The sequence below is a fragment of the Streptomyces sp. AN091965 genome (genome assembly GCF_022698285.1).
GTDB lineage: Bacteria > Actinomycetota > Actinomycetes > Streptomycetales > Streptomycetaceae > Streptomyces.
This window is the reverse complement of sequence record NZ_JALDMY010000001.1, coordinates 2,608,737-2,664,111: the sequence shown is the minus strand read 5'-3', so window position 1 is coordinate 2,664,111 and position 55,375 is coordinate 2,608,737. Positions and strand designations below refer to the sequence as shown.

The 55,375-nt window shown below is 73.9% G+C and carries 56 protein-coding genes, 1 pseudogene and 1 riboswitch (2 of these 58 only partly in view); of the genes and pseudogenes, 28 read left to right on the top strand and 29 right to left on the bottom strand.

Features of this window, described 5'->3' with window-relative positions:
- A protein-coding gene (locus MQV74_RS10925) for an SCO1860 family LAETG-anchored protein (RefSeq protein ID WP_242716336.1) crosses the window boundary here: on the top strand, positions 1-83 show its final stretch. 844 nt of this gene lie to the left of the window's left edge; only the last 83 of its 927 coding nucleotides appear in the window; the start codon falls outside the window, past its left edge; it ends in the stop codon at positions 81-83.
- 153 nt (positions 84-236) lie between these two features.
- On the opposite strand, the gene cobC is transcribed toward MQV74_RS10925, so the two are convergent.
- Complete coding sequence (cobC, locus tag MQV74_RS10920; RefSeq protein ID WP_242716334.1) at positions 237-1,832, bottom strand: Rv2231c family pyridoxal phosphate-dependent protein CobC; 1,596 nt, start codon at positions 1,830-1,832, stop codon at positions 237-239.
- Positions 1,833-1,938: 106 nt separating this feature from the next.
- On the opposite strand from cobC, the gene MQV74_RS10915 reads away from it, so the two are divergent.
- Positions 1,939-2,667: a ZIP family metal transporter gene (locus MQV74_RS10915; RefSeq protein WP_242716332.1), complete on the top strand. Its 729-nt coding sequence runs from the start codon at positions 1,939-1,941 to the stop codon at positions 2,665-2,667.
- A 56-nt stretch (positions 2,668-2,723) separates the two neighbouring features.
- Here the strand turns inward: MQV74_RS10915 and MQV74_RS10910 are convergent, their stop codons facing one another.
- From MQV74_RS10910 to MQV74_RS10875, 8 genes are all read right to left on the bottom strand, one after another.
- A complete protein-coding gene (locus MQV74_RS10910; protein ID WP_242716330.1) occupies positions 2,724-4,076 on the bottom strand; it encodes a cobyrinate a,c-diamide synthase in 1,353 nt (450 codons plus the stop codon).
- Positions 4,070-4,678 (bottom strand): cob(I)yrinic acid a,c-diamide adenosyltransferase, encoded by a 609-nt coding sequence (cobO, locus tag MQV74_RS10905; protein WP_242716328.1) that lies wholly within the window; start codon positions 4,676-4,678, stop codon positions 4,070-4,072. Before cobO ends, MQV74_RS10910 begins: the two co-directional genes overlap by 7 nt.
- The gene (locus MQV74_RS10900) at positions 4,678-6,741 is read right to left on the bottom strand and encodes a putative cobaltochelatase (RefSeq protein WP_242716326.1); all 2,064 of its coding nucleotides are present in this window, start codon (positions 6,739-6,741) and stop codon (positions 4,678-4,680) included. The genes cobO and MQV74_RS10900 overlap by 1 nt, the downstream gene beginning before the upstream one ends.
- A gap of 154 nt (positions 6,742-6,895) precedes the next feature.
- Complete coding sequence (locus tag MQV74_RS10895) at positions 6,896-8,404, bottom strand: cobyric acid synthase (protein WP_242728589.1); 1,509 nt, start codon at positions 8,402-8,404, stop codon at positions 6,896-6,898.
- Complete coding sequence (locus tag MQV74_RS10890) at positions 8,401-9,360, bottom strand: cobalamin biosynthesis protein (RefSeq protein WP_242716324.1); 960 nt, start codon at positions 9,358-9,360, stop codon at positions 8,401-8,403. Before MQV74_RS10890 ends, MQV74_RS10895 begins: the two co-directional genes overlap by 4 nt.
- 156 nt (positions 9,361-9,516) lie before the next feature.
- Positions 9,517-9,599: riboswitch (cobalamin riboswitch) on the bottom strand.
- A 141-nt stretch (positions 9,600-9,740) separates the two neighbouring features.
- Positions 9,741-9,968 carry a hypothetical protein gene (locus MQV74_RS10885; protein ID WP_242716322.1) on the bottom strand — a complete coding sequence of 76 codons (228 nt, stop codon included), beginning with the start codon at positions 9,966-9,968 and terminating at the stop codon, positions 9,741-9,743.
- Positions 9,969-9,980: 12 nt separating this feature from the next.
- Positions 9,981-11,246: an inorganic phosphate transporter gene (locus tag MQV74_RS10880; protein WP_242716320.1), complete on the bottom strand. Its 1,266-nt coding sequence runs from the start codon at positions 11,244-11,246 to the stop codon at positions 9,981-9,983.
- 214 nt (positions 11,247-11,460) lie between these two features.
- Positions 11,461-12,198 (bottom strand): lysozyme, encoded by a 738-nt coding sequence (locus MQV74_RS10875; protein WP_242716318.1) that lies wholly within the window; start codon positions 12,196-12,198, stop codon positions 11,461-11,463.
- A 196-nt stretch (positions 12,199-12,394) separates the two neighbouring features.
- On the opposite strand from MQV74_RS10875, the gene MQV74_RS10870 reads away from it, so the two are divergent.
- The 3 genes from MQV74_RS10870 (at position 12,395) to MQV74_RS10860 (ending at position 15,909) form a co-directional block, all read left to right on the top strand.
- Positions 12,395-13,090, top strand: a complete 696-nt coding sequence (locus MQV74_RS10870; protein WP_242716316.1) for a class II aldolase/adducin family protein — start codon at positions 12,395-12,397, stop codon at positions 13,088-13,090.
- Positions 13,091-13,187: 97 nt separating this feature from the next.
- Positions 13,188-14,315 (top strand): alpha/beta hydrolase, encoded by a 1,128-nt coding sequence (locus MQV74_RS10865; RefSeq protein ID WP_242716314.1) that lies wholly within the window; start codon positions 13,188-13,190, stop codon positions 14,313-14,315.
- Between the two features lie 88 nt (positions 14,316-14,403).
- Complete coding sequence (locus tag MQV74_RS10860; RefSeq protein ID WP_242716312.1) at positions 14,404-15,909, top strand: hypothetical protein; 1,506 nt, start codon at positions 14,404-14,406, stop codon at positions 15,907-15,909.
- 37 nt (positions 15,910-15,946) lie between these two features.
- On the opposite strand, the pseudogene MQV74_RS10855 reads toward MQV74_RS10860, so the two are convergent.
- Both MQV74_RS10855 and ypfJ read right to left on the bottom strand, forming a co-directional pair.
- Positions 15,947-16,122 (bottom strand): annotated as a pseudogene (locus MQV74_RS10855) (VOC family protein); the annotation flags it as partial.
- A 9-nt stretch (positions 16,123-16,131) separates the two neighbouring features.
- The gene (gene ypfJ, locus MQV74_RS10850; protein WP_242716310.1) at positions 16,132-17,022 is read right to left on the bottom strand and encodes a KPN_02809 family neutral zinc metallopeptidase; all 891 of its coding nucleotides are present in this window, start codon (positions 17,020-17,022) and stop codon (positions 16,132-16,134) included.
- Between the two features lie 372 nt (positions 17,023-17,394).
- Here ypfJ and MQV74_RS10845 point away from each other — a divergent pair, with 372 nt between their 5' ends.
- The 3 genes from MQV74_RS10845 to MQV74_RS10835 all read left to right on the top strand — a co-directional run bounded on the left by MQV74_RS10845 (position 17,395) and on the right by MQV74_RS10835 (position 20,580).
- Positions 17,395-18,993 (top strand): ABC-F family ATP-binding cassette domain-containing protein, encoded by a 1,599-nt coding sequence (locus MQV74_RS10845; protein ID WP_138959006.1) that lies wholly within the window; start codon positions 17,395-17,397, stop codon positions 18,991-18,993.
- A 413-nt stretch (positions 18,994-19,406) separates the two neighbouring features.
- On the top strand, positions 19,407-19,628 hold the full coding sequence (locus MQV74_RS10840) for a helix-turn-helix domain-containing protein (protein ID WP_030684175.1): 222 nt from the start codon (positions 19,407-19,409) through the stop codon (positions 19,626-19,628).
- A gap of 139 nt (positions 19,629-19,767) precedes the next feature.
- Positions 19,768-20,580, top strand: coding sequence for an enoyl-CoA hydratase/isomerase family protein (locus MQV74_RS10835; protein ID WP_242716308.1), 813 nt, complete (start codon positions 19,768-19,770; stop codon positions 20,578-20,580).
- 33 nt (positions 20,581-20,613) lie between these two features.
- Here MQV74_RS10835 and MQV74_RS10830 read toward each other — a convergent pair whose 3' ends face one another.
- Positions 20,614-21,420: a nucleopolyhedrovirus P10 family protein gene (locus MQV74_RS10830; RefSeq protein ID WP_242716306.1), complete on the bottom strand. Its 807-nt coding sequence runs from the start codon at positions 21,418-21,420 to the stop codon at positions 20,614-20,616.
- A 92-nt stretch (positions 21,421-21,512) separates the two neighbouring features.
- Between MQV74_RS10830 and MQV74_RS10825 the strand changes: the two genes are divergently transcribed.
- From MQV74_RS10825 to amaP, 5 genes are all read left to right on the top strand, one after another.
- Positions 21,513-22,007, top strand: a complete 495-nt coding sequence (locus tag MQV74_RS10825) for an Asp23/Gls24 family envelope stress response protein (RefSeq protein WP_138959003.1) — start codon at positions 21,513-21,515, stop codon at positions 22,005-22,007.
- Positions 22,008-22,132: 125 nt separating this feature from the next.
- Positions 22,133-22,318, top strand: a complete 186-nt coding sequence (locus MQV74_RS10820) for a hypothetical protein (protein ID WP_138959002.1) — start codon at positions 22,133-22,135, stop codon at positions 22,316-22,318.
- Positions 22,319-22,321: 3 nt separating this feature from the next.
- Positions 22,322-22,720: an Asp23/Gls24 family envelope stress response protein gene (locus tag MQV74_RS10815; RefSeq protein ID WP_242716304.1), complete on the top strand. Its 399-nt coding sequence runs from the start codon at positions 22,322-22,324 to the stop codon at positions 22,718-22,720.
- Entirely contained in the window at positions 22,717-23,463 is a 747-nt protein-coding gene (locus MQV74_RS10810) for a DUF6286 domain-containing protein (protein ID WP_242716296.1), read from the top strand. The genes MQV74_RS10815 and MQV74_RS10810 overlap by 4 nt, the downstream gene beginning before the upstream one ends.
- Positions 23,464-23,470: 7 nt before the next feature.
- A complete protein-coding gene (gene amaP, locus MQV74_RS10805; protein WP_242716294.1) occupies positions 23,471-24,049 on the top strand; it encodes an alkaline shock response membrane anchor protein AmaP in 579 nt (192 codons plus the stop codon).
- Positions 24,050-24,261: 212 nt separating this feature from the next.
- Here the strand turns inward: amaP and MQV74_RS10800 are convergent, their stop codons facing one another.
- Together MQV74_RS10800 and MQV74_RS10795 are read right to left on the bottom strand one after the other, a co-directional pair.
- A complete protein-coding gene (locus MQV74_RS10800) occupies positions 24,262-25,017 on the bottom strand; it encodes an SDR family oxidoreductase (protein WP_242716292.1) in 756 nt (251 codons plus the stop codon).
- Between the two features lie 5 nt (positions 25,018-25,022).
- Positions 25,023-26,816, bottom strand: a complete 1,794-nt coding sequence (locus MQV74_RS10795; protein ID WP_242716290.1) for a glycoside hydrolase family 15 protein — start codon at positions 26,814-26,816, stop codon at positions 25,023-25,025.
- A gap of 142 nt (positions 26,817-26,958) precedes the next feature.
- Between MQV74_RS10795 and MQV74_RS10790 the strand changes: the two genes are divergently transcribed.
- Complete coding sequence (locus tag MQV74_RS10790; RefSeq protein ID WP_242716288.1) at positions 26,959-27,237, top strand: hypothetical protein; 279 nt, start codon at positions 26,959-26,961, stop codon at positions 27,235-27,237.
- A 49-nt stretch (positions 27,238-27,286) separates the two neighbouring features.
- On the opposite strand, the gene MQV74_RS10785 is transcribed toward MQV74_RS10790, so the two are convergent.
- From MQV74_RS10785 to MQV74_RS10770, 4 genes are all read right to left on the bottom strand, one after another.
- A complete protein-coding gene (locus MQV74_RS10785) occupies positions 27,287-28,078 on the bottom strand; it encodes an SURF1 family cytochrome oxidase biogenesis protein (RefSeq protein WP_242716286.1) in 792 nt (263 codons plus the stop codon).
- 305 nt (positions 28,079-28,383) lie between these two features.
- Complete coding sequence (locus tag MQV74_RS10780; RefSeq protein ID WP_078869160.1) at positions 28,384-28,617, bottom strand: hypothetical protein; 234 nt, start codon at positions 28,615-28,617, stop codon at positions 28,384-28,386.
- Positions 28,618-28,681: 64 nt separating this feature from the next.
- Entirely contained in the window at positions 28,682-29,725 is a 1,044-nt protein-coding gene (locus tag MQV74_RS10775) for a DEDDh family exonuclease (RefSeq protein ID WP_242716284.1), read from the bottom strand.
- A 78-nt stretch (positions 29,726-29,803) separates the two neighbouring features.
- Entirely contained in the window at positions 29,804-30,439 is a 636-nt protein-coding gene (locus MQV74_RS10770; RefSeq protein ID WP_242716282.1) for a TetR/AcrR family transcriptional regulator, read from the bottom strand.
- Positions 30,440-30,521: 82 nt separating this feature from the next.
- On the opposite strand from MQV74_RS10770, the gene MQV74_RS10765 reads away from it, so the two are divergent.
- From MQV74_RS10765 to MQV74_RS10735, 7 genes are all read left to right on the top strand, one after another.
- Entirely contained in the window at positions 30,522-31,319 is a 798-nt protein-coding gene (locus tag MQV74_RS10765; RefSeq protein ID WP_242716280.1) for an acetoacetate decarboxylase family protein, read from the top strand.
- Entirely contained in the window at positions 31,319-32,203 is an 885-nt protein-coding gene (locus MQV74_RS10760) for an SDR family NAD(P)-dependent oxidoreductase (RefSeq protein ID WP_242716278.1), read from the top strand. The genes MQV74_RS10765 and MQV74_RS10760 overlap by 1 nt, the downstream gene beginning before the upstream one ends.
- A gap of 9 nt (positions 32,204-32,212) precedes the next feature.
- Positions 32,213-33,652: an amidohydrolase family protein gene (locus tag MQV74_RS10755; protein WP_242716269.1), complete on the top strand. Its 1,440-nt coding sequence runs from the start codon at positions 32,213-32,215 to the stop codon at positions 33,650-33,652.
- Positions 33,649-34,875 (top strand): amidohydrolase family protein, encoded by a 1,227-nt coding sequence (locus MQV74_RS10750; protein ID WP_242716267.1) that lies wholly within the window; start codon positions 33,649-33,651, stop codon positions 34,873-34,875. The genes MQV74_RS10755 and MQV74_RS10750 overlap by 4 nt, the downstream gene beginning before the upstream one ends.
- Before the next feature lie 24 nt (positions 34,876-34,899).
- The gene (locus MQV74_RS10745; RefSeq protein WP_242716265.1) at positions 34,900-35,610 is read left to right on the top strand and encodes a VIT1/CCC1 transporter family protein; all 711 of its coding nucleotides are present in this window, start codon (positions 34,900-34,902) and stop codon (positions 35,608-35,610) included.
- Between the two features lie 102 nt (positions 35,611-35,712).
- On the top strand, positions 35,713-36,606 hold the full coding sequence (locus MQV74_RS10740; RefSeq protein WP_242716263.1) for a sterol desaturase family protein: 894 nt from the start codon (positions 35,713-35,715) through the stop codon (positions 36,604-36,606).
- The gene (locus tag MQV74_RS10735; protein WP_242716261.1) at positions 36,603-37,319 is read left to right on the top strand and encodes a lysoplasmalogenase; all 717 of its coding nucleotides are present in this window, start codon (positions 36,603-36,605) and stop codon (positions 37,317-37,319) included. Before MQV74_RS10740 ends, MQV74_RS10735 begins: the two co-directional genes overlap by 4 nt.
- Here the strand turns inward: MQV74_RS10735 and MQV74_RS10730 are convergent.
- The 5 genes from MQV74_RS10730 to MQV74_RS10710 all read right to left on the bottom strand — a co-directional run bounded on the left by MQV74_RS10730 (position 37,288) and on the right by MQV74_RS10710 (position 43,761).
- Complete coding sequence (locus tag MQV74_RS10730) at positions 37,288-38,343, bottom strand: CopD family protein (RefSeq protein ID WP_374120775.1); 1,056 nt, start codon at positions 38,341-38,343, stop codon at positions 37,288-37,290. The genes MQV74_RS10735 and MQV74_RS10730 overlap by 32 nt on opposite strands.
- Positions 38,344-38,463: 120 nt before the next feature.
- Positions 38,464-39,951, bottom strand: a complete 1,488-nt coding sequence (locus tag MQV74_RS10725; RefSeq protein WP_242716259.1) for a CoA transferase — start codon at positions 39,949-39,951, stop codon at positions 38,464-38,466.
- 7 nt (positions 39,952-39,958) lie between these two features.
- Positions 39,959-40,525 (bottom strand): hypothetical protein, encoded by a 567-nt coding sequence (locus MQV74_RS10720; protein WP_242716257.1) that lies wholly within the window; start codon positions 40,523-40,525, stop codon positions 39,959-39,961.
- Positions 40,526-40,612: 87 nt separating this feature from the next.
- A complete protein-coding gene (locus MQV74_RS10715; RefSeq protein ID WP_242716255.1) occupies positions 40,613-42,163 on the bottom strand; it encodes a S8 family peptidase in 1,551 nt (516 codons plus the stop codon).
- A gap of 14 nt (positions 42,164-42,177) precedes the next feature.
- Positions 42,178-43,761, bottom strand: coding sequence for a S8 family peptidase (locus MQV74_RS10710; RefSeq protein WP_242716253.1), 1,584 nt, complete (start codon positions 43,759-43,761; stop codon positions 42,178-42,180).
- Positions 43,762-44,120: 359 nt separating this feature from the next.
- Between MQV74_RS10710 and MQV74_RS10705 the strand changes: the two genes are divergently transcribed.
- The 3 genes from MQV74_RS10705 to moaA all read left to right on the top strand — a co-directional run bounded on the left by MQV74_RS10705 (position 44,121) and on the right by moaA (position 47,298).
- The gene (locus MQV74_RS10705; RefSeq protein WP_242716251.1) at positions 44,121-44,489 is read left to right on the top strand and encodes a DUF485 domain-containing protein; all 369 of its coding nucleotides are present in this window, start codon (positions 44,121-44,123) and stop codon (positions 44,487-44,489) included.
- Positions 44,486-46,147: a solute symporter family protein gene (locus MQV74_RS10700; protein WP_242716249.1), complete on the top strand. Its 1,662-nt coding sequence runs from the start codon at positions 44,486-44,488 to the stop codon at positions 46,145-46,147. The genes MQV74_RS10705 and MQV74_RS10700 overlap by 4 nt, the downstream gene beginning before the upstream one ends.
- A gap of 158 nt (positions 46,148-46,305) precedes the next feature.
- A complete protein-coding gene (gene moaA / locus MQV74_RS10695) occupies positions 46,306-47,298 on the top strand; it encodes a GTP 3',8-cyclase MoaA (protein WP_242716247.1) in 993 nt (330 codons plus the stop codon).
- Positions 47,299-47,325: 27 nt separating this feature from the next.
- Here the strand turns inward: moaA and MQV74_RS10690 are convergent, their stop codons facing one another.
- Positions 47,326-47,562, bottom strand: coding sequence for a hypothetical protein (locus tag MQV74_RS10690; RefSeq protein ID WP_242716245.1), 237 nt, complete (start codon positions 47,560-47,562; stop codon positions 47,326-47,328).
- 178 nt (positions 47,563-47,740) lie between these two features.
- Positions 47,741-48,130 (bottom strand): DUF3099 domain-containing protein, encoded by a 390-nt coding sequence (locus tag MQV74_RS10685; RefSeq protein WP_242716243.1) that lies wholly within the window; start codon positions 48,128-48,130, stop codon positions 47,741-47,743.
- A 213-nt stretch (positions 48,131-48,343) separates the two neighbouring features.
- Between MQV74_RS10685 and MQV74_RS10680 the strand changes: the two genes are divergently transcribed.
- Positions 48,344-48,619 carry a GlsB/YeaQ/YmgE family stress response membrane protein gene (locus MQV74_RS10680; protein WP_030684223.1) on the top strand — a complete coding sequence of 92 codons (276 nt, stop codon included), beginning with the start codon at positions 48,344-48,346 and terminating at the stop codon, positions 48,617-48,619.
- Positions 48,620-48,849: 230 nt separating this feature from the next.
- On the opposite strand, the gene tyrS is transcribed toward MQV74_RS10680, so the two are convergent.
- The 3 genes from tyrS to MQV74_RS10665 are packed head-to-tail and all read right to left on the bottom strand — an operon-like array spanning position 48,850 to position 53,114.
- On the bottom strand, positions 48,850-50,118 hold the full coding sequence (gene tyrS, locus MQV74_RS10675; protein WP_242716241.1) for a tyrosine--tRNA ligase: 1,269 nt from the start codon (positions 50,116-50,118) through the stop codon (positions 48,850-48,852).
- A 60-nt stretch (positions 50,119-50,178) separates the two neighbouring features.
- Positions 50,179-51,573 carry a TldD/PmbA family protein gene (locus MQV74_RS10670; protein WP_242716239.1) on the bottom strand — a complete coding sequence of 465 codons (1,395 nt, stop codon included), beginning with the start codon at positions 51,571-51,573 and terminating at the stop codon, positions 50,179-50,181.
- The gene (locus tag MQV74_RS10665; RefSeq protein ID WP_278194124.1) at positions 51,570-53,114 is read right to left on the bottom strand and encodes a TldD/PmbA family protein; all 1,545 of its coding nucleotides are present in this window, start codon (positions 53,112-53,114) and stop codon (positions 51,570-51,572) included. The genes MQV74_RS10670 and MQV74_RS10665 overlap by 4 nt, the downstream gene beginning before the upstream one ends.
- Before the next feature lie 221 nt (positions 53,115-53,335).
- On the opposite strand from MQV74_RS10665, the gene fabG reads away from it, so the two are divergent.
- From fabG to MQV74_RS10650, 3 genes are all read left to right on the top strand, one after another.
- Positions 53,336-54,055 (top strand): 3-oxoacyl-[acyl-carrier-protein] reductase, encoded by a 720-nt coding sequence (fabG, locus tag MQV74_RS10660; protein WP_242716230.1) that lies wholly within the window; start codon positions 53,336-53,338, stop codon positions 54,053-54,055.
- 5 nt (positions 54,056-54,060) lie between these two features.
- Positions 54,061-54,831, top strand: a complete 771-nt coding sequence (gene fabI / locus MQV74_RS10655; RefSeq protein ID WP_242716228.1) for an enoyl-ACP reductase FabI — start codon at positions 54,061-54,063, stop codon at positions 54,829-54,831.
- A 119-nt stretch (positions 54,832-54,950) separates the two neighbouring features.
- Positions 54,951-55,346: a hypothetical protein gene (locus MQV74_RS10650; RefSeq protein ID WP_242716226.1), complete on the top strand. Its 396-nt coding sequence runs from the start codon at positions 54,951-54,953 to the stop codon at positions 55,344-55,346.
- 13 nt (positions 55,347-55,359) lie between these two features.
- Here the strand turns inward: MQV74_RS10650 and MQV74_RS10645 are convergent, their stop codons facing one another.
- Positions 55,360-55,375, bottom strand: the final stretch of a protein-coding gene (locus tag MQV74_RS10645) for a FadR/GntR family transcriptional regulator (protein WP_242716224.1). 665 nt of this gene lie beyond the right edge of the window; the window shows 16 of its 681 coding nt (coding positions 666-681); its start codon lies beyond the right edge, outside the window; it ends in the stop codon at positions 55,360-55,362.

Below are 55,375 nucleotides of genomic sequence, written 5' to 3'. Positions count from 1 at the left end.
CCCTGACGCCCTACGTCGCCGGCGGGGCGGTGGTCCTCCTCCTGGCCGGGGGCGGGGCCCTGGCCTACACCCGCCGCCGCTGACTCTGGCGGGGGCGCCCCGAACCGGCCCCCGCCGAGCCGGCGGCCTGACCCCGCGCTGCTCGGTGCCGAGCAAACGGGTGGGTGGGTGGGAAATCCGCCGCGGAGCGGCGGGGCCGGGGCCGGGCCGGGAGGTGCCCGGGGAGAGCCCCCGCGTCAGTGGGGCCGGGTCTTCGGGAGGGCCCGGAGGAAGGCCTCCGTGGTGGGGCGGTCGCGCACCGCCACCCGCATCCAGTCAGGCCCAAGCCCAGGAAACGTGTCGCCGCGCCGCACCATGAACCCCTCCTCCCGCAGCCGTTCCCGTACGACGGTCGCCGCCCCGGCAAGCCGGACCAGGACGAAGGGCCCCTCCGCGGGGCCCACCACCTCCACCCCGGGCAGCGCCCGGAGCCCGGCCACCAGGTGCTGCCGCTCGGCGGCGACCCGGTGCGCCACGTGCCCCGCCTCGGCGAGCGCGCGCGGCGCCACACAGGCCTCGGCCGCCGCCAGGGCGGGCGACGACACCGGCCACAGCGGCTGCGCCCGCTCCAGGGCCCGGATCGTCTCCGGGGCGGCGATGACGTAGCCGATGCGCAGCCCGGCGAGGCCCCACGTCTTGGTGAGGCTGCGCAGCACCACGAGCCCGGGCACGTCGACACGACCGGCGAGGGCCTCCCGCTCACCGGGCACCGCGTCCATGAACGCCTCGTCCACCACGAGCACCCGCCCGGGCCGGGCGAGGCGGGCGAGGTCGGCGGCGGGGTGCAGGACCGACGTCGGGTTGGTCGGGTTGCCCACGACGACCAGGTCCGCGTCGTCGGGGACCGCCGCCGGGTCGAGCCGGAAGCCGTCCGCGGCCCGCAGCAGCACGCGCTCCACCGTGTGCCCGGCGTCCCGCAGCGCGGCCTCCGGCTCCGTGAACTGCGGATGCACCACCACCGGCCGCCGCACCGGCAGCGCCCGCGCGAGCAGCACGAAGGCCTCGGCGGCGCCCGCCGTGAGCAGCACCCGCTCCGGCTCCACCCCGTGCCGCGCCGCCACGGCGGCCCGCGCCGCCCGGCCGTCGGGGTAGGCGGCGAGGCCGTCGAGGGAGGCGGCGATGTGCTGCTTCAGCCAGGAAGGAGGCGTGTCGGAGCGGACGTTGACGGCCAGGTCGACGAGGTCGTCCCGCCCGCGCACCTCCGCGTCGCCGTGGTGCCGCAGATCGACGTCGCCGCCCGCGGCCCCGGCCGCCGTGGTGTCCGTGCTCAAGTCCATGGCCGTGATGACGGTGCCTTTCGTCGGAGTCGGAGTGAGAGTCGGAAGGAAAGGGGGAGCCGGTGGGGGCGGGGGCGCGGGACCCGGTGCCGCCCGCGCCCGCGCCACCGCGCACGTCACCCGCGCCGACTTCCGCTTGGGGACCAGGAGTTCCCCGCCCCGCACGAGGGCCGCCGCCTCCGCCACGGACGGCGTACCGGCGGCGGCGAGCGGCGCGCCGGACGGGTTCGGCACCGCGACGCGGGCCAGCTCGTGTGCCGGGTACGTCACCAGCGGCACCCCGAGCCGCGCCGCGGCCCCGACGACGCCGGGCTCGTCCCGTTTGGCGTCGACGGTCGCCAACTCCCGTACGGAACAAGGCGCGAGGCCCGCGTCGCGCAGACACTCCCGTACGAGACCGAGGACCTCGTCGGCCGTCACGCCCCGGCCGGCGCCGACCCCCACGACGGCGGTCGGCCGCGCCGCGGGAGCCCGGTCACCGGGCTCGGGGGCACGGCCCGCCGGGCGGTCTGCCATGGGGGCTCCTCTCATGGGCCATGCGGTCGTGGGCGGATGCGGCCGCTCGGGTGGTGCGGCGCGGGACCGGTTAGCGGTCGCCGGGCCGATCGGCTAGCAAGGGCGCATGGCGGTGTTCGTGGCGCTCGGCGCGTTCGTGATGACCCTGGTAGGCGGCTGGACGGCGGGGCGGGTCACCGACCGGCGCCATCTGGTGCTCGGCCTCGCGGGCGGCCTGATGCTCGGCGTGGTCGGGCTCGACCTGCTGCCGGAGGCACTGGAGGCGGCGGGCGGCCCGGTCTTCGGGGTGCCCGCGGCGCTGCTCCTCGCGGTCGCGGGCTTCCTGCTCGCGCACGTGGTGGAGCGCCTGCTCGCGCTGCGGCAGGCGGCGCACGGCGGCGCGGAGCACGACGGGCGGGTGCCCGAGGTGGGCCTGACGGCGGCGGCCGCGATGGTCGGGCACAGCGTCATGGACGGCGTCGCGATCGGCGCGGCCTTCCAGGTGGGCGGCGGCATGGGCGCGGCCGTGGCGCTCGCCGTCATCGCCCACGACTTCGCCGACGGCTTCAACACGTACACGATCACGAAGCTGTACGGGAACGCCCGCCGCCGGGCCGTGGCGATGCTCTTCGCGGACGCGGCCGCCCCCGTCGTGGGCGCGGCCTCCACGCTCCTGTTCACCATTCCGGAGCAACTGCTCGGCGGATATCTCGGCTTCTTCGGCGGCGCGCTCCTGTACCTCGCCGCCGCCGAGATCCTGCCGGAGGCGCACCACGACCACCCGGCGCGCTCCACGCTCCTGTGCACGGTGGCGGGCGCCGGGTTCATCTGGCTGGTGGTCGGCCTGGCGGAGTGAGCCGCCCGGCACCGGCACGGCCGCCCGCCCCGCCGCCCGCACCGGTACGCCCCGGCTCATCCCGCGGCGCACCTCTCCACGAACCGGCGGGCGATCCCCGGCTCGGCGGCCCAGTGGGTGTGCACATAGCTCGCGTGGACCCCCCGCTGCACGAAGCCCTCGACCCGCCGCTCGGGGGCGTGCAGACCCCACGCGGGCGCCGGGCCCGCGCCCGGTTCGACCACGGTGCGGTGGAACTCGTGGCCGCGCAGTCGCGTCCCCGCCGGGGCGAGCACGCTGTCGGACACCGCCACCGCCTCCCGGTAGCCCAGCGTCAGGCGTTCGGCCATCCGCGCCCGGGCGTCGAGCACTCCGCACATCGGCTTTCCGTCCAGCTCCCGGGTGAGGTACAGCAGCCCCGCGCACTCGGCGGCGACCGGCGCCCCGCTCTCCGCCAGCTCGGCCACGGCCCTCCGCAGCGGCTCGTTGGCGGACAGCTCCGGCGCGTAGACCTCGGGGAACCCGCCCCCGATGACGAGGCCCGCGGTCCCCTCGGGCAGCCGCTCGTCGTACAGCGGGTCGAAGCCGACGACGTCGGCCCCTGCGGCCGTGAGCAGCTCGGCGTGCTCGGCGTACGAGAACGTGAACGCGGCCCCGCCCGCCACGGCGACCACGGGCCGCCCGGCGGGCCGGTCCGGGACGGCACAGGACCCGGGGTCCCACGCGTCCCCGGACCACGTCCCCGCGCTCCGCGCGAGCGCCAGGATCCCCTCCAGGTCACAGCCCCGCCGCACCTGCTCGGCGAGGGCCGCCACGGACGCCACGGCCTCGGCCTGCCGCTCGGCGACCGGCACGAGACCCAGGTGCCGGGACGGCGCCCGCACCTGGGGAGCCCGCCGCAGGGCGCCGAGCACCGGCACCCCGGAAGAGTCCAGCGCCTCGCGCAGCAGCTCCTCGTGGCGCGCGGAGCCCACCTTGTTGAGGATCACCCCGCCGAGGCGCACCTCCGGGTCCCAGGACGCGAAGCCGTGCACGAGCGCGGCCACCGACCGGGACTGCGAGGAGGCGTCCACGACGAGGACCACCGGCGCGCGCAGCAGCTTGGAGACGTGCGCGGTGGAGGCGAGCTCGCCCTGCCCCGCCGCCCCGTCGAACATCCCCATCACGCCCTCGACGACCGCGAGGTCGCACCCCGCGGCGCCGTGCGCGAACAGCGGCCCCACCAGGCCGGGCCCGCACAGATAGGCGTCGAGGTTGCGCCCCGGCCGCCCGGTGGCGAGCGCGTGGTACCCGGGGTCGATGTAGTCGGGCCCGACCTTGTGCGGCGAGACGGCGAGCCCCGCCTCGGTGAAGGCGGCCATGAGCCCGGTCGCGACGGTCGTCTTCCCGCTCCCGGAGGACGGCGCCGCGATGACGAGACGTGCTACCACTCGATGCCCCGCTGGCCCTTCTGACCGGCGTCCATCGGGTGCTTGACCTTGGACATGTCGGTGACGAGGTCGGCGTACTCCACCAGCTTCTCCGGGGCGTTGCGCCCCGTGATCACCACGTGCTGGGTGCCGGGCCGGTCGCGCAGGACCGCCACCACCTCGTCCACGTCCACCCACCCCCAGTGCAGCAGGTACGCGAACTCGTCGAGGACGTAGAACTTGTACGTCTCGGCCGCCAGGTCCCGCTTGACCTGCTCCCAGCCCTCGCGGGCCTTCTCCTCGTGGCTCGGCTCGCCCGCGGCGGGCTCCCGCTGGATCCACGACCAGCCCTCGCCCATCTTGTGCCAGTCGACGCGCCCGCCCTCGCCGCTGGCCCCGAGGACCTTCAGCGCGTTCTCCTCGCCGACCTTCCACTTCGCCGACTTGACGAACTGGAACACCCCCACCGGCCAGCCCTGGTTCCAGGCGCGCAGCGCCATCCCGAACGCGGCCGTGGACTTCCCCTTGCCGACGCCCGTGTGCACCATCACCAACGGCCGGTTCCGGCGCTGACGTGTCGTCAGGCCGTCCTCCGGCACCACGTTCGGCTGCCCCTTCGGCATTACGCGACCTTCCTCTCGTTACCCGCCCGCACGTTCCGTACGAGACCGGCGATGCTGTCCGCCCGCAGTTCGTCCAACGTCACGGCCGTGCCGCCCAGTTCACCGGCGAGCTGCCCGGCGAGCCCCAGGCGCACCGGCCCCGCCTCGCAGTCCACGACCACCGACGCGACCCCCTCGGCCGCGAAGAGCCGGGCGGCCCGCCCGGCGAGCGCCACCGGCCCGCCCGTCTCCCGCCACCGCCCCTCCACGGAAGCGCTTCGCGCCCTTGTCTCCGGCCCACCGGTGGCCCGGCCGTCCGTGACCACCACGACCAGGGGCCGCCGCGCGGGATCCCGCAGCCGCTCGATCCGCAGCACCTCGTGGGCCTTGAGCAGCCCGGCCGCGAGCGGCGTACGCCCGCCCGTGGGCAGGGACTCCAGGCGCGCCGCCGCGGCGTCCACGGACGACGTGGGCGGCAGCGCCACCTCGGCGGCCGAGCCCCGGAACGTCACCAGGCCCACCTTGTCCCGCCGCTGGTAGGCGTCGAGCAGCAGCGAGAGCACGGCGCCCTTCACGGCGCCCATCCGCCGCCGCGCCGCCATCGAGCCCGAGGCGTCCACGACGAACAGCACGAGGTTGCCCTCGCGCCCCTCGCGGGTGGCCTGCCGCAGGTCGTCCCTGCGGACGACGAGGCCGCGCCCGGCCCGGCCGCGCGCCCGCTGGTGCGGCGCCGCGGCCTGCACGGTCGCCGCCAGGTGCAGCTTCGTCAGGGTCCCCCGGGGCCGCCGCGACCCGGTCGTCCTGCCGTGCTCGGTGCGGGCCCGCGAGCGCCGCCCGGCCGCGCCGTCCCCGAGGCCGGGCACGCTCAGGACCTTCGTGCGGAACGGCTCGGCCGCCCGCACCGGCTGCTGCTCGGCGGCGCCCGCGCCCTGCGGCTGCCCGCCGTCGGAGGCCTCGCCCGGAGCGGGCGCGCCGCCGTCGGCGGGCGCGTCGGGCCCCTGGTCCTGCGGCGGCACGCCTCCGCCACCGCCGCCGTCGGGACCCGGGTCGTCGTCACCCCCGCCGTCGTGGTCGTCGCCGAACTCGTCCAGGGTCTCGTCGAGCTTGTCCTCGTCGAGGCCGGGCGCGTCGAACGGGTTGCGCCGCCGCCGGTGCGGCAGCGCGAGCAGCGCGGCCTGCCGCACGTCCTCGGCGAGCACGTCCTCGCGCCCCGCCCAGGCGGCGAGCGCCGTCGCCGTGCGGGCCATCACGATGTCCGCGCGCATGCCGTCGACCTCGAACGCCGCGCAGGTCGCCGCGATCTGCCGCAGCACGCCGTCGCCGAGCCGCACCCGCGGAAGCAGCGCCCGCGCGGCCACGATGCGCGCCCGCACCGCCGCCTCGTCCTCGGCCCAGCGCCCCGCGAACCCCTCCGGGTCGTCGTCGTAGGCGAGCCGCCGCCTCACGACCTCCACGCGCTGGTCGGGCTCGCGCGAGGCCGCGACCTCCACGGTGAGCCCGAACCGGTCGAGCAACTGCGGCCGCAGCTCGCCCTCTTCGGGGTTCATGGTCCCGACGAGCAGGAACCGGGCGGCGTGCCGCACGGAGACGCCCTCGCGCTCGACGTACGAGGCGCCCATGGCGGCGGCGTCGAGCAGGAGGTCGACCAAGTGGTCGTGCAGCAGATTGACCTCGTCGACGTACAGGATCCCGCGGTGCGCGTCGGCGAGGAGCCCCGGCTCGAAGGCCTTCACGCCCTCGGCGAGCGCCCGCTCGATGTCGAGCGCCCCCACCAGACGGTCCTCGGACGCGCCGACGGGCAGTTCCACCATGCGCGCGGCCCGAGCGGCGCCGGTCCCGGGCTCGTGCGGCCCGTCCGGGCACGCGGGATCGGGCGCCTGGGGAGCGCAGGAGAACCGGCACCCGGCCACGACGTCCACGTCCGGAAGGAGCGCGGACAGCGCCCGCACGGCGGTGGACTTGGCGGTGCCCTTCTCACCCCGTACGAGGACGCCGCCGACGGCGGGGGAGACGGCGTTGAGCAACAGGGCGAGCCGCAGGTCGTCCTGACCGACGAGCGCGGTGAAGGGATAGGGGGTACTCACGCGACGACCTCCAGCAGGTACGGAACGTCCGGCGAAACATCCAGCTCCTCCGGCGGGTGAGGAGCGGGGGTCCGGGGGCGGAGCCCCCGGTTCGGGAAGGGGCGCCCGCGCGCGGAGCGCGCTGACGGGCTGCGGCGGGGTGCCCCCGACAGGGTCACGACGGCGCCCCCGGCGGCACGAAGGGAAGGCCGGCGGGCGCCCCGCCGTCGATGAGCCGCAGCAGCGCCTCCGTATCGGCGTGCTCCTCGATCAGGTCGCCCAACAGATCCAACTGCTCCTCGCGCAGGGCACCGAAGCTCGTGTCCGGCGCGGGCACGAAGCGGCGCCCGGCCGCGCGGGCCACCTCGGTGAGGAAGCGCCGCCGGAACGCGTCGCTCTCCAGGGAGCCGTGCCAGTGCGTGCCCCACACCTCGCCGACGCGACACCCGTCCAAGAAGGGCTTGCCCCCGTGGACCTCGGCCACGCCGTGGTGGATCTCGTACCCCTCGACCGGCTCGCCGAGGGCCTGTCCGACGGGCCGCGCCAGGGTCTTCTCGCGCGCGAACCGCACGCGCACGGGCAGCAGTCCGAGCCCGTCCACGGCCCCCGCGCGGGACTCCACGTCGTCCTCGATGTGCTCGCCGAGCACCTGGAAGCCGCCGCAGATGCCGAGCACGGGCCGCCCCTGCGCCGCCCGGCGCGCGAGCGCGTCCGCGAGCCCGCGCTCGCGCAGCCACGCCAGGGCGCGCACGGTGCCGCGCGTGCCCGGGACGACGACGAGGTCGGCGTCGGCGAGCTCCTCGGCCCGGTCCACGAACCGCACCACGACGCCGGGTTCGGCGGCGAGCGCGTCCACGTCGGTGAAGTTCGACATCAGCGGTACGGCGCAGACGGCGACGCGCAGCACGTCCTCGCCGAGCGGCGGCGCGACGGCGGACTCGCGGACGGCGCCGCGCAGCGACACCCGCAGCCCGTCCTCCTCGTCGATCCCGAGCCCGTGCCGGAACGGCAGCACGCCGAAGGTGTTCCGCCCGGTGAGCCCGCGCAGCATGTCCAGGCCCGGTTCGAGCAGCGACACGTCACCGCGGAACTTGTTGACGAGGAAGCCCGCCACCAGCTCCTGGTCGGCGGGGCCGAGCAGCGCGACGGTCCCGAAGAAGGAGGCGAAGACGCCCCCTCGGTCGATGTCGCCGACGACGACCACGGGGAAGCGGGCGGCCCGCGCGATCCCCATGTTCACGATGTCGGTGCGGCGCAGATTGATCTCGGCGGGACTGCCCGCCCCCTCACAGATCACGGCGTCATACGTGCCCCGCAGCTCCTCCAGGCATCCCACGACGGTGTCGAGCAGCGCCTGCTGCCGCCCGCCGTGGTAGCCGCGTGCGCTCATCTCGCCCACGGGCCTGCCCATGAGGACGACCTGGCTCGACTTCTCGCCGCCCGGCTTGAGCAGCACGGGGTTCATCAGGGCCGAGGGCTCGACCCGGGCGGCCTGCGCCTGCATGGCCTGCGCGCGCCCGATCTCGGCGCCCTCGCGGGTCACGAAGGAGTTCAGCGACATGTTCTGCGCCTTGAACGGCGCGACGGAGACCCCCTTGCGGGAGAGCCACCGGCAGATCCCCGCGGTGACGACGCTCTTGCCCGCGTCGGAGGTCGTACCGGCAACGAGCAGCCCGCCGCTCACAGGGCCCATCCCTTCTTCCTTGCCCGTGCCCGCACCAGGTGCGTGCCGACGGACACGCCGAGCGCGAGCCAGCTCACCCGCCGCGACAGCCGCACGGCCCGCTCGATGTCGCCCACGACCACGCTCCGCCCCTCTCCGTTCAGCACGGGCCGCTCCTCGACGCGCCCCGCGTACGACAGCGTTCCCCCGAGCCGCACCCCCAGGGCCCCCGCGAAGGAGGCCTCGACCACCCCGGCGTTGGGGCTCGGATGCCGTCGCGCGTCACGCCGCCAGGCGCGCAGGGCCCGCCGGGGCGCGCCTCCGGCGGCGACGGCGAGCAGCCCGGTGAGCCGTGCCCCCGGCCACCCCGCGACGTCGTCGAGCCGCGCGGAAGCCCAGCCGTACCGCAGGTACCTGGCGGAGCGGTGGCCGACCATCGCGTCCAGCGTGTTGACCGCCCGGAACCCGACGAGCCCCGGCACGCCCGCCACGGCGCCCCACACGAGCGCGCCCACGACGGCGTCGGAGGTGTTCTCGGCGACGGACTCCACGACGGCCCGCGCGATCCCGTCGGCGTCCAGGGCCTCGGGGTCACGGCCGCACAAGTGGGGAAGGCGCTCCCGGGCGACGGCCACGTCCCCGGCGGCCAGCGCGCCGCCGATGGCCCGCGCCTCCCGGCCGAGCGAGGTGCCCCCGACGACGGCCCAGGTCGCGGCGGCCGTCAGACCGACGGACGCGGCACGCGAGCGGCGCACGGCGCACGAGGCGAGGGCTCCCACGGCGACGGCGCCCCCGGCGCACACGACGGTGTGCAGCACGCCCGAGCCCCGGTGGTCGCGCCACAGGACGCGTTCGACGGCTCCGGCCGCCCGCCCGAACGCGGCGACCGGATGCCCTCGGCGGGGGTCGCCGAGCAGCAGGTCACCGAGGAGTCCGGCGGCGGCGCCGTACGCGAAGTCGCGGTCGGCAGCACGCATCGGTTCAGCCCGCCGTCTCGCGCTGAACGCCGAACGGAACGCCCAGGGGAACGCTCGACCCGAAGGGAGCCCTGGCAGGGAACGGCGGTCGGCCGCGCATGGCGATGTGTCCTCACTCAGGGTGTCCGCGCCCTGGTTCGACGTGACAGGCGGCGAGAGTTCCTGGCTTCCGGAGGGCGCGGTGGGCGCCCGGCCGGTGACAGTGGCGGGACCGCGCCGGATTCGCACCGGACTTCCTCTGCTGCCGCCGTAGTTGGCCCCGGCAGTCCACCATGCCGCTCAGCGCCCGTCAACTCGCGGTTGACCTGCGACGGAGCGAGGGGGCGGCGCCCGGTGACCTCACCGGGCGCCGCCCCCTCGTCGTCGTACGCGGACCGCCGTCAGGCGACGATCAGATAGATCCCGTACGCCACCGCCGCCGCGCACAGCGCGAAGCAGGCGTACGCGCCCACGCGCGGGGCGAACGCGGCGCCGCCGCCCCCGGCCGTGCGCGCCTGCTCCTGCTTGGAGAGGCCGACGATGCCGAGCGTGAACAGGCCCACGAGGGCGACGGTCACCACGAGACTGACCCCGAAGACGGAGCCGAGAGCTGCCCAGTCGATCTTCATGCTGCTGCTTCCTTAGACCGTGGCGGGCCGGGCGGGGTCCGCCACGGGCGCGGTGTTCTCGGACGGCTCGACGACCACGGAGGCCGCGGTGAGCGGGCCGGCCGGGGGCGGCGTGACCGCGGCGATCGCGGTGGTCACGACACCCGCGGGCTCGGTGTCCCGGGCGGAGCCGCCGATCTCGTCGGCCGTGACGTTGGTGTGGTCGACCGGCTCGCGGCGCGAGAGGGACCAGATGACGGCGGAGCCGCCGATGAGCAGCGCGGCCGTGGCCGCGACGCCCCAGTCGCCCTGCTTGGTGAGCAGCTCGGCGCCCGCGCCGACCAGGCCCGCGGCGGGCAGCGTCAGGCCCCACGCCACGAACATCCGGGTGGCGGTGGACCAGCGGACCACACCGCCCTTGCGGCCGAGGCCCGCGCCCATCACGGCGCCGGAGCACACCTGGGTGGTGGAGAGCGAGAAGCCGATGTGCGAGGAGGCGAGGATCGCGGTCGCGGCGGAGGTCTGCGCGGCGAAGCCCTGCGGCGGGGCCAGCTCGGTGAGGCCCTTGCCCATGGTGCGGATGATCCGCCAGCCGCCGAGGTAGGTGCCGAGCGCGATGGCGATGCCCGCGGAGACGATGACCCACATCGGGGGGTTCGCGCCCGGGTTCAGGACGCCGCCGGTGATCAGGGCGAGGGTGATGATGCCCATGGTCTTCTGCGCGTCGTTCGTGCCGTGGGCGAGCGAGACGAGGCCCGCCGAGGCGATCTGCCCGGCGCGGTAGCCCTTCGACGTCGCCTTCTCGTCCGTCTTGCTGCTGATCCGGTACGTGAGCCGGGTGGCGAGCGAGGCGGCGATGCCCGCGACGAGCGGGGCGGCGATCGCGGGGAGCAGCACCTTGGTGACGACCGTGCCGCCGTTCACCGACGACCAGCCCATGGACATCACGGCGGCGCCGATCAGACCGCCGAACAGGGCGTGCGAGGAGCTGGACGGCAGGCCCAGGAGCCAGGTCAGCAGGTTCCAGAGGATCGCGCCCACGAGGGCGGCGAATATGACCTCTGTCTTGAGGCCGTCCTCATTGATGATGCCGCCGGAGATGGTCTTGGCGACTTCGACGGAGAGGAACGCTCCGACGAGGTTCAGCACGGCGGACATGGCCACCGCCGTCTTGGGCTTGAGAGCGCCTGTCGAGATGGTCGTGGCCATCGCGTTGGCTGTGTCGTGGAAACCGTTCGTGAAATCGAACACGAGAGCGGTGACGATCACGATCCCGAGGAGAAGCGTGATGTTTTCCATTTACCCAGGCTTCTGTTGGACGTCAGTGGCTCGTGGACCGTAGGCAACCTGAGTGAACGGAAAGTGAACTGGACAGGGCCTGGTGGTGACCCTCCCGGGGAAGCTGCCGCGCCACGTCCTTCCGGCATACACCGGCAGGCGCGCCGGAGGGGCGGCGAGGGCCCGGCGCGGGCCCGGAATTAGGCCGTCCGAGGGGCTTGCGGAGCGGTCGTGCTCAGCCCCGCGCGAACCGTCTGAGCTGTGCCGTCGACCCGCCGAAGAGATTCTGGTCACCCGGCAGGCGGCCGCGGTCGGCGTACTGCCAGAAGGTCCAGGACGACCAGCCGCTCGGCAGCGGCCCGGGCGCGGCCGACCAGCGGGCGAGCCACAGCGGGTGCCCGCCGAAGGCGCGGCTCGCGCCGGTGCAGTCGTTCCACCACTTCGTGGTCGTGTAGATCACGGGCCTGCGGCCGGAGCGGCGCATGATCTCGTCGCTGAAGGACTTGATCCAGGCGACCATGCGGGCCTTGCTCAGGCCGTAGCACTTCCGGTCCCCGTAGGGATTGTGCTCGACGTCGAGGGCGGGCGGCAGCGTCCAGCCGTCAGGTGTCCACTGCCCGCCGTTGCGCAGGAAGTGCGCCGCCTGCGTCGCGCCGGACGACCGGTTCGGCAGGGCGAAGTGGTACGCGCCGCGGATCAGCCCGGCCGCGCGGGAGCCGTCGTACTGCTGACGGAAGTAGGGATTGCGGTAGGTGTGGGACTCGGTGGCCTTCACATAGACGAAGCGCGCGCCCTTGGCCTTCGCTCCCGGCCAGTCGACGTTCTTCTGGTGCGAGGACACGTCGTGTCCTCGCGGCTCGCCCGCCGCCGACGCGGGCACCTCGGTGAGCACCGTCCCGCCGATCGCCAGGGCCGCGACGGAGGCGGCGAGGGCGGGTGCGCGGCGACGGGACGGTGGGTGAGCACGGGCCATTCTTCCCCCAGATGGCGACGTGTGTGACAAATCACCCAGAGGCTACTGGAAGATTCACCTAAGAACGTTCAATCGTCAGCCAAGCGTGTCGAGCGGGGTGAATCGGCCCAAAGGGGCTCATGGGCCGGAGTGTTCGCGGGCGGGAGACCGCTGCCGGACCGGTCCCTTCGCGGCCCCTGCCTGGCAGGATCGCGGCATGACTGAGCAGCGACAGGAGCAGGGACGGGGCACGACGGGCGGCGCGACGCGGGAGGAGGTCACCCGGGCGTGGGACGAGCTGGTGGCGACCGCGCGCAGGACGGTGGCCGAAGGCCTCGTCGTGGGCACCTCGGGCAACGTCTCCGTACGCGTCGGGGACACCGTCCTCGTCACGCCGAGCGGTGTCGCCTACGACGACCTCGGCCCGGCCGACGCGGTCGGCGTCGACCTGGACGGCAAGCGGCTCTTCGGCGCTCTGAGCCCCACCAGCGAGCTGCCCATGCACCTGGAGATCTACCGCGCCACCGGTGCGGGCGCCGTCGTCCACACCCACGCCGTCCACGCCACCGCCGTCTCCACGCTCGTCCCCGAGCTCCCGGCCGTCCACTACATGACCGGCGCCCTCGGCGGCCCGGTCCGCGTCGCCCCCTACGCCCTCTACGGCACCGACGAACTGGCCGCGCACATGCTCCACGCCCTGCGCGACCGCACGGCCTGCCTCCTGCAGAACCACGGGACGGTCGCTTATGGGGACACCCTCACCCAGGCCTATGACCGCACGGCCCAGCTGGAGTGGATGTGCCACGTGTGGCTGACGGCCCGCTCGGTGCCGGGCCTGACCCCGTCACTGCTGTCGCCGCAGCAGGTGGCGGAGGCGGGCGCAAAGCTGAAGAACTACGGCCAGAGGACGTGAGCCCGGCCGGCGCAAGCGGACGCGGTGCGAGCCCGGTGCGCACCCGTGAGGGCCACGCCCACTGGCCGCACCGCCCACCCCCGCAGACACTGGACCCGTGCGCCCAGCCAAAGCAACGGCCGCAGCCGTAACCGCCGCCACCACGGCCGCCCTGACGGCGATCGCGGCGGGCCGCTACGCCAGCGACGCCGCCCTCAAGACCCCGGCGGACCGCCCCCTGCCCACCGAGCGGCGCCTGACCGTGCACGCCACCGCGGCGGGCCAGGTCGCCCTGACCCGCTCCCTGGCGTCCCTGCGCCCCGGCGTCTACGGCCTGACGGGCCCCGACTGCCACGCCGTCGTCGGCCCCGTCGTCGAGACGGCCCCCCATCCGGCCGACACCGTCGTACGCCGCCTGGAACGGGTCACCCACGGCACCCTGGAGCCCGGCGCCAGGGTCTGGCTCACCCCGCAGGTCCACCTCGGCGACCCCCGCTCCGCCCTCGGCATCGACCACGCCGACGTGGAGATCCCCGGCGAACTCGGAGCGCTGCCCGCGTGGTTCGTGCCCGGCACCCGCGACACCTGGGTCATCGCCGTGCACGGCCTCGGCACCACCCGCGCGCACCCCATGGTCGTCCTGGACTTCCTGCGCGCGCAGCGGCTTCCGGTCCTCGGCCTCGGCTACCGCGGCGACCCGGGCGCACCACGTGCCACGGACGGCCTCGGCCACCTCGGCGAGACCGAGTGGCGCGACCTCGACGCCGCCATCCGCTACGCCGTGCGCTACGGCGCCCGCAGCGTCGTCCTGCACGGCTGGTCCACCGGCGCCGCCATGGCCCTGCACGCCGCCGCGCACTCCGCGCTGCGCGAGCGCGTGGCGGGCCTCGTCCTGGACTCGCCGGTGCTCGACTGGGAGGTCACGCTGCGGGCCCTCGCCACCGCGCGCGGCATCCCCGCCCCGCTCCTGCCGCTCGCCGTGCGCGCCGCGCAGGGCCGCACCGGACTGCGCGGCGACCGCGTGGTGAGGAGCGCGGACCCCGGCGCGCTGCGGGTGCCCACGCTTCTCGCGCACGGCCCCGGCGACACCGTCGCCCCCTGGGACCTCTCCCGGGGCCTGGCCGCGGCGCGTCCCGACCTCGTGACCCTGCACACGGTTCCGGATGCGCCGCACGGAGCCATGTGGAACGCCGACCCGGCCCGTTACGAAGAGGCGCTGCGCCGCTTCCTCACCCCCCTCATGTGAATCTTCCGTACCGCGCGGCCACTGTCCTCGCGGCGCTCATCCGGGATTCCGTTTGGGTTTTCGGACCGTCAACAGGAAGACTGCTCCTGTGACGTCCCGTATTCCGCGCGACTCCCGGCTCCACCTCGTCCGCACCCCGTCGCCCCGGGCCGAAAGGCGAGCGGAGGCGGAGCGTGGTCAAGGCCGCGGTCCCCTCGGCGGCCCCGGCGCGGTGACCCAGCGCCGAGCGCGTCGCCCGGCGCCCGTGCCCCCCGAGGGCACCCCCGCGCCCGCCGAGCTCGCCCGCATGGCCCGCGCGGGCCTCGCGGGCGCCGTCCGCGCCGCCCGCTGGGCCGAGAACGCCCTGCGCCCCGCGCCCGGCACGGCCCGCCTCAGCGCCGCCGACCGCCCCGCCGCGGCCGCGGCCACACCCTGCGCCGCCGGCGCCCTGTCCGACGCCGCGGCCGAACGGGCCGCGGCCGCCCTGGACGTGACGGTCCACCAGCTGCGCGCGGACTGGGACGCCGCCCGCCTCGCCGGCCTCGTCGAGGTGCACGGCACCGCCGCCCGCCCCGGCTGGCGGCTGCGCGCCTGGGACCGGGACGACGCGGCCGTGCTGCGCGGCTGGGTCGCCCTCTTCGACGCCTGGTCGCTCGTCCACCCGGCACCGGCCGAGCTGCCGCCCGCCACCGTCGCGGAGACCGTCGAGGCCGTTCCCCAGCTGCTCTCCTTCCTCCAGCTCTCCGCGGGCCCCGTGCCCGTGCCGCAGCTCCTGGACCTCCTCGACCAGCGCGTCCGCGAGCTGCGCACGGAGCGCTGCGAGATTCCGTACGGCCCCCAGGAGGAGCACCGGAGCCCCGAGGGCGACCCCGCTCCCGCCCACTCCGACGACGTCCCGCTGGCCGACCTGCTCGACTGGGCACTGCGCGCCCTGGCCGCCGTCGACGCGCTGACCTGCGCGGATGGCCAGGCCACGCTCACCCCGCTGGGCAGCTGGGCGGTGTGGGTCAAGCTGGAGCAGATCTGCGTGGCCGCGCAGAGCCCGGCGGGGAACATCGAGCAGTCCGCCGAGGACATGCTCCGCGGCTGCGCCCGGCTGCGGCCGAACGCGGCCCGCGCCGAGTACCGCGCCTGGCTCGCCGCCCGGGACGCGGGCAGCGCCGTCACCGAGCTCCTCGACGCCGCCCGGGGCGAGGACGCCCTGCTGCGCGGGCTCGCCTTCGAGGCGCTGCGCGTGGTCGGCGCCCCGGCCGAGCCCGACGTGCGCGCCGTCGTCGACGTGGCCTCGCTGCGGCCCTACGCCCTGCTGTGGCTCGCCGAGCACGAGGGCACCGACCCCGAGGACGTCCACCTGGTGCTCACCCGCGAGGAGTCCACCTGGCTGTGGGTCGACACGGCGGCCGCCGTCGCCGACCACGGCGAGGCCGAACTCCTCGTGCGCCACCTGGAGTCCGCGCCGCAGCCCACCGTGCCCGCCCTGCTCGACGAGGTGCGCACCGCCGGCCACCCGCGCACCGTGCAGGTCCTCGTCGCGCTCGCCGCGGCCCATCCGGACCCGGCCCTCGCGAAGGCCGTGCGCCGCGCCGCGTTCCAGGTGCACACCGGGGGAGTGTGACGCCCGTCCGGCCCTGACCGGTCCCGTGCGGGGCCGGTCAGCCGCCTGTCTCGGGGGCGTACGTGCCGAAGCTCCAGACGTTGCCCCGGTGTCCCGGGCCAGGTAGTCCCGCGAGCCGTAGTCCTGGTCCTTCGGGGGCATCAGGATGTCCGCGCCGTGCTCCAGGGCGTGCTGGTGAGGGGCGTCCACGTCGTCCACGACGACGTAGAGCCCCCGGGCCGCTCAGCGGAAGGTGTTGCACTGCGCCATGTCACCCGTGCGATAGCCCTGGTAGAACCACTGCTGGCGTTGTTTCGCCGAGCCGTGCGTCCAGGACTCGGGGGTGACCCGGCCCTGGTAGCGCTCCTGGATCCGGTCGTCGCCGACGGCGGCCGCCGCGTCCAGGCCGTCCCTGATGTCGTCGTCCGTGAGCCGGGTGATCAGCGGCCTGCCCGTCGACTCGTCGGGCGTCCGCGTGGCGTTGTGCGCCCACACCCCCGCGTAGCAGTCGGCCTGCAGCTCGACCCGCACGGCGTTGCTGTTCGCGCCGGTCCGCCCGTCCTGGGAGCGGCCGAGGGTGCCCATCAGGTTCTGCACGTGGTGCCCGTACTCGTGCGCCACGACGTACGCCTGCGCGAACGGGCCGCCGCTGGAGCCGAACTTGGTCCGCAGCTCCTCGAAGAACCCCAGGTCCAGATAGACCTGCCGGTCGCCGGGGCAGTAGAACGGGCCGACCGCCGAGGACGCGGCGCCGCACGCGGTGCCCACGCGCCCGGTGAAGAAGACGGTCCGCGCGGGCGCGTACTGCCCCTGGCGGCGCGGGAACTCCTGGCGCCAGTAGTCCTGGACGCTGTTGACCACGGCGACGATCCGGCAGTCCTCCCGGGCGTTGGCGTCCTTGCCGGTGCGGCAGCTCTGCTGGACCTGCGCGAGCGACGAGGACGAGACGGCGGGCTCGTCACCGGAGTCGCTCAGGCCGAGCTGCTCGGGGCCGACGCCGAAGAACAGGCCGAGGAACAGCGCGATCAGCCCGGCGATGCCGCCGCCGATGGTCGCCCGGCCGCCCGGAACGCGGCTGCCGCGGACGTCCTTCACCTCGGAGGTGTCGAGGTTCGCGTCGTCGTCGAACTGCATGGGCGCACCAGCCTCTGCCTCGCGTCCGGGACGGCGTGGCGCCGCCCCGCGCCGGATCCGGCCACTTCATCCTGGTACGCCGCCCGCGTCCCGGCGCCGGACGGAGGGCCGAACGGGCGACGGGGCCCGTGCCGCCCGGCCTCCCGCGGCCGCGGGAGGCCGTGGGAGGGGGCCGGCCGGGTCGCGCCCGCCGCACCCCGCCGGGCACCGGGCCGCCCGGGCGCGGCGGAAAATCGGTTGCACGCCCCCGGTAGAATTGCCTCATGGCCATTCTCCTCCTGCATTAGACGGCTCAGCGGCGCGCCCCGCGCGCGCATGTCGCCTTGCACCTTTCGCCCGCTTCCGCCGCCTTACCCGTCCAGGAGTCTGACCGTGATCACCGCCTCCGGTATCGAATTGCGTGCCGGTGCCCGCATCCTCATCGAGAACGCGACGTTCCGTATCGCCAAGGGTGACCGCGTCGGTCTCGTCGGCCGCAACGGCGCGGGCAAGACCACCCTCACCAAGTGCCTCGCCGGTGAGGGCTCCCCGGCCGGGGGCACCATCACCCGCTCCGGCGAGGTGGGCTACCTCCCGCAGGACCCCCGCACCGGCGACCTCGACGTGCTCGCCCGCGACCGCGTCCTGTCCGCCCGCGGCCTCGACCTCCTCCTGCGCAAGATGCGGGAGAACGAGGAGCGCATCGCCAACGGCAAGGGCTCCACGCGCGAGAAGGCCATGAAGCAGTACGAGCGCCAGGAGACGGAGTTCCTCACCAAGGGCGGGTACGCCGCCGAGGCCGAGGCCGCCACCATCGCCGCCGCGCTCAACCTCCCCGACCGCGTGCTCGGCCAGCCCCTGCACACGCTCTCCGGCGGTCAGCGCCGCCGCATCGAGCTGGCCCGGATCCTGTTCTCGGACGCGGACACCCTGCTCCTCGACGAGCCGACGAACCACCTGGACGCCGACTCGATCGTCTGGCTCCGCGACTACCTGAAGACGTACCGCGGCGGCTTCATCGTCATCTCCCACGACGTCGACCTCGTCGAGACGGTCGTCAACAAGGTCTTCTACCTGGACGCCAACCGCTCCACGATCGACGTCTACAACATGGGCTGGAAGCTCTACCAGCAGCAGCGCGAGTCCGACGAGAAGCGCCGCAAGCGCGAGCGGCAGAACGCCGAGAAGAAGGCCGCGGCCCTGCACTCGCAGGCCGACAAGATGCGCGCCAAGGCCACCAAGACCGTCGCCGCGCAGAACATGGCGCGCCGCGCCGACAAGCTCCTCGCCGGTCTGGAGGAGGTGCGCCAGTCCGACAAGGTCGCCAAGCTGCGCTTCCCCGAGCCCTCGCCGTGCGGCAAGACGCCGCTCACCGCCGAGGGCCTGTCGAAGTCGTACGGCTCCCTGGAGATCTTCACGGACGTCGACCTCGCCATCGACAAGGGCTCCAGGGTCGTCATCCTCGGGCTCAACGGCGCGGGCAAGACCACCCTCCTGCGCCTCCTCGGCGGTGTCGAGAAGCCCGACACCGGCGAGGTCAGGGAGGGCCACGGCCTCAAGCTCGGGTACTACGCCCAGGAGCACGAGACCCTGGACCCCGACCGCACGGTCCTGGAGAACATGCGCTCGGCCGCCCCCGACCTCGACCTCGTCGAGGTGCGCAAGACGCTCGGCTCGTTCCTCTTCTCCGGAGACGACGTCGACAAGCCCGCCGGCGTCCTGTCCGGCGGTGAGAAGACCCGCCTCGCGCTCGCAACCCTGGTCGTCTCGTCCGCGAACGTCCTCCTGCTCGACGAGCCCACCAACAACCTCGACCCGGCCAGCCGCGAGGAGATCCTCGGCGCGCTGCGCACCTACAAGGGCGCCGTCGTCCTCGTCACGCACGACGAGGGCGCCGTCGAGGCGCTCCAGCCGGAGCGGATCATCCTGCTCCCGGACGGCGTCGAGGACCTGTGGGGCGCGGACTACGCGGACCTGGTCGCCCTCGCCTGACCCGTCGAGGGCCCTCCCCGGAGCAACGGGCGAGGGCCCTCTTGACGTGCACCGCCCCAGGTGGTCCCGGGGGCGTGATCGAATCACTGATCCACTCCGTATGGATCATTCGGCCGATCCGTGATCCATCATCTGTGTGAGACGTCCTCATACCGAGATGTGCGATACACGCATTTCGGCACCGCGCGCGGCCCGTGCGCCCCTGTTCTCCCGGCACGCCCCTGACCTGCCCCTTCCTCGTGGAACCCATTCGGAGGTATGGAGACAAGCGTGCGGAATCGTTAATTCCGCTCATGGCGGCCCGCTTCCGTACTGCGAATCAAGTCACACGGACCTTGCCGAATGGGTGGCCAGGACGCCCGGTAGGGGTGATCATGAGAAGTCCAGAGCGCACTTCCCATGAGGAGGCACGGGTGGCCGAGACTCTGAAGAAGGGCAGCCGGGTGACCGGCGCCGCGCGCGACAAGCTCGCGGCAGACCTGAAGAAAAAGTACGACGCCGGTGCGAGTATCCGGGCGTTGGCCGAAGAGACCGGCCGTTCGTACGGATTTGTGCACCGGATGCTCACTGAGTCGGGTGTCGTGTTGCGCGGCCGTGGCGGTGCGACGCGAGGCAAGAAGGCCGCCTCCGTCTGACACCCGCCGCTGTCCGCGGCTCTCGTGGCCCGAGGGTGACCACCCGGTCGGCCGTCCGTTCGGCCGGGTGGTTACTGTGCAGTCACTTAGGGGCGCTCCCCAGCGCCCCGACTGACGACTGCACCCATCGGAGGCACTGATGGCTTCGCCCGACAGCCGACAGAGCGCGGCGGCACCGGTTCTCGACAAGGACGGCGTACGCCTCACGGTCGATGACGCCGTGGCCACGGTGACCCTCGCCCATCCGGCCAAGCGCAACGCCCAGTCGCCCGCGCTGTGGCGGGCGTTGGCCGAGGCCGGACGGGCGCTGCCCGGCAGCGTCCGGGTCGTGGTCCTGCGCGGCGAGGGCAAGTCCTTCTCCGCCGGGCTCGACCGGCAGGCGTTCACGCCCGAGGGCTTCGACGGCGAGCCGTCGTTCCTCGATCTGGCACGCGGCGCGGACGACGTCCTCGACGCGACCATCGCCGAGTACCAGGAGGCGTTCACCTGGTGGCGGCGCAGCGACATCGTGTCCGTCGCCGCCGTGCAGGGGCATGCCATCGGTGCGGGCTTCCAGCTCGCGCTGGCCTGCGACCTGCGGGTCGTCGCCGACGACGTGCAGTTCGCCATGCGCGAGACCAGCCTGGGCCTGGTGCCCGACCTCACCGGCACGCACCCCCTCGTCTCCCTCGTCGGCTACGCGCGCGCCCTGGAGATCTGCGCCACGGGCCGCTTCGTGCACGCGGACGAGGCCGAGCGCGTCGGCCTCGCCAACATCGTCGTACCCGGCGACCAGCTCGACGCCACCGCGCGGGACCTGGCCGCCGCGCTGCTCGCCGCGCCGCGTGACGCCGTCATCGAGACCAAGGCCCTGCTCCAGGGCGCAGCGGGCCGCTCGTACGAGGAGCAGCGCACCGCCGAGCGCGCCGCCCAGGCCCGCAGGCTGCGGGACCTCGCCGGGCTCGGCGACTGAGCAACTGCCCCTGCGCGTAAGGGCGTTGGGGACCTAGTCCGGCTGTTTGCCGCCCCGGCCCGGCTCGTCGACCGCCGTGACCAGGACCGCCACCGACGGCTGGTCCGGCAGCGCGCCGCCCGCCGCCGTCCGCACCGCGCAGGCCACGTCCAGGACCCGCCGGTCCGCCGCCACGGCCAGCTCCACCTGGACGTGGCGGCGCGGCAGGGAGTCCGGCGACGTGAGCTCCCGTACGTGGACCGCGCGCTCCAGGCCGCCGAAGACACCGGTCAGCCGGGTCACCCCCGGCACGGCGAGCACGGCCCGGGCGATCCGGCCCTCGGGGGAGTCCTCGGCGTCAGCGGGGGAGTCCTCGGGGTCCGCGTCGCGACCGGGCGCCGCCGTCCCGTCCCGGTCCGGCCGCCCGCCCGGCCCCGGCGGCTCGTCGTAGAGCTCCGTGACCCGCAGGTCCACCCGCGCGACCACCAGGCCGAGCCGGTCCGTCGCGGCCGTCGCGAGGGCCGCGCGCAGCCGGGACACCAGGGCGGGCAGCGGCTCCGCCGGGCCCGCCGCGACCTCCCCGCTGACGCACAGGGGCCCGGGCGGCAGCGCGCTCGGCGGCGCCGGGACCGCGCAGCCGTACGCGTCCGGCGGAGCCCCGGTGCCCGCCGCCTCCGGACCGGCCGGGGCCACCCGGACGGCTGTGAGCCGAGCCCCCGTCACCCGCTCGGCCGCCCGGCGCAGTACCGCCGTGGCCGCCGCCTCCGTCAGCCACGCGCCGTCCCCCGCACCGCCCAGGGGCAGCACCCGGCCGAGGCCCAGCTGGCGCCGTACCGCCGCCGCCCATCCGTCACCCGTCATCGCTCCAGCCTGCCGCATCCCTGGCGCGCGGGCGCGGGGCCGCGCTTAGTGTGGTGCGAGGAGCAGATCCCCTGTCGAAAAGGACCGCGGTGATGACCGACACCTCAGAGCACAGGACGCCCCAGACGCTGGAGAAGAGCGCGCACGACTCGCCCGACGAGTCCGGGGGCCGGAGCGGGTCGGTACGGCGCGGCGGCGGTGATCCGGCGACCCGGGGGCGCACCACCATCGCGGACGGCGTGGTGGAGAAGATCGCCGGACTCGCCGCCCGTGACGTCGTGGGCGTCCACGCGATGGGCGGCGGCCTCGCCCGGACCTTCGGGGCCGTGCGCGACCGGGTGCCCGGCAGCTCGAAGTCCGTCACGCGCGGCGTGAAGGCGGAGGTCGGCGAGGTGCAGACGGCCCTCGACCTGGAGGTCGTCGTCGAGTACGGCGTGTCGATCGCCGATGTCGCGCGCGCCGTGCGGGAGAACGTCATCGCGGCCGTGGAGCGCATGACCGGCCTCGAAGTGGTCGAGGTGAACATCGCGGTCAGCGACGTAAAGCTGCCCGACGACGAGGACGACGAACAGCCCCGGCTGCAGTAGCGCGCGCGGCGCACGGCGCGGACCGCACGGCCCGCACACCATCCGGCACCCGCGTCGTCGGAGTCGTGGGCGCCACCCGCGGGAACAGCCTCAACAGCACACGCGCAGGAGCGAAGGAGCGCACGATGAGCATGGCCGTCATCGGCATGATCGCCGGAATGGCCCTGGGCTTCGCCGGGTACTTCGGCGGGTTCGGCGCCTTCCTGCTGGTGGCCGCGTTGGGCGCCATCGGCTTCGTCGCGGGGCGGTTCCTCGAAGGGGACCTGGAGCCCGGCGACTTCTTCCGTACGCGCGGCGACCGGCGGCGGTGAGCGGTGGCGGCGGAGGTCGTGGGGCAGGTCGCGCCCGCCGAGCGCGGCGCGACCCGGATCGCCGACCGCGTCATCGCGAAGATCGCCGCACGCGCGGCGCGGGAGGCGCTGTGGTCGCTGCCCGAAGGCGCCGCGCCGCCGCACGCCACGGTCAGCGTCCTGGCCAGGGCGCGTGGCTCCGCGCGCGCCGGTGAGGCCCCGGCTGCCGCGGCCGCCCGCGTCCGCATCAGCCTGGAGCTGGACTACCCCAGTGACATCGGCGGCCAGTGCGCGGCCGTGCGTCGCCACGTCACCGAGCGGGTAAAGGCGTTGACGGGCATGGAAGTGCCCGAGGTGGCGGTCCAGGTCGAGCGGCTGCACTCGGCGCAGGCGCGGGCCGCGGCACAGGGGAGGACCCGATGAGCGAGCCCCACGATCCGCACGAGGCCCCCGAGACCCACCAGGCCCCCGACGGGACCGGCCGGGCGCACGGGCCGGGCGGCACCCGGCCCGTGCCCGTCGTCGAGCGGACCCCGGACGGCGCCGACCCGGCGGCCGGGCCGGAGCAGTGGACGTCCGCGGCCTCCTTCGAACCGCACCCCACCCTCGCCCCCGACGAGGACAAGGCCCCCCGCTTCTGGTCCGCGCGCCGCGTGCCCGCCGCGCTCCTCGCGCTCCTGGTCCTCGGCGGTTGCGGGCTCCTCCTGTACGACGTCGTCGCGGTGCGGGCCGACCACCCCGCGATGCGCTGGCGGCGCGACCTCGCGCGCGAGCTGGCGCAGCGGCCGCTGGACAGCACGGCCGTGCTCGCCGGTGCCGCGGGCGCCGTGGCCGTCGGCCTGTGGCTGCTGCTCCTCGCGGCGACGCCGGGCCTGCGGGCCGTCCTGCCGATGCGGCGCGGGCACGCCGACGTCCGCGCGGGGCTCGACCGGGCCGCCGCCGCGACCGTGCTGCGCGACCGGGCCATGGACGTGGCGGGCGTGCGGTCGGTCCGGGTCCGCATGACCCGGACCAAGGTCGACGTGCGGGCCGAGTCGCACTTCCGCGCCCTCGACGACGTCCGCGGCGACCTCGACCGGACCCTGGCCGACGGCATCCGGGGCCTCGGGCTCGGCAGCCCGCCCACGCTCTCCGTCCACGTCGCCCGGCCCGGGAAGAAGGGGTGAGCGCGCCATGCCGCGTACGGTGAACCGCGTGCTGCTCGGCCTCGTCGGCCTGGCCCTCGTCGCGCTCGGCGGGGCCGTCCTCGCCGTCGGCCTCGGTGCCTCGCCGCCGTCCTGGTGGCTGCACGACGGGCGGCACGACGTGCTGCTCAGCGCCGCGCAGCGCACGCGGTGGCGCGAGCGCGGCTGGTGGTGGCCCACCGTCATCGGCGCCCTCGCCCTGCTCGTGCTCCTGTCGCTGTGGTGGCTCACCGCCCAGCTGCGGCGGCGGCGCCTCGCGGAGGTCCTGGTCGAGACCGGGGACGGCGAGGGGGCGCTGCTGCGGGGCCGGGCGATGGAGAGCGCCCTGGAGAGCGAGGCGGCGGGACTCGACGGGGTGGGGCGGGCGCGGGTCCTCCTGACCGGGCGGCGCAACGCGCCCGAGGCGCGGGTCGGGCTCGTCCTGGAGGCCGACGCCGTGCCCGAGGACGCGTTGCACCGGCTGTGCGTGGAGGCCCTGGCCCATGCCCGGGACTCGGCGGGCCTGGCCCGGCTGCCGGCGACGGTCCAGCTCCGAGCGGACAAACACCGCCCGGAACGCGTGAGCTAGGCCGCGCGGCCCGCTGAACCGGTTCAAGCACCGCGCTACCGCGCTTGTCCTCAATCGCCGGACGGGCTGGATGGTCTCGGCTGAGCGCCATCGCCGACGACGGCGGGCAAGCCGCCAGGCCGGGGCCGGGCCAGGTCGCCGGGGTGGTAACGGGTGGGCGGGTGGGAGAAGATCCCGCCGCGGTAGCGGCGGGCGGCAGTCGGAGCCCGCGGCTAGAAGCCGTGGCGGGAGCCCCCGTCGACCGGCAGCATCACGCCGGTGACGTACGACGCCGCGGGCGACAGCAGGAACGCCGCAGCCCGCCCGAACTCCTCCGGAGCCCCGTACCGCCGCAGCGGAATGCCGGACTCGGAGGCGTGCCGGGCCGCCTCCGGATCGGCGGTGAGCCCGTCCAGCTCGCGCACGCGCTCGGTGTCGATGCGCCCCGGCATCACCCCGACGACCCGGATGCCGCGCGGGCCGAGCTCGTCCGCGAGGGACTTGGCGAATCCGGCGAGCCCGGGGCGCAGGCCGTTGGAGATGGTCAGGCCGGGGATGGGCTCGTAGACGGACGAGGACAGGACGAAGCCGATGACGCCGCCCTCGCCGAGCTCCGCCGCCGCGGCCCGCGCGAGCCGTACCGCGCCGAGGAACACCGACTCGAACGACGCCTGCCACAGCTCGTCCGTGGCGTCGGCGGCGAAGGCGAACGGCGGGCCGCCCACGCTGACGAGGATGCCGTCGAAGCCGCCGAAGCGCTCGCGGGCGGTGGCGATGAGCCGGGCGGGCGTCGCGGGGTCGGCGTTGTCCGCGCCGACGCCGACCGCGTTCGGGCCGAGCTCCGCGGCCGCCGCGGCGGCCGTCTTCTCGTCGCGGCCGGTGAGGACGACTTTGGCGCCGTCCTCGACGAGGGCGCGCGCGGTGGCGTTGCCGAGGCCGCGGGTGGCGCCGGTGACGACGTGGACACGGTTGTTCAGGCCAAGATCCATGCGTCCTATCCTGCCGTGCCGGGGGCGGGGCCGAACAGGGAGAAGGCGGTGGTGACGAGACCCACGTGGCTGAACGCCTGTGGGAAGTTGCCCAACTGGCGGCGCTCCGCCGCGTCGTACTCCTCGGCGAGCAGCCCCACGTCGTTGCCCAGCTCCAGGAGCCGCTCGAAGAGGGCGCGGGCCTCCTTCGTACGGCCGGACAGGTGCAGCGCGTCGGCGAGCCAGAACGAGCAGGCCAGGAAGACGCCCTCGTGGCCGGGCAGGCCGTCGACGGTGATGCCGTCGGTGCTGTAGCGGCGTACGAAGCCCTCGCGGGTGCCGAGGTCCTCGCGGACGGCGTCGATGGTGCCGAGGACGCGCGGGTCGTCGGGCGGCAGGAAGCCCACGCGCGGGATCAGGAGCAGGGCGGCGTCCAGCTCCCGGGAACCGTACGACTGGGTGAACGTGCCCCGGTCCGCGTCGTAGCCGCGGGCGCAGACCTCGGCGTGGATCTCGTCGCGCAGGCGCCGCCAGCGGTCCGGGTCGCCCTCCAGGTCGGGCCGGTCCTCCAGCGCGCGTACGGTGCGGTCGGCGGCGACCCAGGCCATCACCTTGGAGTGCACGAACTGGCGGCGCGGGCCGCGCACTTCCCACAGCCCCTCGTCCGGTTCGCGCCAGACCTGCCGCAGGAACTCCATGAGCGCGAGCTGGATGCGCCAGGCGTGCGGGCGCGTCGCCATGCCCGAGTGGCGGGCCAGCCAGAGGGAGTCGACGACCTCGCCGTACACGTCGAGCTGGCGCTGGCACACGGCCGCGTTGCCGAGGCGCACCGGCGCCGAGCCCGCGTACCCCGGCAGCCACGCGGCGTCCGCCTCGGGCAGCCGCCGCTCGCCCCCGAGCCCGTACATGATCTGGAGGTCCGCGGGGTCGCCCGCGACCGCGCGCAGCAGCCAGTCGCGCCAGGCCTCGGCCTCCTCCCGGTACCCGGCGGTGAGCAGCGCGGCGAGCGTGAGCGTGGAGTCGCGCAGCCAGCAGTAGCGGTAGTCCCAGTTGCGGACGCCGCCGAGCTCCTCCGGCAGGGAGGTGGTGGGCGCGGCGACGATGCCGCCGGTCGGGGCGTACGTGAGGGCCTTGAGGGTGATCAGGGAGCGGACGACGGCGTCGCGGTGCGGCCCCTCGTAGCGGCAGCGCGCCGCCCACGCCCGCCAGTCGTCGACGCTCTCGCGCAGCGCCCGCTCGACGTCGATGAGCGGCGGGCGCGGCTCGTGCGAGGGGTGCCAGGTGAGCACGAAGGTCACGCGCTCGCCCGCGCGGACGGTGAACTCGGCGTGCGTGGCGTCCGCGCGGCCCCAGGCGCGGACGTCGGGTTCGGTGCGCAGCCACACCGCGTCGGGGCCCGCGACCGCCACCCGGTGGCCGTCGGAGCGGCGCATCCAGGGCACGACCGAGCCGTAGTCGAAGCGGAGGCGCAGCGTGCTGCGCACGGTCACCTCGCCCTCGACGCCCTCGACGACGCGCACCAGGTCGGGGGCGCGGTCGCGCTGCGGCATGAAGTCGGTGACGCGGACCGTGCCGTCCGGGGTGTCCCACTCGGTGTCGAGGACGAGCGAGTCGGGCCGGTAGGCGCGGCGCGCGCAGAGGTCGGCGCCCTGCGGAGCGATGCGCCAGTGGCCGTGCTCGTCCTCGCCGAGCAGCGCGGCGAAGCAGGCCGCGGAGTCGAAGCGGGGCAGGCACAGCCAGTCGATGGAGCCGGTCCGCGCCACCAGGGCGGCGGTCTGGTGGTCGCCGATGAGGGCGTAGTCCTCGATGGGTCGCTGCACGGGGGACGGCTTCCCGGTTCGCCGACGCGCCAATCCGGTCCGCGGCGGCGGGGGCAAGCGGGGCCCGGCCGCGCGCGGTTGGCCCTCGCGGTTTCGTCCGAGCACCGGACGCGGGAGGCACTCCTTCGGGATACTCGTGAGCATGCCGAACAACGAGGGCGGATGGCGCCCGCCCGGCTACGACGGGCCGGGCTGGGAGCCTCCCAAGGAGCCGCCGCAGGGCCCGCCCCCGGGCGGCGGCCGCGGGCCCGGGGGCGGGTCCCGCTGGAGCGTGCCGGGGGTGGTGGCGGTGATCGTGGTCGCGGTCTGGTCCGTCCTGGCCTACCAGTGGACCCAGCAGAACGACTGCGAGCTCGTGGAGTCGTACGGCCTGGTCCTCTCGCACGGCACCCCCGACCCCTGGGAGATGTGCGGGGACTAGGGCCTGTCCGGGAGGGCTGACGCGCCGTCGCACCTGTCCGGAGGGTGCGTCAGGCGGCGGCCGCGGCGGCCTCGGGCGCCGCCTGTGCCGCGGCTGCCTCGCGGCGGTCCCGCACCTCCCGGCGCACCAGGACGATCCACCCGGCCGGCACTCCCGCGGCGAACAGCCACCACTGGACCGCGTACGCCATGTGGGCGCCGATGCTGCTGTGGTCGGGGGCGGAGATGAGCTGCGGGGAGTCGCCGGGGTTCTCCGGCGCGGTCTGCGCGATGTAGCCGCCGAGGACCGGCTTGCCCAGGGCGTGGGCCTGCTGGCCGCTGCTGATCAGCATGATCTGGCGGTCGGGCAGGCCGCGGACGTCCTTGATGCCGCTGGCCGCCGACGTCTCGTCGGCCATCAGACGGCCGGTGACGGTGAGCCGGCCCGCGGGCGGGGCGGGGATCTTGGGGAAGGCGGTCTGCGGGCCGTCGGCGCGGATCCAGCCGCGGTTCACGAGGAGCACCTTGCCGTCGCGCAGGACGAACGGGGTCAGGACGTGGTAGCCGACCTCGTCGTCGGAGTTGGTGCGGCGCCTGACGACGACCTCGTGCTTCGGGTCGTACGTCCCCTCGGCCGTGACCCGGCGGTAGACGTCGGAGTCCCGCACCTCGCGGCCGGGCGCGGTCAGCCGCTCGGCGGGCACCGGCTCGGCGTCGATGACCCGGGCGATCTTGTCGTTGCGCGCCACGCGCGCCTCGTGCCGGTGCAGCTGCCAGAAGCCCAGCTCGATCATCACGGGGATGAGGACGAGGCCGATGAGAGTGAGGATCACCCACTGGCGGGACAACAGGAAGCGGTACACGCCTCTGACGGTACCTGTGCGCGACGGAGCCCCCGACGGGAGGGTCCCGTCGGGGGCTCCAGGGGTTTCTCGTATGTCCGCCGTCACACCGCGACGTCCGCCGTCACACCGCGACGTCCGCCGTCACACCGCGACGTCCGCCGTCACACCGCGACGTCCGCCGTCACACCGCGACGTCCGCCGTCACACCGCGACGTCCGCCGTCACACCGCGACGTCCGCCGTCACGGCACGGCGTCCGCCGTCACGGCACGGCGTCCGCTGTCACGGCACGGCGTATCCGCTGTCACACCGCGGCGTCCGCCGTCACACCTTGTCGACGATGCCCACCCGCCCCTCCGCGCGCGAGCAGTGCGCCCCGCAGTACCAGTGCCCGTCGGCCTCGACGCCCTGGCCGATGATGCGGCACCGGCAGTGCTCGCAGATCGGCGCCATGCGGTGGATGGCGCAGGAGAAGCAGTCGAAGACGTGGACCGCGCCCTGGGCGTGGACCTCGAAGGACATGCCGTAGTCGTTTCCGCAGACCTCGCAACGTGCCATGCGCCACAGGGTGGGACCCGGCGGCGGTGCGGGGCGAGCGGCGGGCGGGCGAGTCGCCCGGCAATCACCCGTCTGACGCCGGGGGCTTCGCGGCGCGGGCGCCGCCCGCCGCCGCGCCGTCGGCCGGGGCCACGTCCTGGAGGAGCTGGCCGAAGGCCGCCTCGTCGATGACCGGGGTGCCGAACGACCGGGCCTTCGTCGTCTTGGACGTGCCCGAGTCCGGGTCGTTCGTGACGAGCAGGCTCGTGAGCCGGGACACGCTCGTCGCGATGTGCAGGCCCGCGTCGAAGGCGCGGTCCTCCAGGAGCTCGCGGTCCACGGAGGTGTCGCCGGAGAAGGCGACGCGCATGCCCTGCTTGAGGGGCTCGCCCGGCTCGTACCGCCCCGGGTTGGGGTAGGGGCAGGCCGGGCGCTTGCGGGAGGCGCGCCAACTCTGCGCGCGGTACGCGGACTCGGAGGCCGGGGAGCCGGTGGCCTGGCGGCCGATGCGGGCCGCGCCGTCGGTCCACTCGGTCAGCGGGCGGCACTCCAGGAGGGGCAGCCGCACGCCGTCGCTCGCCGCCGCGCGCAGGCTCGGGCGGAACGCCTCGGCGAGGACGCGCGCGTCGTCCAGGGCGTGGTGCGCGTGCCGCTGGACCACGCCGAAGTGCGCGGCGAGCGACTCCAGCTTGTGGTTGGGCAGCGGCAGGCGGAGCTCCTTGGAGAGCGCGATGGTGCACAGGCGCTGGCGGACCGGCGCGGTGCGCTCCGCGCGCGCGTACTCCCTGGCGATCATGGACCAGTCGAAGACCGCGTTGTGCGCGACGAGGACGCGGTCGCGCAGGCGCTCGCCGAACTCCTCGGCGATGTCCGCGAAGAGCGGGGCGTCGGCGAGCTGGTCGCTCGTCAGGCCGTGGATCCACACCGGGCCCGGGTCGCGCTGCGGGTTCACCAGCGTGTACCAGTGGTCCTCGACCTCGCCGCGGGCGTCGAGACGGTAGACCGCGGCGGAGATGATCCGGTCGTCCTTGGACAGCCCTGTGGTCTCCACGTCGACGACCGCGTACCCCGACGGGTAGGCGGTCGGCCAGGAGTCTGCGGACGCGGCGAGCGTGCGGTCTTCGAGCATGGTCCCTGAGGATACGGGCCACGACTGACAGTCACGCCCGTGGGCCACCGGCCTCCCCCTCGCGCCCGGCCCTCCGCGTCACGGCGCCGGGCCGAGCAGACCCCTCACCAGGGCCCGCACCGAAAGGGTGAAGAGCCGCTCCGCGTCGAGGGGGCGCGCGAGGGCACGGGCGAGCGCGGGGTCGGCGTCCGCGGTGGCCGCGTCCCAGAGCCGGTGCTCGCCGGGGCGCCGGACGGGCGCGCGCTCGCGGTTGCGCTCCACCAGGACGTGGCCGACGACGTGGACCTGGAGCGCCCGCACGGCGTCGGCCGCGCGGGCGCCGCGCAGCCCCGCCGCGTGCAGCTCGCGCACCAGGACCCGTTGGGCGGGCAGGAACATGAGGTCGGTCAGGCCGCGTTCGTGGACCATCGCGACCAGATGGGGGTGGTCGCGCAGCTGGTGGCGCAGGGCGCGCGCCACGGAGACCACGCGCTGGGCCGGGGTGCGGCCCCGCGGCCGGATCTCGCCCAGGTCGGCGAGGGTGCGCTCGACGAGGGCGTCCAGGAGCGACTCGCGGTTGCCGACGTGCCAGTAGATGGAGGTCACGGCCGTGCCCAGCTCGGCGGCGAGCTTGCGCATGGTCAGGGCGCGCGGGCCGTGCTGCTTGACGAGGCCCGCCGCGGCGTCCAGGACCTGTTCCCGGTCGAGGTGGGTCCGCGTCTCTTTACCCTTCACGGGCTCTGTTGTAACTGTGTTACAGAACCTCCCGCAAGACGTCGCAGACACCTGACGGTTCGTCAACGAAGGGCGGTACGACATGGCACGCGTACGCTACGGCGCGCGCACCGAGGCGGAGCTGGCCGCGGCACGGACAGCGAACGCGCGGCTCCCGGAGATCTGGTCCACCGGCGTGGTCGCCCTCTGGGAGAGCGACCCGGACGTGGTCGCGGCGGTCCTGCCGCCGCCCCTGAAGCCCGCCGCGCGCCCCTTGGTGCGCGTGAACATCAGCAAGGTCGAGCTGCCCGGCTACCCCCTGGGCGCGGGCTCGGTCGCCGTCGCCGCCGAGCACGGCGCGGTGGCGGGCTGGTACCCCCTGGTGATGCCGATGACCCACGAGCGGGCCCTGACCGGCGGCCGCGAGGTCTTCGGCGAGCCGAAGAAGCTCGGCGAGGTCACGGTCGAGCGCGACGGCCTCGTCGTCCGCGCGGCGCTCGCCCGGCACGGCATCGCGTTCGTCGAGGTGCGCGGCGGCGTCAGCGGCCCCCTGCCGCTGCCGGAGCCCACGCGCAAGACCGACTTCTACTTCAAGTTCCTGCCCGCGGTGGACGGCTCGGGCTTCGACGCGGACCCCGTCCTGGTCCACTGCGTCCGGAACGAGAAGGTCCGCAAGCTGGAGCGGATCACCGGGGACGTGGTCCTGCGCGAGTCGATGTACGACCCGGTGGCCGACCTGCCCGTGCGCCGCCTGGTGGAGATCACCATCGGCGAGAAGACCAGCGACCAGCGGGGCACCGTCGTCGAGCGGGTCAGCCCCGAGGCCCTCCTGCCCTACGTCCACCAGCGCTACGACGACGCCCGGCAGGTGCTCGACGGACCTCCGGAGGGCAGTGCCTGATGGAGCTCGCGACGGGACAGGTGGCCGTCGTCACCGGCGCGGCCGGCGGCATCGGGCTCGCGCTCGCGCGCGGGTTCGCGGCGCGGGGCCTGACGGTGGTGCTCGCCGATGTCGAGGAGGGCGCCCTCCACAAGGCGGCGGACGCACTGCGCGCGGAGGGGGCGACGGTCCACGCGCGCGTGGTCGACGTCGGCGTGCGCGAGCAGGTCCACGCGCTCGCCGAGGACGCGTACGAACGGTTCGGCGCGGTGCACGTCCTGTGCAACAACGCCGGGGTCGGCTCGGGCGCGGAGGGCCGCATGTGGGAGCACGAGCCGAACGACTGGAAGTGGGCCTTCGAAGTCAACGTGTGGGGGGTCTTCCACGGCATCCAGGCGTTCGTGCCCCGCATGATCGCCGGGGGAGAGCCGGGGCACGTCGTCAACACGTCCTCCGGGGACGGCGGCATCGCACCGCTGCCGACGGCCTCGGTGTACGCGGTCACGAAGGCCGCCGTCGTCACCATGACGGAGTCCCTGTACGCGCATCTGCGGGCGGAGCACGCGCGCGTGGGCGCGTCCGTGCTCTTCCCCGGGCCCCACATGCTCCGCACCGGCCTGTGGGAGTCGCACCGCAACCGGCCCGAGCGGTACGCCAAGCAGCGCCCCCGCAAGGCCCCGTACCGCACCCTCGGCCAGTGGGAGGCCGCCATGCGCGAGGCCGGGCAGGAGGTCGTCTTCACCCCGGTCGAGGAGGTCGCGGACCTGGTGGCCGAGGGCATCGCGGCGGACCGCTTCTGGCTGCTGCCCGCGAGCGAGCACAGCGACCGGCAGATCAGGGCGCGGGCGCGGTCCATGCTGGAGCGCTCCGCGCCGGACTACCTGGAGAAGTTCATCCTCGACTGAGGAGTCCCGATGACGGACCCGCACGAGACGCACGAGACGCACGAGACGCGTAGGACAGGCAAGACGCACGAGACGCACGAGACGCACGAGACGCGCAAGGCGGGCAAGGCGCGCAAGACGGATGGAGCGGATGCTGCGCGCGGAACCCGCGCGACCCCCGAGACTCCTGACGCCCCCGACCCGTACCTGGTCATCTCCTCGGACTGCCACGCGGGCCTTCCCACCGAGGAGTACCGGCCCTATCTGGAGGCCCGGTACCACCGGGACTTCGACGCGTTCCTCGCCGGGCGCGAGCGGCGCCGCGAGGAGATGACCCGTCTGGGGATCCGCAACGAGGCCTTCGCCGCGAAGTGGTTCAGCGACAACGAAGAGGGACTGAGGGGCGGCTGGGACGCCGGGCAGCGGATCAAGGAGCTGGACGGCGACGGCGTGGCCGCCGAGGTCGTCTTCCCGGACGCCGACGCCGTCGACAGCCGGACCGCGGCGCCCTTCGGGGTCGGCCTCGGCCTCTCCGGGGACCAGGACCCCGACCTCGGCATGGCGGGCGCGCAGGCGCACAACCGCTGGCTCGCCGACTTCGTGTCCGAGCACCCCGAACGGCACTGCGGCGTGGCCCTGCTGCCCGTCACGGCGGACCCCGGCCGGGTGGTGGCCGAGATCCACCGGGCCAGGGAGTCGGGGCTCGGCGCGCTGATGATCCCCTCCATGTGGGTCGACAAGGCGCCCTACCACGACCGCCGCTACGACCCCGTGTGGGCCGCGGCGGCCGCGTGCGCGATGCCGGTGATGACCCACTCCGGGGCCACGCCGCGGCACGAGTACGGCGACCACCTCGGCGTCTACGTCTCCGAGGTGACGTGGTGGCCCGCGCGGCCCCTGTGGTTCCTGCTGTGGTCCGGGGTGTTCGAGCGCCACCCGGGGCTGCGGTTCGGCGTCGCGGAGTCCGGCTGCTGGTGGCTGCCGAACCTCCTGTGGTTCATGGACCGCCTCTACCTGGGCGCGCACGGCGGCAAGAAGCTGTCGCCCTTCGCCGAGCTGACGCGCCCGCCGCACGCGTATCTGGACCGGCAGGTGTTCGTCTGCGCCACCAACACCAAGCGCCGCGAGCTCGCCCAGCGCTACGAGATCGGCGTCGACAACATCCTGTGGGGCAGCGACTTCCCGCACCCCGAGGGCACCTGGCCCGACACGCGCGCGTGGCTGCGCGACACCTTCCACGACATCCCGGTGGCGGAGACCCGGCGCATGCTGGGCCTCGCCGCCGCCGAGGTGTTCGGCTTCGACACCGCGCGGCTCGCCCCGCTGGCCCGCCGCATCGGGCCGACGCCCGCCGAACTCGGCCAGGACCCCGACCAGGACGCCGTCACCGCCTCCTGGGCGCGCTCGCGCGAGGTCGGCCGCCACTGGCTGACCGGCCACGACTTCCCGACCCTTGGGGTGAACCGATGACCGAGCGCCACACCGTCATCTCCGCCGACTGCCACGCGGGCGCGGACCTCCTCGACTACAGGCCGTATCTGGAGTCCCGCCACCACGACGCCTTCGACGCCTGGGCGGCCACGTACGTCAATCCGCACGAGGACCTCCTCGCCGACACCGCCGACCGCAACTGGAACTCCGAGCGCCGCCTCGCGGAGCTGGCGCGGGACGGCATCGTCGCCGAGGTCGTCTTCCCCAACACCATCCCGCCGTTCTTCCCGTCGGCGTCCCTCATGGCACCCGCCCCGACGCGCGAGGAGTACGCGCTGCGCTGGGCGGGCCTGCGCGCCCACAACCGCTGGCTCGCCGACTTCTGCGCGGCCGCGCCGGGCCGCCGCGCGGGCGTCTTCCAGATCCTGCTCAACGACGTCGACGAAGCCGTGCGGGAGATCCGGCGGGCCGTCGCGTCGGGGCTCACCGGCGGTCTGCTGCTTCCCGGCACCCCGCCGGGCTCGGGCCTGCCCGAGCTGCACGCGCGCGCGTACGACCCGATCTGGGCGGTCTGCGCCGAGCTCGGGGTGCCGGTCAACCACCACGCGGGCTCGGCGTCGCCGCCGCTCGGCGAGGAGCCCGCGGCGCGCGCGGTCTTCATGGTCGAGACGACGTGGTTCTCGCACCGGGCCCTGTGGCACCTGATGTTCGGCGGCGCCTTCCGCCGCCACCCCGGGCTCCGCCTCGTCCTCACCGAGCAGGGCTCCGGCTGGATCCCCGGCGTCCTGGAGATGCTGGACTACTACCACGGGCGGCTCGTCGCGGCGGCGACGCGGGCGGACACCGCCGAGTCCAAGTTCGGGGCCGGGCTCGCGGAGCAGATGGGCGAGGGCCCCTCGCAGGTCTGGCGGGAGAACTGCTTCGTGGGCGCGAGCTTCATGCGCCCGCACGAGGCGGCGCTGCGGGAGCGCATCGGCCTGGACAAGATCATGTGGGGCAGCGACTACCCCCACGACGAGGGGACGTACCCGTACTCCCGGGAGGGCCTGCGCGCCGCCTACGCGGGCCTGCCGCACGCGGAGGTCGCCGCCATGGTCGGCGGCAACGCCGCGCGCGTGTACGGCTTCGACCTGGAGCGCCTCGGCGCCCTCGCGGCCGAGGTCGGCCCCACGGCCGAGGAGCTCGCCGAACCCCTCAAGGAGCCCCCGGCCGACGCCACGAGCCCGGTGTTCGCCCCGGGAGGGTCGGTCCGCGTCTGGTGACGCGGGCGGTGCCATGCTCACCCCGTGACGGAAGCCACGCATGAGGAAGCGCACGGCGGCGCCCTGGGGTCCCGCCTCAACTGGCTGCGGGCCGCCGTGCTCGGCGCCAACGACGGCGTGGTCTCCACCGCGGGCCTCGTCGTCGGCGTCGCCGGGGCCACCGACGACCGCGGCACCCTCCTGACGGCGGGCCTCGCGGGCCTGCTCGCGGGCTCCATGTCCATGGCGGCGGGCGAGTACGTGTCGGTGTCCACGCAGCGCGACTCGGAGAAGGCCGCCCTGGCCCAGGAGAAGCGCGAGCTGCGCGAGCAGCCGGAGGCAGAACTGGCGGAGCTGACCGACCTCCTGGCCGGGCGCGGGCTCAGCCGCGACGTGGCCCGCGAGGCCGCGGAGCAGCTCACCGAACGGGACGCGCTGCGCGCCCACGCGCGCGTGGAGCTCGGCATCGACCCCGACGAGCTCGCCAACCCCTGGCACGCCGCGTGGGCGAGTTTCGTCGCCTTCACCGTCGGAGCCCTGCTCCCGCTCCTCGCGATCGTCCTGCCGCCCGCCTCCTGGCGCCTGCCCGTCACCGTCGTCTCGGTGCTCGCGGCCCTCGCCCTCACGGGCCTGGCGAGCGCCCGCCTGGGCGCGGCCCGGGTGCGCCCCGCGCTGCTCAGGAACGTGCTGGGCGGGGCCCTGGCGATGGCGGTGACCTACGCGGCGGGCGCGCTCCTGGGAGCGGCCGGAGTCTGAGGGGCAAGGGCGGAGATCGCCAAGAACCAAGGGCGTACCGACGGTAATACTTGTCGGTAACAACCTCTAGGCAGCGGGCCGGAGCCCGCCTACGGTGCAGACATGTCGTCCCCGAACCTGCCCGATGTGGTGCTCTGGTCGATCCCGGCCTTCGTGCTGCTCACCGTCGTCGAGATGGTGAGCGTCCGCGTGCATCCCGACGAGGACGCCGCCGGGTACGAGACGAAGGACGCGGCCACCAGCGTCACCATGGGGCTCGGCAGCCTCGTCTTCGACCTGCTGTGGAAGATCCCGATCGTCGCGGTCTACTCGGCGCTCTACTCCCTGACGCCGCTGCGCGTGCCCGTTCTGTGGTGGACGGTGCCGCTGATGCTGCTCGCCCAGGACTTCTTCTACTACTGGTCCCACCGGGGGCACCACGTCGTCCGCGTCCTGTGGGCCTGCCACGTGGTGCACCACTCCAGCCGCAAGTTCAACCTGACGACCGCGCTGCGCCAGCCGTGGACGTCCCTCACCGTGTGGCCGTTCTACGTGCCGATGATCCTGTGCGGCGTGCACCCGGCGGCTGTCGCCTTCTGCTCGTCGGCCAACCTGGTCTACCAGTTCTGGGTCCACACCGAACGCATCGGCAAGCTGCCGCGGCCCGTCGAGTACGTCTTCAACACGCCCTCGCACCACCGCGTGCACCACGCGTCCCAGGGCGGTTACCTGGACCGCAACTTCGGCGGCATCCTCATCGTCTGGGACCGGATCTTCCGCTCCTGGGTCCCGGAGACGGACCGCCCCGTCTACGGCCTGACCAAGGACATCTCCACGTACAACCCCCTGCGCGTGGCCACCCACGAGTACGCGGCCATCGCCAGGGACGTGAGGAGGGCGACCAGTTGGCGCGCCCGAGCGGGCCACGTCTTCCGGGGCCCGGGCTGGCAGCCGACACCTCCGCCCGAGCCGACGGCCGCCGCGCGGCGGCAGAAGACTCCGGAGCGCGCGGCATGACGCCTGCTGTGGGGCATCGTTCCGCAGGGCGGAACGGGTGGGCACAGCCCGCGGCGCCCCGCGCCGGAGACCAGGGCCGGGCCCCCTGGGGCCTGGCCGCCTTCGCCCTGCTCGCGCTCGGTGACCTGGCGGGCGTGGCCGCCGGATCGGACCTCGCCCACACCCTCCTGAAGCCCCTCCTCATGCCGGCGCTCGCGCTCTACGTCGTGCTGAGCAACGGCCCCCGCCTCCTGGTGGCCGCGCTGCTCCTCGGCTGGGGCGGCGACACCCTCCTCCTGGCGGACGCCGACCCCGCCTTCCTCGCCGGAATGGCGTCCTTCGCGGCGGGCCACGTCTGCTACCTCGCCCTGTTCCGGCGACAGGGGACCGCCCACCCCAGGGCCCGGGGCGCGGGCCTGGTCCTCGTGTACGGCGCGGCGCTCGGCGTCACCGTGGCGCTGCTCTGGCCCGACCTGCCGCCCGAGATGCGCGTCCCGGTCGCGGGCTACAGCCTGCTGCTCACGGCGATGGCGGGCGGTGCCACCACCCTGGGGCCCACGGCGGCCGCGGGCGGCGCGCTGTTCCTGCTCTCGGACACGCTCATCGCGACCGACGTGGCCGACTGGCCGCAGGCCCCGCGCCCCGACTTCTGGATCATGCTCACCTATCTGGCGGCCCAGGCCCTCCTGGTCCGTGGCGTCCTCACCAGCGGATCGGCAGCGGCACGGCGGTGAGCAGCGCCGACACGGCGACCACGGCGCCGAGCACGAACACCTCGGCGCGCGCGGGCGCGTAGGCCGCGATCCGGTCGCGGCCGGAACACCGCTTCAGACGGCGCCGGGCGAGCAGCGCGAGGACGGCGACGACGGCCACGAGCAGCAGCTTGGCCAGCACCGTGCGGCCGTACGCGGTCGTGGTCAGCTGGTCGGCCACCGTGTCCGGCGGCATGCGGCGCAGCGTGCTGACGATCCCGGTCGCGGTGATCGCGGCGAACAGGACGGCCGCCACGCGCGCGTAGAGGCCCAGTACGGCAACGGCCGCCTCCGGGGCGGACGTTCGCCAGCGCCACAGGATCCGCAGCGCGTACAGCAGGCCACCCGCCCACAGGGCCGCGCACGTCAGATGGACGAGGGTCAGGCCGGACCCCGCCAGGGCGGCGTCCTCCGCGGGCGGGTGGGCGCGCAGCGCCTCCGCGACGACCACCGCCGCCAGCGGCAGGACCGCGCTGTCGGGGCGGCGCGTGCGCGCGCACAGCGCGGCCACGAGGAACGCGTTGACCTCCAGGAGCGCGAGGCGGCCGTCCCGCGACGCGTACAGACCGCCGAGGTCCAGGTCCGACGGCTGCTGCGGCACCAGATTGCCGCTGGCCACGACCGACGCGAGCCCCAGCGCCGCGACGAAGCCCGCGGCCGCGGCCCACCACCCCCACAAGGGCGGCGCAGACGCCACCGGCGCCCCGGGCACCCGGCGAGCGACCCGGCGGATGAACACCTCGCCGAGCTGCACGCACAGCGCGGCGAACAGGACCGTCCGCAGAAACGTGATGCCCTGCGTGCCGGGCGCCTCGGCCTCGCCGGTACCGTCGAGCACGGCCGCGGGGCCAAGCAGCGGCACCACCGCGGCGACGGCCACGAGCACGAGCACGGCCACGGCGCGCCCCGGCGACGCGCGGCGGTGCGCGGCACGGCGCCCCGCGCGCGGGGCGGCGGCCGCCTCTGCCGAGGCCCCGCCTCCCGCCGAGGGGGCGCCTGCCGCCAGGGAGTCTCCGGTTTCCACGGACGGTCGTATGCTCACTACACGATCTTCACCAGTCATCCCACTTCGGGGCAAGTCCGGGCAAACAACTGGTGCGCTGCCCTTCCGCCCGGCGGGGCCCGCTCAGCGCCACACAGGTGCGTCCGCGCCCCAAGGGCCCGGCGGGTGCGCCCAGTTCAACGGGCCGCCGGTGAAGGAGACCGGCGACGGGGCGTACCGCAGCCGCCCGAGAGGGCTGTCCGTGTGAGCGAGCCGGTCCGTGGGGTCGTACGCGCGCGTGCGCTCGGACGGGCCCACGGAGTCGTACCCGGCGGAGCTGTCGTCCGGCGCGTGTCCTGGGGCGCGCTCGCCGTCCACCGCCCCGGTCAGCCACGCCGCCGTCCGGGCCAGGGCGAGCCGGGCGAGGCGGGTGCCGCCCGCGCCGTCCGTCCGCTGCTCGGTGAGCGCCCGCAGGACCGCCGCGGCCAGCAGATAGCCCGTGCCGTGGTCCAGGGCCTGCGCGGGCAGCGCGCCGGGCCGCTCCGGCGAGCCCTCCGTGGCGGCGATGCCCGTCGCCACCTGCACCAGGCTGTCGAAGCCGCGCCGGTGCGCCCACGGGCCCGTCGTGCCCCACGCCGACAGCTGCGCCACCACCAGGCCCGGGCGGCGCTCGGCCAGCGCCTCGGGGGAGAGCCCGAACCGGTCGAGGGCGCCGGGCCGGTAGCCGGTCACCACCACGTCGGCCCCGGCGAGCAGTTCCTGGAACGTCCGCAGGCCCGCGCGGCCACCGAGGTCGAGGACCGTGGAGCGCTTGCCGAAGCCCGTGTCCGCGTGCTGGTCGGGCAGCTCCGGGCGGTGCGGCGGGTCCACGCGCAGCACGTCCGCGCCGAGCAGCGCGAGGGTGCGGGTCGCGACCGGGCCCGCGATGACCCGGGTGAGGTCGAGGACGCGTACCCCGGACGCGGGCGGGAGCGGCCCCGCGGCGGGTAGCGGCAGGGGGCGCGGCGCGCCGTCGCCGAGCCGCTCGCGCGCCACCAGGGGCAGCCGCGCCACGGCCGCCGCCTGCGGGTGCGCGGCCCACTCCCGCGGGGTGCGCAGCGCGACGGCGAGGCCCCCGGCGGCGTACACCGCGGCCTCGGCCTCGACGCCCGGCAGCGCGGCGAGCCGCGCGGCCACCGCGTGCACGGTGGCCTCGCTGTCCGCGTCGGCCGTGCTCGCCGTGAGGCCGAGGCCGGTGAGCAGGCGCTCCCGGTGGTGGGGGTAGTTCGCGTGCGTGCGCACCCAGCCGTCCGCGGTGCGCCAGAACCGGGACAGGGGCGCGAAGGTGACGGGCGCGCGCCCGTCCACGAGCAGCTGCCGCTCACTGGTGAACGCGGCGGCCACGGCACCGTCGTCCACGCGCGCGTGCGGCGCGGGCCCTTGTGTGCGCAGGGCCACGAGCTCGGCCGCCGCGAGCGCGCAGACGCCCACGCAGGCCCGTGCGAGGGCGCGTACCGGAAGCCGTGCGGCCAGGGTGTCGTCGCGCACGACGGGGGAGAGGCGGGCCAGTGCCTGCGGGGCGCCGCCGAGCGCCGCCCACGCGTACGCGGCCCCGGCGAGCGACTCCCCGCCGGCCAAAGGTGGTTGTGTCATGCAGTCACTATGGCGTGGGCCCCGTGGCGCCGGGCTCGGAGGCCGCCGACCACCACAGCCGGATCTCCTCCGCGGGGTCCGAGGGCCGCAGCTCCCAGCCGCGGGCCGCCGCCGCCTCGACCACGTAACCGCCGCCGACGCCCCGGTACTTGCGCAGCGGCACCTCGCACTCCACCGGCGGGTTGGGCTTCTTCTCCTCCTTGGGCCGCGACGCCCGCTTCGTCCAGGTGTCCAGGTATCCGTCGACACGGGCCCGGTAGAAGCCCTCGTCGCCCTCGTGCCGCAGCTCGGGCCAGGTCACGGTCCAGCGCGGCCAGATCGCGATCAGGCCGAGGACCCGGTCCATGACGCGCTCGGCGCCGCTCTCGAAGCCCGGGATCACCGTGAGGATCTCCGCGAACAGGGCGATCACGATGGCCACGACGGCGAGGACGAGGAGCAGCAGCCACCACACCGGCAGCACGACCACCGTGACCATGAACAGCAGGGCCAGCTGCCACGTCGGGCGCACCGGCTCGGCGCGCCACTGCTCGGGGCCTTCGTGGACGAATGACGAGTCTCGGTAGGCGTACATGGGCGGCATCCTCTCGCGAAGGGCCGGGCGGTCCGCAACCGCCCGGCCCCGACCGCCTCTCAGCGGTCCCGTTGCTCCCGTAAGGGGCTACTTCCGCACGGCGTCCAGCGCGTCGATCATGCCCACGCCGTAGAAGCCGTTCCTGTTCTTGCCGCCCTCGCACACCGCGTCGACCTTGCCGTCGCCGTCGATGTCGTAGGGGTCGGTGCACGGCACGGCGTCGGCCTGCCGGTACAGCAGGGCCTTCACCCGGGCCGCCGACGCCTTGGGGTGCGCCGACTTGATCAGCGCGGCCACGCCCGCGGCGTGCGGCGACGCCATCGACGTCCCCGCCTTGTAGCCGAACTTGCCGCCCGGCAGCGTCGACAGGATCAGCCCGCTGGTGGCGGGCGGCTGCGGCTTCTGGAACGCCGTCGAGTCGCCGCCGGGGGCCGTGATGTCGATGACGCCCTTGCCGTAGTTGGAGAACGAGGACTTCAGGCCCTTCGCGCCCGTGGAGGACACCGTCACGACGCCCGGCAGCTGCGACGGCAGGTCGAAGCAGTCCGCGGTCTTGATGGTGCGCTCGACCGGCGTCGAGTCGTTCGGGCTCGACTTGTCGACGATCTCTTCCTGGGCGAGGTCCGTCTTGGCGTTGCCCGCCGCCGCGACGTTCACGGCGCCCTTGCGCTCGGCGTACCGACTGGCGCGGCCGACCGCGTCGACCAGGGCCCGCTGGTCGTCGTCCGTACGGCAGTTGAACAGCCACGGGTCCGTGTAGTAGCTGCTGTTCGTGACGTCCACGCCGTGCTCGGCCGCCCACACGAAGCCGCAGACGACGGCCTCCGTGTAGTACAGACCGGTCGCCGGCTCGGCCACCTTCAGACTCGCCACCTTCACGCCCGGCGCGACGCCGGTGACGCCGGTGCCGTTCTTCGCGGCGGCGATCGTGCCCGCCACGTGCATGCCGTGGTCGCTCTCCTTGGCCACCGGCCGCCAGGCGTTGTCCTTCTGCGTGGGCACGCCGCCCAGACAGCTCGCGGACGCGTTCCTGTCGAAGTTCGGCGCGATGTCCGGGTGCGTGTCGTCGACCCCGGAGTCGAGGACGCCGACCGTCACCTTCGGGCTGCCCAGGGACTCCTTGTGCGCCTGGTCCGCCTTGATGGCGGGCAGGTCCCACTGGAGCGGCTCCAGCTCGTCCTGGCCGTCGGCCGCCGAGCCCGCGGCCGCCCGGGCCTCCTTGGCGGACAGCGGCCGTGCCGCGTCGATGTCGTCGCTCGACTGCGCGGACAGCGGCGTCGTGCGCGTGGCCCCCGCCGACTGCACGCCCTTGACCTGGCGGATCTTCTTCGCGAAGTCCGGGTCGGAGGAGTGCGCGACGATGACGCCGATCTGGTCGTACGCGATGACGACCTCGCCGCCCGCCTTGGCGATGGCCTTCTTGACGTACTTCGCCGTCCAGCCGCCGTGTCCCGCACGGACGTTGACGACGTAGCTCATGGCCGACCCTTCGGCCTTCGGCTGCTGGGCGGCGGGCGCGGACGGCGCGTCGGGCTGCGCCGCCGCCGTGCCCGGAAGGAAGGCGAGCGCGGACACCACGGCCACACCGAGGGGAAGGGCGAGCGCACGACGTCCGAAGGATGCGGAGTGCCTGGTCACGTAGGTGCTCCCCTTCACTTCTTCTTCACGGCGTCGAGCGCGTCGACGATTCCGTAGCCGTAGAAGCCGTTGCGGTTCTTGTCGCCCTTGCAGACGGCGTCGACCTTGCCGTCACCGTCCGGGTCGTACGGCTTGTCCGGGCAGCCCGGGTTGTCCGCCTGCTTCTTGAGGAGCTTCTGGAGCTGGGCCGGGCTCGCCTTGGGGTGCGTGGACTTCAGCAGGGCGGCGACGCCCGCGGCGTGCGGCGAGGCCATCGAGGTGCCCTGCAGCCAGGCGTACTCGCCGCCCGGCATCGTGGAGAGGATGCCGCCGTCCTTCGAGGGGGTGTCCGTCGGCTTCTGGTAGCGGCGGTCACCGCCGGGGGCCGCGATGTCGACGACGCCGTTGCCGTACGTCGAGTAGTACGACTTGGCCTTGTACACGCCGGTCGCGCTGACCGTGACGACGCCCGGGAGCTGGGTGGGCACGTCGAGGCACTTGTGCGGGTCGATGGTGCGCTTGACCGGGGTGGAGTCGTCGGGGCTCGACTCGTCGACGATCTCGTTCGCGTCCAGGTCGTGGTTGGAGTTGCCCGCGGAGGCGAGGTTCAGGGTGCCCTTGCGCTGGGCGTAGCGCTGGGCCCGGTTGACCGCGTCGAGGATGGCCCGCTGGTCCGGGTCGTCCTTGCAGTTGTACAGCCACGGGTCCACGTAGTAGCTGTTGTTGGTGATCTCGATGCCGTTGTCGGCGGCGAACACGAAGGCGCAGACGACGCTCTCCGGGTAGAACAGCTCGCTGACCGGGTCGGCCACCTTGATGCCCGCGACCTTGACGCCGGGTGCCACCCCGGCGACGCCTATGCCGTTGCGGGCCGCGGCTATCTCGCCCGCCACGTGCGTGCCGTGGTAGTGCTCCTTCTTCGCCGGACGCCAGGCGCCGGGCGAGGTGTCGGCCTTGCCGCCGACACAGCTCGCCGACTGCTTGGCGGAGAAGCTGGGCGCCAGGTCGGGGTGCGTGTCGTCGACGCCGGTGTCGATGACGCCGACGGTGACCTTCTTGCTGCCCGGGTTGATCTGCGCGGCCTTGTCGGCGCCGATGGCCCGCAGGTCCCACTGGTCGCCCTCGAGCGGCTCGGGGGCGGCCTGGCCCGAAGCGGCCTTCCGCTGAGCCGACTTGAGCCGGTCGGCCCGGTCCTTGGACAGGAAGGTGGGGGCGCCCTCCTCGGTCGTCCCGGCCGCCGTCAGCGGGGCCGTGCGGGTCGCGCCCGCGGACTGCACGCCGCGCACCGCCCGCAGCTGCTTGCCGAAGTCCGGGTTGGCCGAGTGCGCGACGATCACGCCGATCTTCCGGTACGTCACCACGACCGTGCCGTCGGCCCTGGCGATCGCCTTCTTCACGGAGGCGATGGTCTTGGCGTCGGTGCGGGTGTTCACGACGTACGCCAGCTTGCCCGCCGCGGGCGCCTCGACGGCCCGTGCCGCGGCCGGTCCCGGGTTGTCGAGCGGGGCCGCCGCCGCGCCCGGGCCGAAGCCGACGGCCGCGGCGAGGGCGACACCGAGCGGCACGGCGAGCGCGAGCCGTCTGGAGCGGGACGGGCGCGAGGAGCGCAGATGAGCCATGGGTTCTCCACATCATCCGGATACGGAACTGCCCGAACACTGCTGGTGCTCGGGCAGGTGCTGACGGGTGGTGCCAGGTGCATGACTAGTGGTGCAGGGTGAAGCTAACCCCAGTGCTCCCGGGCCAGCAATGACTTCTGGCAAAAGGCCGGGAAAGCGCCCGTTCCAACCGCTCCGGGCGCGCCGTCGTGACGTTGAACAGCGCGGAGAAGCAATATCAACCCCCTGTCGGATCACGTCCCCTGGGCCTAACATCACCATCCTCGGCCCACGTGATCCGCGTCACTTCGAGAGCAGAGCACATGGATCACACCGCTTCCGTTTCCGTCCCCCCACCCCCCGTACCACGAGGAGACTCCGTGGCCACCGACGCACCGCCCCCGTCGAAGGGCGGCCCAGAACCCACCCGCTCGGTGCCCTCCACCGAGGAGTACGTCCAGGTGCAGCAGAGCGCGGAGTTCGGCGAACTGCGTGCCGCGCACCGCTCGTTCGCGTTCCCCCTCACCATCGCGTTCATCACCTGGTACCTCGTGTACGTCCTCCTTTCGAACTACGCCGGTGGCTTCATGGGCACCAAGGTGGTCGGCAACATCAACGTCGCGCTCGTGCTCGGGCTCGCGCAGTTCCTCACCACCTTCCTCATCGCCTGGTGGTACTCGCGCCACGCCGCCACCAAGCTCGACCCGCGCGCGGACGCCATCAAGTCCCGGATGGAGGGCGGCGCGTGAACACCCCGATCGCTTCGACCGCCACGGCCTTCCCCGAGGCCCACTCCACCGTGCTCGCCGCCAGCAAGGCCAGCGAGCACCGCCCGCTGATCATCACGCTGTTCGCGATCTTCGTCGTCGCCACCCTCGTCATCACCGTGTGGGCGGGCCGCCAGACCAAGAGCGCCGCGGACTTCTACGCCGGCGGACGGCAGTTCACCGGCTTCCAGAACGGCCTCGCCGTCTCCGGCGACTACATGTCCGCCGCGTCCTTCCTCGGCATCGCGGGCGCCATCGCCCTGTTCGGCTACGACGGCTTCCTGTACTCCATCGGCTTCCTGGTCGCCTGGCTGGTGGCGCTGCTGCTCGTCGCCGAGCCGCTGCGCAACTCCGGGCGCTACACCATGGGCGACGTCCTCGCCTTCCGCATGCGCCAGCGCCCGGTGCGCACCGCGGCCGGCACCTCCACCATCGTCGTGTCGATCTTCTACCTGCTCGCGCAGATGGCGGGCGCGGGCGTCCTGGTCTCCCTGCTCCTCGGCATCACCAGCGACGGCGGCAAGGTCGGCATCGTCGCGCTGGTCGGCGTCCTGATGATCGTGTACGTCACCATCGGCGGCATGAAGGGCACCACCTGGGTGCAGATGGTCAAGGCCGTCCTGCTCATCGCGGGCGCGCTCCTGCTGACCTTCCTGGTCCTGCTGAAGTTCGACTTCAACGTCTCCGACCTGCTCGGCACCGCCGCCGAGAACAGCGGCAAGGGCGCGCCCTTCCTGGAGCCCGGCCTCAAGTACGGCGCCACGTCGACGTCCAAGCTGGACTTCATCTCGCTCGGCATCGCCCTGGTGCTCGGCACCGCGGGCCTGCCGCACATCCTCATCCGCTTCTACACGGTGCCCACGGCCAAGGCCGCCCGGAAGTCCGTGAACTGGGCCATCGGCATCATCGGCGCCTTCTACCTGATGACGATCGCCCTCGGCTTCGGCGCCGCGGCCCTGATCAGCCCCAAGGAGATCACCGACTCCAACCCGGCGGGCAACACGGCGGCACCCCTGCTCGCCCTGCATCTGGGGGGCACCGACTCCAACTGGGGCGCGATCCTGCTCGCCACGATCTCCGCCGTCGCGTTCGCCACCATCCTCGCGGTCGTCGCGGGCCTCACGCTCGCCTCGTCCTCGTCGTTCGCGCACGACATCTACGCCAACGTGATCAAGAAGGGCAAGGCCGACGAGAAGGAGGAGGTCAGGGCCGCCCGCTGGGCGACGGTCTTCATCGGCATCGTCTCCATCGGCCTCGGCGCCCTCGCCCGCGACCTGAACGTGGCGGGCCTGGTGGCCCTCGCCTTCGCCGTCGCCGCGTCCGCGAACCTGCCGACGATCCTCTACAGCCTGTTCTGGAAGCGGTTCACCACCCAGGGCGCCCTGTGGTCGATCTACGGCGGCCTGACCACCGCCGTCGTCCTGGTGCTCTTCTCGCCGGTGGTGTCCGGCAACGAGAAGACCTCCATGTTCAAGGGCGTCGACTTCCACTGGTTCCCGCTGGAGAACCCGGGCCTCATCTCCATCCCGGTGGGCTTCCTGCTCGGCTGGCTCGGCACGATGCTCTCCAAGGAGGAGCCCGACAAGGACAAGTACGCGGAGCTGGAGGTGCGCTCCCTCACGGGCACCGGAGCCCACTGACGGAAAGCCGTCGCGCGGCCGCGTCGTAGATCCCTACGACGCGGCCGCGCGCGTCCTGTGGAAACGGCCTCTGTCGATGTCGGTCACGTCACGTAGGCTCATGGTCAAAGGGCGTACTACCGAACGCACCACCGATCCGGACCGGGGAGGGGGCCCACGTGCTCATCGACACGTACGGCCGAGTGGCCACCGATCTGCGGGTTTCACTGACCGACCGGTGCAATCTGCGGTGCACGTACTGCATGCCGGAGGAAGGCCTGCAGTGGCTGGCCAAGCCCGACCTGCTCACCGACGACGAGATCGTCCGCCTGGTCCGCATAGCCGTCACCCGCCTCGGCATCGAGGAGATCCGCTTCACCGGCGGCGAGCCGCTGCTCCGCCCCGGCCTCGTCGGCATCGTCGAGCGCTGCGCCGCCCTGGAGCCGCGCCCCAGGATGTCCCTGACGACCAACGGCATCGGCCTCAAGCGCACCGCCGAGGCCCTCAAGGTCGCCGGTCTCGACCGGGTCAACGTCTCCCTCGACACCCTGCGCCCGGACGTCTTCAAGACCCTCACCCGGCGCGACCGCCACCGCGACGTCCTGGAAGGACTCGAAGCGGCCCGCGCGGCGGGCCTGACCCCCGTGAAGGTCAACACGGTCCTGATGCCGGGGCTCAACGACGACGAGGCCCCCGACCTCCTGGCCTGGGCCGTCGAGCACGACTACGAACTGCGCTTCATCGAGCAGATGCCCCTGGACGCCCAGCACGGCTGGAAGCGCGAGGGCATGATCACGGCCGGTGACATCCTGGCCTCGCTGCGCACCCGCTTCGACCTCACCGATGAGGGCTCCGAGCAGCGCGGCTCCGCGCCCGCGGAGCGCTGGCTCGTCGACGGCGGCCCGCACCGCGTCGGTGTGATCGCCTCCGTCACGCGGCCCTTCTGCGCGGCCTGCGACCGCACCCGGCTCACCGCCGACGGCCAGGTCCGCACCTGTCTGTTCGCCACGGAGGAGACCGACCTGCGCGCCGCCCTGCGCGCTGCGGACCGTACGGACGAGGAGATCGCCCGCATCTGGAAGCTCGCGATGTGGGGCAAAAAGGCGGGATCAGGTCTGGACGATCCGGCGTTCCTCCAGCCCGAGCGCCCCATGTCGGCGATCGGCGGCTGACCCCGGCGCGGACGCACCGGAGGGGCCCTAGGCCGCCGGGCCGTCCCCGGAAGCCTGCGCGGCGTCCCACTCCGCCAGCGTGACGACGTCCTTGAGGAAGCCCCGCACACCGAGGAACTGGGACAGGTGCTCGCGGTGATCCTCGCAGGCCAGCCAGGTCTTCCGGCGCTCCGGAGTGTGCAGCTTCGGGTTGTTCCAGGCGAGCACCCACACGGCGGCCGCACGGCAGCCCTTGGCGGAGCAGACGGGGGTTTCGTCGGTCACGTATTCATCCCAAACAAGGCGACGCCGAGCAGCCACGGGGGGAGCTGCCCGGCGTCGGTCTGTCGCTCCGACGGGGGATGCGGAGCGCGTACGAAGTATGTCACGGCCAAGTGGGCGCCTGGCACCGGAACTCCATGATTGATCTGAGCTTTTCTTGAGCTTGGCGTAACGTCGTCGGTCAGCCCTGTTCCCGTGACGGCGCCCGGGGCTCCTCGCGGGCGGCCCTCGGTGGCTCTTCCGAGGCGCGTTCCGCGCTCCGCTCGCCGGGCGCGGCGGCGGCCAGCATCGGCCGCGACGGTGCCGGTACGAAGGTTGACGGAAGCGAAGGCGCGTTCTCCCGGCCCGCGTTGGCGATCACCACGGCGACGTACGGCAGCAGTATGCCGAGCACCAGCGCGACGAGCGCGACGTGCCGTTCGACGTTCCAGAGGACCGCGGCGGCAATGACCGAAACAGTGCGGACGGACATCGAGATCACATAGCGCCGCTGCCGTCCCCGCACGTCGTCCGCGAGGCCCTGCCTGGCCCCTGTGATCCGGAAGACCTGAGCGTCGTTCTGCTTCCGCATCACATTCCACCGCCTGCCCGTTCGCGCCAGACTCTCCCCGGCCTGGACCCCTCCACGTTACGCCGCACCTGCGCCGTCGCGTAGACCGGGTCCGGCCTCGCCCCATGGTCTCCGGTGCGTCGTGCCACGTATGGCGGCGCCCGACATGCGCCGTACGGAGGATGGGCCGACACTGAGCGTAATGCTCATGTCGAGCCGTCTGAGGAGGCAGCTATGGGCTGGTTGTGGGCGATCATCGTGGGCTTCGTGCTCGGTCTGCTCGCCAAGGCGATCCTGCCGGGGAAACAGCACAGTCCGCTCTGGCTGACGACCGTGTTCGGCATCATCGGCGGCGTGCTCGGAAACTGGATGGCCGCGGGCTTCGGCATCGACGAGACCAAGGGCATCGACTGGGGGCGGCACGCGCTCCAGCTCGGTGCGGCGCTCGTGGTCGTGGCAGTCGGCGACATGCTGTACAAGGCCGTCAAGGGCAACAGACAGACGACGTGACGCGGCCGCGGACACGCGCTCCGCGGACACGTGTGAGGGGCCGGTCCGCAGGGACCGGCCCCTCAGTCGCGCCGACCGCGGCCACGAGCTCGGCCGGACGGCTGCCGCGACCGGGGCCGGGCGGCCGCCGCGACCGGGGTCGGGCGGCCGTCGTGACCTGGGGCAGGCGGCCGTCGTGCGCGAGGCCAGCCAGCCGTCGTGCGCGAGCCGGTCAGCCGTCGTGCGCGGGGTCAGCCCGCCGTGACCTCCACCGCCGCCAGGTTCTTCTTGCCCCGGCGCAGCACCAGCCAGCGCCCGTGGAGCAGGTCCTCGCGGGCCGGGACGGCGTCCTCGGACGGCACCTTCACGTTGTTCACGTAGGCACCGCCCTCCTTGACCGTGCGGCGCGCGGCCGACTTGCTCGCCACCAGGCCGACCTCGGCGAGCAGGTCCACGACCGGGCCGAGCTCGGCGATCTCGACGCGCGGCAGCTCGGAGAGCGCCGCGGCGAGCGTCGCCGCGTCCAGGTCGCCGAGGTCGCCCTGGCCGAAGAGGGCCTTCGACGCGGCGATCACGGCGGCGCACTGGTCGGCGCCGTGCACCAGGGTCGTCAGCTCCTCGGCCAGCGCGCGCTGGGCCGCGCGCGCCTGCGGGCGCTCCTCGGTCTGTCGCTCGAGCTCCTCGAGGTCCTCGCGGGACTTGAAGGACAGGATGCGCAGGTAGCGGGAGATGTCCCGGTCGTCCACGTTCAGCCAGAACTGGTAGAACGCGTACGGCGTCGTCATCTCCGGGTCGAGCCAGACGGCGCCGCCCTCGGTCTTGCCGAACTTGGTGCCGTCCGCCTTCGTCATCAGCGGCGTGGCGATGGCGTGCACCGTCGCCTCCGGCGCCAGGCGGTGGATCAGGTCGATGCCCGCCGTGAGGTTGCCCCACTGGTCGGAGCCGCCGGTCTGGAGCACACAGCCGTGGCGCCGGTACAGCTCCAGGAAGTCCATGCCCTGGAGCAGCTGGTAGCTGAATTCGGTGTAGCTGATGCCCTCCTGCGACTCCAGGCGGCGGGCCACGGACTCCTTGGTGAGCATCTTGTTCACACGGAAGTGCTTGCCGATGTCCCGCAGGAACTCGATCGCGGACATGCCCGCGGTCCAGTCCAGGTTGTTCACCATCAGCGCGGCGTTCTCGCCCTCGAAGGACAGGAAGGGCTCGATCTGCGCCCGCAGCCGGCTCACCCAGCCCGCGACCGTCTCCGGGTCGTTCAGGGTGCGCTCGGCCGTGGGGCGCGGGTCGCCGATCTGGCCCGTGGCGCCGCCCACCAGGGCCAGCGGGCGGTGGCCCGCGAGCTGGAGGCGGCGCACGGTCAGGACCTGCACCAGATGCCCGACGTGCAGGCTGGCCGCGGTCGGGTCGAAGCCGCAATAGAACGTGACGGGACCGTCCGCGAGCGCCTTGCGCAGTGCCTCTTCGTCGGTGGACTGGGAAAACAGTCCCCGCCACTTCAGCTCGTCGACGATGTCCGTCACGGGTCTCTTGTCTCCTCGGGAGTGATCGGTACGCACACCTCTGGGGTGCGGTCTACGAGGTTATACGCCCTGGCTGACCGAACTCATATTGAAATCCGGGACCCGCAGCGCGGGCATGGCCGCCCGGGTGAAGTAGTCGCCCCACTCGCGCGGCAGCGTCTTCTCCGTCCGGCCCGCCTCGGCGGCCCGCGACAGCAGGTCCACGGGCGACTCGTTGAACCGGAAGTTGTTCACCTCGCCCACCACCTCGCCGTTCTCCACCAGGTACACGCCGTCCCGGGTCAGGCCCGTGAGCAGCAGCGTCGCCGGGTCGACCTCGCGGATGTACCACAGGCAGGTCAGCAGCAGGCCGCGCTCGGTGGCCGCCACCATCTCGTCCAGGGAGCGGTCCGAGCCGCCCTCCAGGACGAGGTTGTCGATCGACGGGGCCACCGGCAGACCGGTCAGGGCGGCGCTGTGCCGGGTGGTGATCAGGTGCTTCAGCTCACCGTCGCGCACCCAGTCGGTGGGGGTGAGCGGCAGGCCGTTGTCGAAGGCCGACGCGTCGTCGCCCGAGGCGTGCGCGAGCACGAAGGGCGCCGCCTCCAGGCCCGGCTCGTTCGGGTCGCTGCGCAGCGTCAGGGGCAGCGGGGCGAGCCGCTCCCCGACGCGGGTGCCGCCGCCCGGCTTGGAGAACACCGTGCGGCCCTCCGCCGCGTCCCGGGCCGTCGACGACCACAGCTGGTAGATCAGCAGGTCGGCGACCGCGGTGGGCGGGAGCAGCGTCTCGTAGCGCCCCGCGGGCAGCTCCACGCGCCGCCGCGCCCAGGCCAGGCGCTGGGCCAGCTCCTCGTCGAGCGCCGCCGGGTCGACGTCCTTGAAGTCGCGCGTGGCCCGGCCCGCCCAGGCCGAACGGGTGCGGTCCGGGGACTTGGCGTTCAGCTCCAGGGTGCCGCTCGGCTGGTCGTGACGCAGCCGCAGGCCCGTCGACGTGCCCAGGTAGCTGGTGGTCAGCTCGTGGTTGGCGAAGCCGTACAGCTCGCGGCCGCCCGCCCGGGCACGGGCGAAGGCCTCGCCGAGGGCGGGTGCGAAGTCCGCGAAGACGGCCGAGGAGGTCTCGGCGGGCCCGTCCGTGAAGTCCGGGGCCGCCGGGGCGCCGGTCACCAGCGGCTGGGCGTCCTCGGCGGGCCCGGCCGCGCGCGCCGCGGCCTCGGCGGCCCGCACCAGCGGCTCCAGGTCGTCCCCCGTCACGGCCGAGCGCGAGACGACGCCGGACGCGGTGCCCTTGGCCCCGTCGACCGTGGCGATGACGGTGAGGGTGCGGCCCCGGGTGACGCCGTTGGTGGTGAGGGCGTTGCCCGCCCAGCGCAGGTTCGCCGTCGACTCCTCGTCGGCGATCACCACACAGCCGTCGGCGGTCGACAGCTCCAGGGCCCGCTCGACGATCTCGTGCGGCTTGCTCGTACGAGGGCTCATCGCCCGGCCTCCTGCGTGGTGTTGAGGATGTTGACGCCCTGGAAGAGGGCGGAGGGGCAGCCGTGGGAGACGGCGGCGACCTGGCCCGGCTGGGCCTTGCCGCAGTTGAAGGCGCCGCCGAGGACGTAGGTCTGCGGGCCGCCGACGGCCGTCATCGAGCCCCAGAAGTCGGTGGTGGTCGCCTGGTAGGCGACGTCGCGCAGCTGCCCGGCGAGCCGGCCGTTCTCGATCCGGTAGAAGCGCTGGCCGGTGAACTGGAAGTTGTACCGCTGCATGTCGATGGACCACGACCGGTCGCCCACCACGTAGATGCCGCGCTCCACGCCGCTGATCAGGTCGTCCGTGGACAGGCCCGCCGGATCCGGCTGGAGCGACACGTTCGCCATGCGCTGGACCGGCACGTGCGCGGGGGAGTCGGCGTACGCGCAGCCGTTGGAGCGCTCGAAGCCGGTGAGCCTCGCGATGCGCCGGTCCAGCTGGTAGCCGACGAGCGTGCCGTCCTTGACCAGGTCCCAGGACTGCGCGGCCACGCCCTCGTCGTCGTACCCGATGGTCGCGAGGCCGTGCTCGGCCGTCCGGTCACCCGTGACGTTCATCAGGGACGAGCCGTACGCGAGCTTGCCGAGCTGGTCGAAGGTGGCGAAGGAGGTGCCCGCGTACGCCGCCTCGTAGCCGAGGGCGCGGTCCAGCTCCGTGGCGTGGCCGATGGACTCGTGGATCGTCAGCCACAGGTTGGAGGGGTCGACCACCAGGTCGTACAGGCCGGGCTCGACGCTCGGGGCGCGCATCTTCTCGGCCAGTTGCCCGGGGATCCGGGCCAGCTCGTCGTCCCAGTCCCAGCCCGTGCCGGTCAGATACTCCCAGCCACGGCCGACCGGCGGCGCGATCGTCCGCATGGAGTCGAACTCCCCGGTCGACTCGTCCACGGCGTGTGCCGTCAGCTGCGGGTGCAGCCGCACGCGCTGCTGCGTGGTGACCGTCCCCGCCGTGTCCGCGTAGAACTTGTTCTCGTGGACGGTGAGCAGCGAGGCGTCCACGTGCGCGACCCCGTCGGCGGCCAGCAGGCGCCCGCTCCAGTCCGCGAGCAGCCCCGTCTTCTCCTCGTCCGGGACCGAGAAGGGGTCGATCTCGTACGCGGAGACCCACGTCCGGTCCTCGTGCACCGGCTCGTCCGCGAGCTCTACCCGTTCGTCGGACCCGGCCGCCTTGATGACCTGGGCCGACAGCTTGGCCATCGCCACCGCCTGGGACGCGACGCGCGCCGCCGCGTCCATGGTCAGGTCCACGCCCGAGGCGAAGCCCCAGGTGCCGCCGTGCACCACCCGCACCGCGTACCCCAGGTCCGTGGTGTCGGAGGACGCGGCGGGCTTGGCGTCCCGCAGCCGCCAGGCGGCGCTGCGCACCCGCTCCAGGCGGAAGTCCGCGTGCTCGGCGCCGAGCGCCCGCGCGCGGGCCAGCGCCGCGTCGGCGAGGGCCCGCAGCGGCAGCGCCGTGAAGGCTTCATCGATGGAATGAGGCACGGAACGTCTCCCTGCTGTCATCTGCGGTCGGCTCCGGTCCGCCGCCGTCTGCTCCGGTCCACGGCCACCCCCGGGCACCGGTCATGTCCGATCATCGCGTGCGAACCGGCCGCTCGGCCATACCTTTCTGTAGGGATCCAACAGCGAGTCATCTGCGCCACTGTCGGACGCCGATTCTCCGGATCGCGTACGGGACCGATAGGTTTCCGGGAGACCACACAGTCAATGAGAAGGGTGATCCCTTGAGCCGCTCGGTTCTCGTCACCGGAGGAAACCGGGGCATCGGCCTCGCCATCGCCCGCGCGTTCGCCGACGCCGGGGACAAGGTGGCGATCACCTACCGCTCGGGTGAACCGCCCAAGGACCTCACCGCCGTCGGCGTGCTCGCCGTCAAGTGCGACATCACCGACACCGAACAGGTGGAGCAGGCCTACAAGGAGATCGAGGAGAAGCACGGCCCGGTCGAGGTCCTCGTCGCGAACGCGGGCATCACCAAGGACCAGCTTCTGATGCGCATGTCCGAGGACGACTTCACGTCCGTCCTCGACACCAACCTCACCGGCACCTTCCGCGTCGTGAAGCGGGCCAACCGCGGCATGCTGCGCGCCAAGAAGGGCCGCGTCGTCCTCATCTCCTCCGTCGTCGGGCTGCTGGGCTCGGCGGGCCAGGCGAACTACGCCGCGTCCAAGGCGGGCCTGGTCGGCTTCGCCCGCTCGCTCGCCCGCGAGCTGGGGTCGCGCAACATCACCTTCAACGTCGTCGCGCCCGGTTTTGTCGACACCGACATGACCCAGGCGCTCACGGACGAGCAGCGCGCGGGCATCGTGGCGCAGGTGCCGCTCGGCCGTTACGCGCAGCCCGAGGAGATCGCCGCCACGGTGCGGTTCCTCTCCTCGGACGACGCCTCGTACATCACTGGAGCCGTCATCCCCGTTGACGGCGGATTGGGCATGGGTCACTGATCACCATGAGCGGAATTCTCGACGGCAAGCGGATCCTGATCACGGGTGTGCTGATGGAGTCCTCCATCGCCTTCCACGCTGCCAAGGTCGCGCAGGAGCAGGGTGCCGAGGTCATCCTGACCGCCTTCCCGCGGCCCACGCTCACCGAGCGCATCGCCAAGAAGCTGCCCAAGCCCGCCAAGGTCATCGAGCTCGACGTCACCAACGAGGAGCACCTCGCCCGCCTGGAGGGCGTGGTCCGCGAGGAGCTCGGCGGCCTCGACGGCGTCGTCCACTCCATCGGCTTCGCCCCGCAGGACGCGCTCGGCGGCAACTTCCTGAACACGCCGTTCGAGTCGGTGGCCACGGCCATGCACGTCTCGGCGTTCTCGCTGAAGTCGCTGACCATGGCCCTGCTGCCGCTGATGCCGGAGGAGGGCGGCGCGGTCGTCGGCCTGACCTTCGACGCGCAGTTCGCCTGGCCGCAGTACGACTGGATGGGCCCGGCCAAGGCCGCCCTGGAGGCCACCAACCGCTACCTGGCGCGTGACCTGGGTCCGCGGAACATCCGCTGCAACCTGGTCTCCGCGGGCCCCATCGGCTCCATGGCCGCCAAGTCCATCCCGGGCTTCGGCGAGCTCGCCAAGGTCTGGGACAGCCGCTCCCCGCTCCAGTGGGACATGGCCGACCCCGAGCCCGCGGGCCGCGGCATCGTCGCGCTGCTCTCGGACTTCTTCCCGAAGACCACGGGCGAGATCATCCACGTCGACGGCGGCGTGCACATGATGGGTGCCTGATCCCCCTCTGACGTCTCAGACGCGTCGACGCCCCGTTCCCGCAGTGCGCGGGGGCGGGGCGTCGCCCGTTCGGCCCCGCTGACCGGGCGGCGCCGGGGCCGGGCCGCGCACCCTGGAGTGTGCGCTGGTCACCCGGTGCGGCGCTCGCCGCGCTCGCCCTCCTGATCACCCTGCCGTACGACGCCGTGTCCCACGCGGCGTCCCACGCGGCCGGGCAGCGCGCGCGGGGGGACCAGGAGCGGCCCGCGAGCGCGGCTCCGGACCCGCGCCCGGCCGCGGCGGACCGGCCGTTCGGCGCGGAGTGCCGCAGCAACGTCGTCGGCTCCCACGTCGTCGCGTACTGCCACAACCCGTACCCCGACACCGACCGGCTTCGGTTGCACGTCGAGTGCGACCGGTGGTGGGACATCGACAGCGACAGCCGTCCGGTCGCGGCCGGGCCCGCCAGGACGGTGCGGCTCGCGGGCCGCTGCTGGAAAGAGGTCCGCTCGGTGTGGATCAGCCACCAGCGCTGACCCCAAGGGCCGCTCAGCCGTTGAGCCGC

What these genes read in the sequence shown, in the direction of transcription:
- MQV74_RS10665 (WP_278194124.1), bottom strand. Translation starts at nt 53,114, where the DNA reads ATGACAGCAGGGAGACGTTCCGTGCCTCATTCCATCGATGAAGCCTTC.
- MQV74_RS10875 (WP_242716318.1), bottom strand. Translation starts at nt 12,198, where the DNA reads ATGGCCCGTGCTCACCCACCGTCCCGTCGCCGCGCACCCGCCCTCGCC.
- MQV74_RS10890 (WP_242716324.1), bottom strand. Translation starts at nt 9,360, where the DNA reads ATGCGTGCTGCCGACCGCGACTTCGCGTACGGCGCCGCCGCCGGACTC.
- MQV74_RS10740 (WP_242716263.1), top strand. Translation starts at nt 35,713, where the DNA reads ATGTCGTCCCCGAACCTGCCCGATGTGGTGCTCTGGTCGATCCCGGCC.
- MQV74_RS10750 (WP_242716267.1), top strand. Translation starts at nt 33,649, where the DNA reads ATGACCGAGCGCCACACCGTCATCTCCGCCGACTGCCACGCGGGCGCG.
- MQV74_RS10670 (WP_242716239.1), bottom strand. Translation starts at nt 51,573, where the DNA reads ATGAGCCCTCGTACGAGCAAGCCGCACGAGATCGTCGAGCGGGCCCTG.
- MQV74_RS10760 (WP_242716278.1), top strand. Translation starts at nt 31,319, where the DNA reads ATGGAGCTCGCGACGGGACAGGTGGCCGTCGTCACCGGCGCGGCCGGC.
- MQV74_RS10835 (WP_242716308.1), top strand. Translation starts at nt 19,768, where the DNA reads ATGGCTTCGCCCGACAGCCGACAGAGCGCGGCGGCACCGGTTCTCGAC.
- amaP (WP_242716294.1), top strand. Translation starts at nt 23,471, where the DNA reads ATGCCGCGTACGGTGAACCGCGTGCTGCTCGGCCTCGTCGGCCTGGCC.
- MQV74_RS10885 (WP_242716322.1), bottom strand. Translation starts at nt 9,968, where the DNA reads ATGAAGATCGACTGGGCAGCTCTCGGCTCCGTCTTCGGGGTCAGTCTC.
- MQV74_RS10720 (WP_242716257.1), bottom strand. Translation starts at nt 40,525, where the DNA reads ATGTACGCCTACCGAGACTCGTCATTCGTCCACGAAGGCCCCGAGCAG.
- MQV74_RS10735 (WP_242716261.1), top strand. Translation starts at nt 36,603, where the DNA reads ATGACGCCTGCTGTGGGGCATCGTTCCGCAGGGCGGAACGGGTGGGCA.
- MQV74_RS10830 (WP_242716306.1), bottom strand. Translation starts at nt 21,420, where the DNA reads ATGACGGGTGACGGATGGGCGGCGGCGGTACGGCGCCAGCTGGGCCTC.
- fabI (WP_242716228.1), top strand. Translation starts at nt 54,061, where the DNA reads ATGAGCGGAATTCTCGACGGCAAGCGGATCCTGATCACGGGTGTGCTG.
- MQV74_RS10780 (WP_078869160.1), bottom strand. Translation starts at nt 28,617, where the DNA reads ATGGCACGTTGCGAGGTCTGCGGAAACGACTACGGCATGTCCTTCGAG.
- MQV74_RS10915 (WP_242716332.1), top strand. Translation starts at nt 1,939, where the DNA reads ATGGCGGTGTTCGTGGCGCTCGGCGCGTTCGTGATGACCCTGGTAGGC.
- MQV74_RS10790 (WP_242716288.1), top strand. Translation starts at nt 26,959, where the DNA reads ATGCCGAACAACGAGGGCGGATGGCGCCCGCCCGGCTACGACGGGCCG.
- MQV74_RS10765 (WP_242716280.1), top strand. Translation starts at nt 30,522, where the DNA reads ATGGCACGCGTACGCTACGGCGCGCGCACCGAGGCGGAGCTGGCCGCG.
- MQV74_RS10755 (WP_242716269.1), top strand. Translation starts at nt 32,213, where the DNA reads ATGACGGACCCGCACGAGACGCACGAGACGCACGAGACGCGTAGGACA.
- MQV74_RS10725 (WP_242716259.1), bottom strand. Translation starts at nt 39,951, where the DNA reads ATGACACAACCACCTTTGGCCGGCGGGGAGTCGCTCGCCGGGGCCGCG.
- MQV74_RS10810 (WP_242716296.1), top strand. Translation starts at nt 22,717, where the DNA reads ATGAGCGAGCCCCACGATCCGCACGAGGCCCCCGAGACCCACCAGGCC.
- cobO (WP_242716328.1), bottom strand. Translation starts at nt 4,678, where the DNA reads ATGCCGAAGGGGCAGCCGAACGTGGTGCCGGAGGACGGCCTGACGACA.
- MQV74_RS10825 (WP_138959003.1), top strand. Translation starts at nt 21,513, where the DNA reads ATGACCGACACCTCAGAGCACAGGACGCCCCAGACGCTGGAGAAGAGC.
- ypfJ (WP_242716310.1), bottom strand. Translation starts at nt 17,022, where the DNA reads ATGCAGTTCGACGACGACGCGAACCTCGACACCTCCGAGGTGAAGGAC.
- MQV74_RS10800 (WP_242716292.1), bottom strand. Translation starts at nt 25,017, where the DNA reads ATGGATCTTGGCCTGAACAACCGTGTCCACGTCGTCACCGGCGCCACC.
- cobC (WP_242716334.1), bottom strand. Translation starts at nt 1,832, where the DNA reads ATGGCAGACCGCCCGGCGGGCCGTGCCCCCGAGCCCGGTGACCGGGCT.
- MQV74_RS10775 (WP_242716284.1), bottom strand. Translation starts at nt 29,725, where the DNA reads ATGCTCGAAGACCGCACGCTCGCCGCGTCCGCAGACTCCTGGCCGACC.
- MQV74_RS10685 (WP_242716243.1), bottom strand. Translation starts at nt 48,130, where the DNA reads ATGCGGAAGCAGAACGACGCTCAGGTCTTCCGGATCACAGGGGCCAGG.
- MQV74_RS10820 (WP_138959002.1), top strand. Translation starts at nt 22,133, where the DNA reads ATGAGCATGGCCGTCATCGGCATGATCGCCGGAATGGCCCTGGGCTTC.
- MQV74_RS10710 (WP_242716253.1), bottom strand. Translation starts at nt 43,761, where the DNA reads ATGGCTCATCTGCGCTCCTCGCGCCCGTCCCGCTCCAGACGGCTCGCG.
- MQV74_RS10880 (WP_242716320.1), bottom strand. Translation starts at nt 11,246, where the DNA reads ATGGAAAACATCACGCTTCTCCTCGGGATCGTGATCGTCACCGCTCTC.
- MQV74_RS10680 (WP_030684223.1), top strand. Translation starts at nt 48,344, where the DNA reads ATGGGCTGGTTGTGGGCGATCATCGTGGGCTTCGTGCTCGGTCTGCTC.
- MQV74_RS10870 (WP_242716316.1), top strand. Translation starts at nt 12,395, where the DNA reads ATGACTGAGCAGCGACAGGAGCAGGGACGGGGCACGACGGGCGGCGCG.